The organism is Polynucleobacter sp. 71A-WALBACH (genome assembly GCF_018882365.1).
Taxonomy (GTDB): Bacteria; Pseudomonadota; Gammaproteobacteria; order Burkholderiales; family Burkholderiaceae; genus Polynucleobacter.
In genome coordinates, this window is sequence record NZ_JACVOP010000001.1 from 884,173 (window position 1) to 940,111 (window position 55,939).

59 protein-coding genes and 1 pseudogene (2 of these 60 running past the window's edge) are annotated in these 55,939 nt (G+C 44.2%); 47 read left to right on the plus strand and 13 right to left on the minus strand.

The genetic code is table 11. The annotated features are described in order from the left end of the window. Together ICN42_RS04600 and ICN42_RS04605 are read left to right on the plus strand one after the other, a co-directional pair. On the plus strand, positions 1-230 hold the 3' portion of the coding sequence (locus ICN42_RS04600; protein ID WP_216251575.1) for a pseudouridine synthase. It extends 511 nt beyond the left edge of the window; 230 of the gene's 741 nt are visible here — the last part of the coding sequence; the start codon falls outside the window, past its left edge; its stop codon occupies positions 228-230. A 31-nt stretch (positions 231-261) separates the two neighbouring features. Then, positions 262-519 (plus strand): 4a-hydroxytetrahydrobiopterin dehydratase, encoded by a 258-nt coding sequence (locus ICN42_RS04605; RefSeq protein ID WP_255539237.1) that lies wholly within the window; start codon positions 262-264, stop codon positions 517-519. A 6-nt stretch (positions 520-525) separates the two neighbouring features. On the opposite strand, the gene ICN42_RS04610 is transcribed toward ICN42_RS04605, so the two are convergent. Genes ICN42_RS04610 through ICN42_RS04620 form a run of 3 tightly spaced genes read right to left on the minus strand, consistent with a single transcriptional unit; the run spans position 526 to position 1,887 of the window. Then, positions 526-744 carry a hypothetical protein gene (locus ICN42_RS04610; RefSeq protein WP_215302665.1) on the minus strand — a complete coding sequence of 73 codons (219 nt, stop codon included), beginning with the start codon at positions 742-744 and terminating at the stop codon, positions 526-528. A gap of 58 nt (positions 745-802) precedes the next feature. Continuing rightward, on the minus strand, positions 803-1,345 hold the full coding sequence (locus ICN42_RS04615) for an isochorismatase family protein (protein WP_216251580.1): 543 nt from the start codon (positions 1,343-1,345) through the stop codon (positions 803-805). 11 nt (positions 1,346-1,356) lie between these two features. Continuing rightward, positions 1,357-1,887, minus strand: coding sequence for a GNAT family N-acetyltransferase (locus ICN42_RS04620; RefSeq protein WP_216251583.1), 531 nt, complete (start codon positions 1,885-1,887; stop codon positions 1,357-1,359). A 110-nt stretch (positions 1,888-1,997) separates the two neighbouring features. Here ICN42_RS04620 and ICN42_RS04625 point away from each other — a divergent pair, with 110 nt between their 5' ends. The 4 genes from ICN42_RS04625 to ICN42_RS04640 all read left to right on the plus strand — a co-directional run bounded on the left by ICN42_RS04625 (position 1,998) and on the right by ICN42_RS04640 (position 4,694). Beyond that, on the plus strand, positions 1,998-2,771 hold the full coding sequence (locus ICN42_RS04625; protein ID WP_216251585.1) for a sulfite exporter TauE/SafE family protein: 774 nt from the start codon (positions 1,998-2,000) through the stop codon (positions 2,769-2,771). Between the two features lie 19 nt (positions 2,772-2,790). Next, positions 2,791-3,108, plus strand: a complete 318-nt coding sequence (locus ICN42_RS04630; protein ID WP_216251588.1) for a hypothetical protein — start codon at positions 2,791-2,793, stop codon at positions 3,106-3,108. Positions 3,109-3,157: 49 nt separating this feature from the next. Continuing rightward, the gene (locus ICN42_RS04635) at positions 3,158-3,976 is read left to right on the plus strand and encodes a peptidyl-prolyl cis-trans isomerase (RefSeq protein WP_216251591.1); all 819 of its coding nucleotides are present in this window, start codon (positions 3,158-3,160) and stop codon (positions 3,974-3,976) included. 148 nt (positions 3,977-4,124) lie between these two features. Then, the gene (locus ICN42_RS04640) at positions 4,125-4,694 is read left to right on the plus strand and encodes a phasin family protein (RefSeq protein WP_216251593.1); all 570 of its coding nucleotides are present in this window, start codon (positions 4,125-4,127) and stop codon (positions 4,692-4,694) included. Positions 4,695-4,712: 18 nt separating this feature from the next. On the opposite strand, the gene ICN42_RS04645 is transcribed toward ICN42_RS04640, so the two are convergent. From ICN42_RS04645 to ICN42_RS04655, 3 genes are read right to left on the minus strand one after another with little or no spacing between them, the layout of a single operon-like run. Then, a complete protein-coding gene (locus ICN42_RS04645) occupies positions 4,713-5,555 on the minus strand; it encodes a DUF6671 family protein (protein WP_216251599.1) in 843 nt (280 codons plus the stop codon). 32 nt (positions 5,556-5,587) lie between these two features. Next, positions 5,588-6,556, minus strand: coding sequence for a sodium-dependent bicarbonate transport family permease (locus tag ICN42_RS04650; RefSeq protein ID WP_216251605.1), 969 nt, complete (start codon positions 6,554-6,556; stop codon positions 5,588-5,590). A 40-nt stretch (positions 6,557-6,596) separates the two neighbouring features. Then, positions 6,597-7,469, minus strand: a complete 873-nt coding sequence (locus ICN42_RS04655; RefSeq protein WP_216862430.1) for a LysR family transcriptional regulator — start codon at positions 7,467-7,469, stop codon at positions 6,597-6,599. A 124-nt stretch (positions 7,470-7,593) separates the two neighbouring features. On the opposite strand from ICN42_RS04655, the pseudogene ICN42_RS11895 reads away from it, so the two are divergent. The 9 genes and pseudogenes from ICN42_RS11895 to ICN42_RS04695 form a co-directional block, all read left to right on the plus strand. Continuing rightward, positions 7,594-8,256: pseudogene (locus ICN42_RS11895) on the plus strand (TerC family protein); the annotation flags it as partial. Positions 8,257-8,349: 93 nt separating this feature from the next. Continuing rightward, positions 8,350-8,859 (plus strand): universal stress protein, encoded by a 510-nt coding sequence (locus ICN42_RS11900; RefSeq protein WP_255539299.1) that lies wholly within the window; start codon positions 8,350-8,352, stop codon positions 8,857-8,859. A 155-nt stretch (positions 8,860-9,014) separates the two neighbouring features. Beyond that, positions 9,015-9,347, plus strand: a complete 333-nt coding sequence (locus ICN42_RS04665; protein ID WP_216251611.1) for a hypothetical protein — start codon at positions 9,015-9,017, stop codon at positions 9,345-9,347. 315 nt (positions 9,348-9,662) lie between these two features. Then, complete coding sequence (locus ICN42_RS04670; RefSeq protein ID WP_216251613.1) at positions 9,663-10,928, plus strand: TolC family protein; 1,266 nt, start codon at positions 9,663-9,665, stop codon at positions 10,926-10,928. Next, a complete protein-coding gene (locus ICN42_RS04675) occupies positions 10,925-12,271 on the plus strand; it encodes an efflux RND transporter periplasmic adaptor subunit (protein ID WP_216251617.1) in 1,347 nt (448 codons plus the stop codon). The genes ICN42_RS04670 and ICN42_RS04675 overlap by 4 nt, the downstream gene beginning before the upstream one ends. Positions 12,272-12,276: 5 nt before the next feature. Then, a complete protein-coding gene (locus ICN42_RS04680) occupies positions 12,277-15,372 on the plus strand; it encodes an efflux RND transporter permease subunit (RefSeq protein WP_216251619.1) in 3,096 nt (1,031 codons plus the stop codon). Further along, positions 15,369-15,692, plus strand: a complete 324-nt coding sequence (locus ICN42_RS04685; protein ID WP_216251623.1) for a P-II family nitrogen regulator — start codon at positions 15,369-15,371, stop codon at positions 15,690-15,692. Before ICN42_RS04680 ends, ICN42_RS04685 begins: the two co-directional genes overlap by 4 nt. Before the next feature lie 112 nt (positions 15,693-15,804). Beyond that, positions 15,805-18,702, plus strand: coding sequence for an FAD-binding and (Fe-S)-binding domain-containing protein (locus tag ICN42_RS04690; protein WP_216251626.1), 2,898 nt, complete (start codon positions 15,805-15,807; stop codon positions 18,700-18,702). A 150-nt stretch (positions 18,703-18,852) separates the two neighbouring features. Beyond that, a complete protein-coding gene (locus ICN42_RS04695; protein ID WP_216251630.1) occupies positions 18,853-20,151 on the plus strand; it encodes a Glu/Leu/Phe/Val dehydrogenase in 1,299 nt (432 codons plus the stop codon). Positions 20,152-20,237: 86 nt separating this feature from the next. Here the strand turns inward: ICN42_RS04695 and ahpF are convergent, their stop codons facing one another. Then, complete coding sequence (gene ahpF, locus ICN42_RS04700) at positions 20,238-21,782, minus strand: alkyl hydroperoxide reductase subunit F (protein ID WP_216251634.1); 1,545 nt, start codon at positions 21,780-21,782, stop codon at positions 20,238-20,240. Positions 21,783-21,902: 120 nt separating this feature from the next. Continuing rightward, positions 21,903-22,466: an alkyl hydroperoxide reductase subunit C gene (gene ahpC, locus ICN42_RS04705; protein WP_215334470.1), complete on the minus strand. Its 564-nt coding sequence runs from the start codon at positions 22,464-22,466 to the stop codon at positions 21,903-21,905. Between the two features lie 229 nt (positions 22,467-22,695). Between ahpC and ICN42_RS04710 the strand changes: the two genes are divergently transcribed. Together ICN42_RS04710 and ICN42_RS04715 are read left to right on the plus strand one after the other, a co-directional pair. Further along, complete coding sequence (locus ICN42_RS04710) at positions 22,696-23,304, plus strand: glutathione S-transferase (protein WP_216251637.1); 609 nt, start codon at positions 22,696-22,698, stop codon at positions 23,302-23,304. Positions 23,305-23,590: 286 nt separating this feature from the next. Beyond that, the gene (locus tag ICN42_RS04715) at positions 23,591-23,992 is read left to right on the plus strand and encodes a surface-adhesin E family protein (protein ID WP_216251640.1); all 402 of its coding nucleotides are present in this window, start codon (positions 23,591-23,593) and stop codon (positions 23,990-23,992) included. A gap of 108 nt (positions 23,993-24,100) precedes the next feature. Here ICN42_RS04715 and ICN42_RS04720 read toward each other — a convergent pair whose 3' ends face one another. After that, the gene (locus ICN42_RS04720) at positions 24,101-25,027 is read right to left on the minus strand and encodes a LysR family transcriptional regulator (RefSeq protein ID WP_216251642.1); all 927 of its coding nucleotides are present in this window, start codon (positions 25,025-25,027) and stop codon (positions 24,101-24,103) included. Positions 25,028-25,210: 183 nt separating this feature from the next. Here ICN42_RS04720 and ICN42_RS04725 point away from each other — a divergent pair, with 183 nt between their 5' ends. From ICN42_RS04725 to ICN42_RS04815, 19 genes are all read left to right on the plus strand, one after another. Next, complete coding sequence (locus ICN42_RS04725) at positions 25,211-26,383, plus strand: ABC transporter substrate-binding protein (RefSeq protein WP_255539300.1); 1,173 nt, start codon at positions 25,211-25,213, stop codon at positions 26,381-26,383. 36 nt (positions 26,384-26,419) lie between these two features. Continuing rightward, positions 26,420-27,931, plus strand: a complete 1,512-nt coding sequence (locus ICN42_RS04730; RefSeq protein ID WP_216251645.1) for a CoA-acylating methylmalonate-semialdehyde dehydrogenase — start codon at positions 26,420-26,422, stop codon at positions 27,929-27,931. 83 nt (positions 27,932-28,014) lie between these two features. Then, positions 28,015-28,902 (plus strand): 3-hydroxyisobutyrate dehydrogenase, encoded by an 888-nt coding sequence (mmsB, locus tag ICN42_RS04735; protein ID WP_216251648.1) that lies wholly within the window; start codon positions 28,015-28,017, stop codon positions 28,900-28,902. A gap of 281 nt (positions 28,903-29,183) precedes the next feature. Continuing rightward, complete coding sequence (locus ICN42_RS04740) at positions 29,184-30,167, plus strand: tripartite tricarboxylate transporter substrate binding protein (RefSeq protein ID WP_216251652.1); 984 nt, start codon at positions 29,184-29,186, stop codon at positions 30,165-30,167. A gap of 1 nt (position 30,168) precedes the next feature. Further along, positions 30,169-31,824 (plus strand): malonate decarboxylase subunit alpha, encoded by a 1,656-nt coding sequence (gene mdcA, locus ICN42_RS04745; protein ID WP_216251654.1) that lies wholly within the window; start codon positions 30,169-30,171, stop codon positions 31,822-31,824. Positions 31,825-31,826: 2 nt separating this feature from the next. Continuing rightward, complete coding sequence (gene mdcC / locus ICN42_RS04750) at positions 31,827-32,153, plus strand: malonate decarboxylase acyl carrier protein (RefSeq protein WP_216251657.1); 327 nt, start codon at positions 31,827-31,829, stop codon at positions 32,151-32,153. Beyond that, the gene (locus ICN42_RS04755) at positions 32,143-33,039 is read left to right on the plus strand and encodes a biotin-independent malonate decarboxylase subunit beta (RefSeq protein ID WP_216251660.1); all 897 of its coding nucleotides are present in this window, start codon (positions 32,143-32,145) and stop codon (positions 33,037-33,039) included. Before mdcC ends, ICN42_RS04755 begins: the two co-directional genes overlap by 11 nt. Continuing rightward, on the plus strand, positions 33,032-33,733 hold the full coding sequence (locus tag ICN42_RS04760; protein WP_216251663.1) for a biotin-independent malonate decarboxylase subunit gamma: 702 nt from the start codon (positions 33,032-33,034) through the stop codon (positions 33,731-33,733). The genes ICN42_RS04755 and ICN42_RS04760 overlap by 8 nt, the downstream gene beginning before the upstream one ends. Before the next feature lie 12 nt (positions 33,734-33,745). Continuing rightward, positions 33,746-34,429 (plus strand): malonate decarboxylase holo-[acyl-carrier-protein] synthase, encoded by a 684-nt coding sequence (gene mdcG, locus ICN42_RS04765; RefSeq protein ID WP_216251666.1) that lies wholly within the window; start codon positions 33,746-33,748, stop codon positions 34,427-34,429. Continuing rightward, the gene (locus tag ICN42_RS04770) at positions 34,413-35,297 is read left to right on the plus strand and encodes a triphosphoribosyl-dephospho-CoA synthase (RefSeq protein WP_216251669.1); all 885 of its coding nucleotides are present in this window, start codon (positions 34,413-34,415) and stop codon (positions 35,295-35,297) included. Before mdcG ends, ICN42_RS04770 begins: the two co-directional genes overlap by 17 nt. Next, on the plus strand, positions 35,290-36,216 hold the full coding sequence (locus ICN42_RS04775; RefSeq protein WP_216251672.1) for an ACP S-malonyltransferase: 927 nt from the start codon (positions 35,290-35,292) through the stop codon (positions 36,214-36,216). The genes ICN42_RS04770 and ICN42_RS04775 overlap by 8 nt, the downstream gene beginning before the upstream one ends. 146 nt (positions 36,217-36,362) lie before the next feature. Further along, entirely contained in the window at positions 36,363-37,178 is an 816-nt protein-coding gene (locus tag ICN42_RS04780; RefSeq protein WP_216252919.1) for a fatty acid hydroxylase family protein, read from the plus strand. 20 nt (positions 37,179-37,198) lie between these two features. Continuing rightward, complete coding sequence (locus tag ICN42_RS04785; protein WP_216251674.1) at positions 37,199-37,777, plus strand: antibiotic biosynthesis monooxygenase; 579 nt, start codon at positions 37,199-37,201, stop codon at positions 37,775-37,777. Between the two features lie 5 nt (positions 37,778-37,782). Then, entirely contained in the window at positions 37,783-38,472 is a 690-nt protein-coding gene (locus ICN42_RS04790; RefSeq protein WP_255539242.1) for a GntR family transcriptional regulator, read from the plus strand. A 53-nt stretch (positions 38,473-38,525) separates the two neighbouring features. Further along, entirely contained in the window at positions 38,526-39,821 is a 1,296-nt protein-coding gene (locus ICN42_RS04795; RefSeq protein WP_216251678.1) for an ABC transporter substrate-binding protein, read from the plus strand. A gap of 54 nt (positions 39,822-39,875) precedes the next feature. Further along, complete coding sequence (locus ICN42_RS04800) at positions 39,876-40,760, plus strand: branched-chain amino acid ABC transporter permease (RefSeq protein WP_216251681.1); 885 nt, start codon at positions 39,876-39,878, stop codon at positions 40,758-40,760. Beyond that, entirely contained in the window at positions 40,757-41,725 is a 969-nt protein-coding gene (locus ICN42_RS04805; RefSeq protein WP_216251684.1) for a branched-chain amino acid ABC transporter permease, read from the plus strand. Before ICN42_RS04800 ends, ICN42_RS04805 begins: the two co-directional genes overlap by 4 nt. Continuing rightward, entirely contained in the window at positions 41,722-42,486 is a 765-nt protein-coding gene (locus ICN42_RS04810; protein ID WP_216251687.1) for an ABC transporter ATP-binding protein, read from the plus strand. Before ICN42_RS04805 ends, ICN42_RS04810 begins: the two co-directional genes overlap by 4 nt. Continuing rightward, complete coding sequence (locus ICN42_RS04815; protein WP_216251691.1) at positions 42,479-43,186, plus strand: ABC transporter ATP-binding protein; 708 nt, start codon at positions 42,479-42,481, stop codon at positions 43,184-43,186. The genes ICN42_RS04810 and ICN42_RS04815 overlap by 8 nt, the downstream gene beginning before the upstream one ends. Here ICN42_RS04815 and ICN42_RS04820 read toward each other — a convergent pair. Beyond that, positions 43,183-44,232 (minus strand): alpha/beta fold hydrolase, encoded by a 1,050-nt coding sequence (locus ICN42_RS04820; RefSeq protein ID WP_370625998.1) that lies wholly within the window; start codon positions 44,230-44,232, stop codon positions 43,183-43,185. The two genes, ICN42_RS04815 and ICN42_RS04820, sit on opposite strands and share 4 nt — an antisense overlap. 79 nt (positions 44,233-44,311) lie before the next feature. Here ICN42_RS04820 and ICN42_RS04825 point away from each other — a divergent pair, with 79 nt between their 5' ends. Next, entirely contained in the window at positions 44,312-45,175 is an 864-nt protein-coding gene (locus ICN42_RS04825; RefSeq protein ID WP_216251701.1) for a phytanoyl-CoA dioxygenase family protein, read from the plus strand. Continuing rightward, entirely contained in the window at positions 45,172-46,272 is a 1,101-nt protein-coding gene (locus ICN42_RS04830) for a Zn-dependent alcohol dehydrogenase (protein WP_216251704.1), read from the plus strand. The genes ICN42_RS04825 and ICN42_RS04830 overlap by 4 nt, the downstream gene beginning before the upstream one ends. Here the strand turns inward: ICN42_RS04830 and ICN42_RS04835 are convergent. Beyond that, positions 46,269-46,886 (minus strand): cysteine dioxygenase, encoded by a 618-nt coding sequence (locus tag ICN42_RS04835; protein ID WP_216251708.1) that lies wholly within the window; start codon positions 46,884-46,886, stop codon positions 46,269-46,271. The genes ICN42_RS04830 and ICN42_RS04835 overlap by 4 nt on opposite strands. A 114-nt stretch (positions 46,887-47,000) precedes the next feature. Here ICN42_RS04835 and ICN42_RS04840 point away from each other — a divergent pair, with 114 nt between their 5' ends. The 5 genes from ICN42_RS04840 to ICN42_RS04860 all read left to right on the plus strand — a co-directional run bounded on the left by ICN42_RS04840 (position 47,001) and on the right by ICN42_RS04860 (position 51,091). Beyond that, a complete protein-coding gene (locus ICN42_RS04840; protein WP_216251711.1) occupies positions 47,001-47,438 on the plus strand; it encodes a thioesterase family protein in 438 nt (145 codons plus the stop codon). A 309-nt stretch (positions 47,439-47,747) separates the two neighbouring features. Then, the gene (locus ICN42_RS04845) at positions 47,748-48,593 is read left to right on the plus strand and encodes a TauD/TfdA family dioxygenase (RefSeq protein WP_216251713.1); all 846 of its coding nucleotides are present in this window, start codon (positions 47,748-47,750) and stop codon (positions 48,591-48,593) included. Continuing rightward, positions 48,590-49,315: an SDR family oxidoreductase gene (locus tag ICN42_RS04850; RefSeq protein WP_216251715.1), complete on the plus strand. Its 726-nt coding sequence runs from the start codon at positions 48,590-48,592 to the stop codon at positions 49,313-49,315. The genes ICN42_RS04845 and ICN42_RS04850 overlap by 4 nt, the downstream gene beginning before the upstream one ends. A gap of 18 nt (positions 49,316-49,333) precedes the next feature. Beyond that, complete coding sequence (locus tag ICN42_RS04855) at positions 49,334-50,320, plus strand: tripartite tricarboxylate transporter substrate binding protein (protein WP_216251719.1); 987 nt, start codon at positions 49,334-49,336, stop codon at positions 50,318-50,320. Positions 50,321-50,323: 3 nt separating this feature from the next. Continuing rightward, the gene (locus tag ICN42_RS04860; RefSeq protein ID WP_216251722.1) at positions 50,324-51,091 is read left to right on the plus strand and encodes a 3-oxoacyl-ACP reductase FabG; all 768 of its coding nucleotides are present in this window, start codon (positions 50,324-50,326) and stop codon (positions 51,089-51,091) included. 141 nt (positions 51,092-51,232) lie between these two features. Here the strand turns inward: ICN42_RS04860 and ICN42_RS04865 are convergent, their stop codons facing one another. Further along, positions 51,233-51,868: a 2-hydroxychromene-2-carboxylate isomerase gene (locus ICN42_RS04865; protein ID WP_216251724.1), complete on the minus strand. Its 636-nt coding sequence runs from the start codon at positions 51,866-51,868 to the stop codon at positions 51,233-51,235. A 13-nt stretch (positions 51,869-51,881) separates the two neighbouring features. Further along, positions 51,882-52,862, minus strand: coding sequence for a tripartite tricarboxylate transporter substrate binding protein (locus ICN42_RS04870; RefSeq protein ID WP_216251727.1), 981 nt, complete (start codon positions 52,860-52,862; stop codon positions 51,882-51,884). A 439-nt stretch (positions 52,863-53,301) separates the two neighbouring features. Between ICN42_RS04870 and ICN42_RS04875 the strand changes: the two genes are divergently transcribed. The 4 genes from ICN42_RS04875 to ICN42_RS04890 form a co-directional block, all read left to right on the plus strand. Next, on the plus strand, positions 53,302-53,970 hold the full coding sequence (locus ICN42_RS04875; protein ID WP_216251729.1) for a GntR family transcriptional regulator: 669 nt from the start codon (positions 53,302-53,304) through the stop codon (positions 53,968-53,970). 216 nt (positions 53,971-54,186) lie between these two features. Continuing rightward, entirely contained in the window at positions 54,187-54,564 is a 378-nt protein-coding gene (locus tag ICN42_RS04880) for a carboxymuconolactone decarboxylase family protein (RefSeq protein ID WP_216251732.1), read from the plus strand. After that, positions 54,564-55,463, plus strand: a complete 900-nt coding sequence (locus ICN42_RS04885) for an NAD(P)-dependent oxidoreductase (RefSeq protein ID WP_216251733.1) — start codon at positions 54,564-54,566, stop codon at positions 55,461-55,463. The genes ICN42_RS04880 and ICN42_RS04885 overlap by 1 nt, the downstream gene beginning before the upstream one ends. Before the next feature lie 35 nt (positions 55,464-55,498). Then, on the plus strand, positions 55,499-55,939 hold the 5' end (the start) of the coding sequence (locus ICN42_RS04890) for a tripartite tricarboxylate transporter substrate-binding protein (protein WP_216251734.1). It continues 528 nt past the right edge of the window; the window shows 441 of its 969 coding nt (coding positions 1-441); it begins with the start codon at positions 55,499-55,501; its stop codon lies beyond the right edge, outside the window.

Below are 55,939 nucleotides of genomic sequence, written 5' to 3' on the forward strand. Positions count from 1 at the left end.
GCAAGCAGCTGAGCGAGCATGTATTGGCAATGACTATTGTTGAGGGTCGCTACCATCAGGTGAAGCGGATGATGGCTGCAGTGGGTAATCATGTTGCCAAACTGCACCGTAGCGAAATTGGTCAATACGCCATGCCTACTGATTTGGCTGAGGGTGAGTGGCGCTGGCTTTACCCAGCAGATTTACAAAACTTATCTAAAAGTGTGGATGCCCCCATTGTCAAAACCTAAACTACTTTCAAACGATTTTGATTTTACAAAGATGTTGCCCGAATGGCAGGTGAATCAGAGTTCTCAAGAATTAGTGCGAGTCTTTGAATTTAAAGATTTTAAGAGCGCCTTTGAGTTCATGACGCTTTGTGCAAACTTGGCTGAGGAGTTAGATCATCACCCAGATTGGTCTAATGCTTGGAATAAGGTATCAGTGCGCTTGAGTACCCATTCAATGAAGGCTTTAACTGAGTTGGATATTGCCATGGCAAGTGCCATGGATCAATATGCCCTTCAAGTATTGGGTTAACTCCTTTTACTGGACTTCCTCATCCTCTTCATCTTCCGAGGTAATGCTCATGAGGATGGTTGCTAATAGACCATAAACAACTTCAGTAGCGATCATGCCATCTTCATCAAGCTCATCAATCAGATCATTCAAGCAATCTTCTGTCGGCTCATTTAAGAGTGTCATGGCGCATTCGCACCCATAGTCAAAATCTTCGTCGTTTTGGGTTTGAGTGTCGTTTGTCATAGGAATCCTTTAAGTGATGCTGCAGAATAGCAAATAAAGCCTCACTAGCCCAGCTCTATTATTTCAGTAGTGCAAGAACTTCTTTGAAGACTGGATTTTGCGCACTCTTTAGCCACTCAAATCCCAGCATTTCTGCAGTAATCAGTCTAGCCCCGGCAACTTGCAGTCGTTCAAGAGCAATTTGCTTATCGAGCGCTCGGCGTGAGCCAACCCCATCTACTATCACTGAAACATCGTAACCTTCTTCTATAAGTTTGAGCGCTGTTTGCATTAAGCAGACGTGCGTCTCGCATCCCATCAGAATGCATTGCTGGCGATTACTGGGGATTGCTGCAGTGAGGCCGTCGGCACAGGCATTGAAATACTCTTTGCGAATTGTTTTACTGCAAAAGGATTTAATAGGCTCAATATTGCTCCCTAGGCTAATTGGGCTTTGCTCAGTGCCGATAATCGGAATCTCGAGCAGTTGGGCAATCTTGGCAGTGCGGATGCAGAGATTCAGGATTGCCTCACCTTGATCAATTGCCGGCATAAGGCGTCCTTGCAAGTCGATCAAGATCAAGATTGATGACTCAGAATGAATTTGATTGGATGTGTTCATCGCTATTGAGTTCACAATAAGAGGCTGACAGTTTTAAAGTCGGGATCATCGTTGAGGTTGGTGATCTCAAAGCCCAGATCTGAAACCAGGTGCAACATTTTAAGGTTCTTGCTTAAAACATATCCGAGCATTTCTTGTAACCCATTTTCTTTTGCATGCGCAATCAGGTCAAGCATCAAATGCGTGCCAATTCCATGCGCTGTATGACTATCGCTCACGCTGAGAGAGAACTCGCAAATGCTTTGATTGGGTGGGGTCACATAACGTGCAATACCAACAATCTCTTCGGCAGCATTTTGACTTTGAATCACTGCAACTAGCGCCATTTCTGTTGTGTAGTCTAGGTGCAGGATGTCATCTAGGAAATCATCTGGCAACTTCGAGATTGCGTGGGCAAAGCGGAGGTAGCGGCTCTCAGGGGAGAGGTGGTTGAACAGCTCAACAATGCGATCTCGATCATCTGCTTGAATAGGCCGAATAAGGTAGTGCCCTCCATCGTCAAGCGCATAAGTCTTATTGGAAAATGAAATCGGTTTCTTCATGAACTGGAGATGGGCAAGGTTCGATACCTTAGGATACCTTTTTATATGGGCTCTCGGAGTCTTTTGGACCTAAAATAAGCTTCCACCCTATCGCACTTGGTAATTCCCTCATGATTTCTTTGGTTCAGGCCTTTAACGACCACTCTTTAACCTTCTTCGTGTTGGCGACTATTAGCGTCCTTATTGTGGGGATCTCTAAAAGTGGATTTGGTGCTGGCCTGGGCGTATTGTCGCTACCGCTGATGGCAAGTCAATCAAGTATTAATGAAGCCTTGGCTATCTTATTGCCACTCTTGATTGCAATTGACTTGGTAGGGTTGCGACGTTTTTTAAGAAATGCTGATTGGCGAATCTTGAAGTTGATCTTATTGCCTGCTGCATTCGGGATGCTTTTGGGTTGCCTCTTCTTTTCTGCCATCACACCCAAAATTCTATCGCTCTCTATCGGTATTTTTACTTTACTTTTCTTAATCCAAAGTTTAGTAATGTCACGCTTAAATTTGAATGAAGCTAAGCCATTCCCGTGGCTTGGAAGATTGATGGGGGGCGTTTCAGGTTTTACTTCTTTTGTTGCTCATATCGGGGGGCCACCGATTACGATCTATATGTTGAGAGAAAAGGTCTCACCGATAGTCTATACATCAACATTAGGCATATTTTTTACTTTGATCAATTTTGGGAAATTGCTTCCCTACGCCTATCTTGATTTGCTCAATTTTAATCAGCTAGCCACTTCTATTCTGTTCTTGCCTTTGGTGCCAGTGGGGGTGTATTTGGGCTTTTATTTAGCCAAAAAGATTTCAGCTAAGTGGTACTACATCGTTGTCCAATTTTTCTTATTGGTCGCCAGTATTAAATTAATTGCTGATGGCTTGCTTGCCTAAGTACAACCCAGAAAGAGTTATGAATAAGCCCATTCAGTTCAAAGTGATTCTGATGCTCGGAATTAGTTGCAGTGTTGCGCTCTCAATGACTGCTATTGCGCAGACTTTTTCACCCTACACTCCTGCGCAAATACAGGAATTTAATAATCAAGCTATTGCGCCAATGGAGACCCCTGCGGGCCCGGTTTACATGGAAGCGCCGCCCGTCAGTCAGAAGCCTAAGGTCCCGCTGGATGCTCGCTATGTCAAGAATCCAGAGGGTGAAGAGCAGGCCGAAGCCCAAGGCGCTGAATCAGCTGCGCCATTTGAACCAATCCCTGCAACCTTCACTTTTTAGTGATGGCTTGCTGTTAATATTGCCTCTACATTTTAGAAAAGAGTTATAGATGAACTTACATTCCATTCGTTTTCTTGCAAGCGCTGTAATAGCCCTAGGCTTTGTAACAGCTGCACATTCCCAGAATTCATTGCCGGTCAATGCGGCTGCCTCCGTTAATGGAGTCGTGATTTCTAATGATGCTGTTGAGCAAGGCATTCAAGCGGCATTGTCTCAGGGCCAAAAAGATTCTCCTGAACTTCGTAAAGCAGTCCTAGGAAAAATGATTGAAATTTCCCTCTTATCGCAACAGGCTGATAAAGATGGACTTGCCAATTCTGATAGAGCTAATAGTCAGTTGGCTTTGATTCGTCAAAACTATTTAGCAGACTTAGAGCTCTCAACTTATATGTCTAAAAATCCTGTGAGTGACGCTGATGTCGAGGCGGAGTACAACCGCGAGATTGCCTCTCTAGGATCTCAAGGCATGATTGTGGAATATAAAGTTAGTGATATCGCAGTTGCTACTGAGGCAGATGCACAAGCCGCCTTAGCCAGAATTAAAAAAGGCGAGTCTTTTGATAAAGTGGCTAAGAGTGTTTCATTAGCCCCAAATAAAGTTCAAGGCGGGGCTGTAGGTTGGGTGCAGGCAGGGCAGACCTTGCCACAAATTACTAGCGTACTGACAACCCTCTCTAAAGGTCAGGTGTCTCCAGCGCCGATTCAGATGCCTCAGGGCTGGTATTTAATTAAGCTTGAGGATAAGAAGTCGACTAAGCCACCTACTTTTGAGCAGTCTAAGGCGGTAATCCGCAATGGCTTGATACAGAAGAAGCAATTTGAGTTCTTGTCCCAATTACGTCAGGGCGCGAATATCGTCGTACGCTAAGCCAAGATATATCAAGCTTGCTTGATTAAAAAGGGCGCCTGAGGGCGCTCTTTTGCATTTATGTCGGTCTCTAGTGGTATTTCTCTATCTTCATGCCAATCATTCGGGAGTAGATTAAAAAAATCACTGATGACATAAGGGAGCGTAAATGAGCAAGAATCCATTTGATTTGGGTGCAATGGCAAATCAGGCTAAAGGCATGCAGGCTGCCAAAGCAGTAGGCCAAGCGGCGCTGACAAGCGCTCAGGAGATTGCCCAATTAAATCAGCGGGCCGCACAAGAGCTTTCCTCGCGATTGCAAAGTAAAGTGGCGGAGCTGATGAAAACGCAGGATCCCAAGGCGGCATTTGACTATGTGCATGCTGAGGTCTTGCAAGAGGCGGCAAAAGAAGTAGCTGATTATCAAGCTCAACTTTTCCAAGCCTTAGCTAGTGGAAATAAGGAACTGGCAAAAATTGCAGAATCGATGATCAAAGAGTCTCAGAGTGACTTAATTCATTTTGTAAATGAAGCTACTCAAAATGCCCCAGCAGGAACTGAGCCATATACTTCCGTGTTCAAAGCCTCATTTAACAACGCACTTCAGAATTTTGAATTAATCCGTGCGGCAATGGCAGACTCATTTGCGAGCTTTGAGAAGAGTGTAGAAAATATGAGTCAGTTTTCAGCTGTACAAAAAAATAACGCTGCACAAAAGCCGAAAAAGAAATCCACTTAAAAAATTTCAATCATTGAACTATGGGTTGCAGTGCCCACATAGAGAGGGATTGGCAAATTGAAGCACCTTGATCCCCTCTATGTCGCGATGTTCGCACTTGAGGCATCCCCAGATTTTTGCCACCTCCTGATTGGTGGGCATGCCACAGGCATTACAGGGTAGCCCGCGCTGAATATCTTTAATCCAGTAGCCTGGGGTCTTGCATGCTGGGCATAAGGAATTCACTTTATTGGCAAGGTCTATAGTTGCCTGCCGAATATTTTCCATTCGAGTTGGGTTTGCAAAGGCTCTGAGATCATTTTCAACATAAACAATCCCTTTTGACGAGTGCGCTGAAGCCCATTCAAAAGCATCCTTGAGTTGCTTGAGATCACTAATATTTTTGATCGATTGTGGGTGATATTCATCCGTAGGTTTAATCACGAGATGATGGGATGGAAAAAGTGCAGTATGTGCAAATTTTTCTAACTCCTCCCAGCGGCTTACATAGGCATGGGCATTTTGAGCGGGCGCGCTATAGAACCCAGTCATTTCTATTTGGTGCACTTGGTCAATGAGAATAACTAATTCATGATTCCATGACAGCATCCCAGTGTATGGGTCGGCGACAAAGGCCCCTTCATTTGCTAGACCTAGATCTGTGCCGACAAGTTCCATGCCTATCTTGGCTTTCTTTCGAGCGGCATCTAGCTGGCTGCCATATCTTGGTATTTCTAAAGTAAACGTCCCCAGTAAATCAGTGTCGTAATCATCGGTATGTTTTACCTTAAGCCCAGTTCTGGAGTTAAGGACCTCGTTAAGCACAAGCTCTTTGCCATGCTTGGTTAAAACGCTTGCTGTTCTATCGAAATAAATATTCATTTGAATATTACTAAATAGGGCTCATGGAATGACTACATTACGAGTTTTGCAATCATGGCATAAAGAGGAATGCCCAAAATAATATTAAATGGGAAGGTGATGCCTAGGGACATTCCCATGTAGAGGGCTGGGTTTACCTCGGGTAATGCATGTCGTAAAACGGCTGGCACGGCAATATAAGAAGCGCTTGAAGCAAGCACCATCAGCAAAATAGTATTACCAAGTGGCAGGCCGATTAGCTTGCAGAGAGCTAATGCGATGAGCGCGTGCGAGAGGGGGGAAGCAATCGCATAGAGGAGGGTGATAGGGGGCTTACCATGCAGACCTTTAATATTTCGAGCTGCCATTAAACCCATGTCTAGCAGAAAGAATGCGAGCATTCCCTTGAAAAGATCAATAGAAAACGGCGCCATTAATTTTTGACCAGCATCGCCGCTGACTAGCCCAACCACCATTGACCCCAGCAGTAACAGCTGCGCGCCATCGGTGAAGGACTCATGTAGTATTTTTGAGATCCCCGTTTGCGCAAGCCCAGCTGGATTTTGGCTTGCATGCGCAGCCCTTGCCTTGTTTGCCAAGACGATGGCTAAGATGATCGCTGGAGACTCCATGAGCGCCATCGCTGCTGCCATGTGACCACCATAGCTGATATTGAATTGATCTAAGTATTGGGTGGCAGTAATAAATGTCACAGCACTGACGGAGCCATAGGTAGCAGCAATAGCTGCCGCATCAAAGGCATTCAGTTTAGTCCTGAGAATTTGATAGCCAATGATAGGGATCAGGACAGCTAAAAATATTGCAAGACCAAGTGAGAGCGCGATTTCTGTCGTAAAGCCTGACTTGTGAAGGGCAAAGCCTCCCTTGAGACCTAATGCCATTAATAGGTAGAGAGATAGAAATCGAGCAATCGGCTGCGGAATTTCTAGGTTTGATTTAACGGCGCCAGCAAATGCGCCAAATATAAAAAACAGGATTGCTGGATCTAAAAAATTTGCCATGATGATATTTTTTTATTAACTTATTAAAGGTCTTCTGAATCTAGCGCCTAATGATGACCTCCACCAATGGGTGCTGAATTTTCTTCTCTGAGCGGATGGCGTAAAAATATTCATAGATATCTTCACACTTACCAATCATTTCAATGTGATAGGTTTCTTTTAAATCTTTTTTGATGCTCTCCCCAGCTGGAAACACCCCAAGGCCACTGGCTGCAAACGTTTTTAGTAGGGCGCTATCCTCGAACTCCCCTGCAATATTAGGGTTTATGCCATTTTCAGCAAACCACTGGTCTATCAAGTGACGAACCTTTGAGTGCGAGGTTGGCAGCAGGACGGGTAGCTCATTAAGACATGCGGGAAACGCTTTTTTGGATAGCTTGAGTAATTTCTTGGGGCTAAACCAAGCAATCGATGACTTCATTAATTCTTCGCTATAAACATGAAGATTTTTATTGATCGGGGCGGGCCTGTCAGCAAGCACAATGTCTAATCTATGTAAGGCTAGGTCTGCCAAGAGATCTTCAAATTCACCTTCGTGCGCAATCAATTGCACATCATTTTTCTCTAGAATGGGTTCTAGTAGCTGTTTAGTAACCAGCTTGGGGAGGCCATCGGATACACCCACCGTAATTTTGGTCTTAGGAGAAGTTGCAGCTTCTCTGACTGCTTCAGGCAGTCGCTCGCCTAAAAGAAAAATTTGATCAGCAATTCCTAGCGCCGCAAAACCAGATTCGGTGAGGGTGATTCCGCGTCCAGCTGGCTTGAATAGTAAATAACCGAGTGATTTCTCCAATTCATGCACTTGGGCGCTGATCGTCTGAATCGCGATATTGAGGCGTTCAGCAGCCTTGGACATGCTGCCTTCTTTGGCCACTACCCAGAAGTAGTAAAGGTGGCGGTAGCTATAGAGCATTCTGATTATCAGTTTTTTACGAAATTATCATCAATATATCTCTGCTTTTAGTTAAATGCAAATCGGCCTACAGTAACCCCATAGAAATCCATGGAATTCATGGGTAGTTAATGAGGAGACGAAATTGGAACTGTTTAGCCCGGAATTTTTTTCGGCATTGCTAGCGATTATTGTGATTGACTTAGTGCTAGCAGGCGATAACGCCATTGTGATTGCAATGGCCGCTAGAAACCTCCCTGCACATCTACAGAAAAAAGCGATTGTCTGGGGTGCTGTAGGTGCAATTGTAGTTAGAAGCGCTATGACTCTATTGGTTGTCTATTTGCTGAAGATCCCTGGTTTGATGCTGATAGGTGGCTTGCTACTAGTTTGGATCGCCTACCGGCTGTTAAATCCGACGCAAGAGGGTGATGAGCATGGCAATGCTTCCACTACCTTTTGGGGTGCGATGAAAACCATTGTGATTGCAGATGCTGTTATGGGGCTGGATAACGTTCTAGCAGTCGCAGGGGCATCGCACGGCAGTTATGTGCTGGTCATATTGGGATTATTGATCAGTATTCCTGTGGTTATTTGGGGATCTACGCAAATACTAAAGTTGGTTGAGCGCTATCCTTCGGTTACTTTTTTGGGCGCTGGCGTGCTCGCATGGACGGCTTCAAAGATGATGGTCTCCGAGCCCATTTCTCAAGAATGGCTAGCTTCTCAGAGCCCAGCTTTGGAATATGTAATTCAAGTGGCTGTTGTATTGGGCGTATTAACTAGTGGCTTTATTAGAAGTAGGCGTGCGCTTGAAGGCGTGATAGCTCCCTCGGTTGTTGTTCCGGAGTCTGAAAATGTCGTTTCACCACAGCAGTCCCCTAATTTTGGAGAAATCAAAATGAATAAAATTCTTATTCCAGTAGATGGTTCTAAAAATTCAGATATGGCAGTCAAGCATGCTGCAAAGACTTATGGTCAGGATCCTGATACACATTTTTACTTATGCAATGTTCAGCCTACCCTCTATCGCCATATTGGAAAATTTTTAAGTAAGCAAATGATTAATGAGTGGCGTGCTGAGCGGGCGGCTCAGGCTGCGGTGTCCGCATCAGCCTATCTCGAAAAGGAGGGTTTGAACTTTTCCTTTGCCTGCGTCAGTGGCGACAAAGGCACCGCCATTCGTGATGAGGCAACGCGGCTGGAATGCAATCGTATTGTGATTGGCACTTCAAAGAAAAACTCTCTAAGCCGTTTATTTGAAAACTCAACCACCGCGAAGCTACTAGAAATCAGTGATATTCCAGTAGAGGTGGTAACCGGTAGCTCCCTACCCGCGCTTGAGCGTTGGGGTATTCCAGCCTTAGGTGCTGGCGCAGCAACAGCGCTGATGGCAGTAGTGATAGATTAGTTTTAATCCAGCTGTTCTCTTTTTTGCCCTCTTTTTTGAGGGCATTTTTTTGACTGTATATTCAGTTAAATACTGAATTAAAGTCAATTAAAGTCTGCTTTATTAGGAATAAATAATAATCTATTCTGTGCATGTGTTTAACAAAGGAGATGTCAATGAATGTAATTTTAGATACGAGGGATGAGCTTGAGCCAGAGTTAAAAGTCTTCACAGAGAATCGGGTGAAGTTCTCCTTGAAGCGACTTTTTTGGATGGTGCGAAAAATCAAGATTCAATATTCTGCCGTTTCGTCTTCAAAGACAATTGGCAAGCAAAACTGCATGATTAGCTTAGAGACATTTGATCACCATCAAATTGAGGTGACTATGACTGCTAGAGATAGGCGGATGGCTCTGGAGATGTGCCTCAAGAAAATCTACAAGCTTGTGCAGAAGGCTTTTCATAAGAGTCAACAATATGGGCGATTTTCAAAGCATGTCTACGTATGAGAAATTCATCCCTCATTAGATTTATTCATCATAAGTATGATCTAATTAACAATGTACCTATGGGGAGTAGCCCGCTCAGTCTCCTGAGTCCTTTATGCCGACAATACGACTCTTGGGTCCGGTGTAAGGGTGAGTCAATCTCAGGGCAAGACCATTTTAATTTTTATAAATGGTTATCTTTTGAATTTGCAGCCCCAATACTTGATTTGCCTTCTCAAAATCGTACCCAGATCACTGATTTGGGGAATTTCACCTCTTTTTACTTCCTCCGGGGCAGATAATAAGGGATCGATCTATTTTTTTAAAGCTGCTGTAATGCATCGCCTAACCTCTACATTGCTACTAGCTATTTGCATCCTGTTTGCGGGTGGTGTTAGTGCGCAAGGTCAAAAGCCACTAACGCTAAATGAGCTCATTGGAATTGCATTGGAGTCTAGCCCTCAGGTGTTAGCTGCGCGAGACCAATCGAAGGCGATCAAAGGTCAGCTCTCTTCAGCGCGTGCAATTCCCAATCCTGAGTTTGAATTGAATGCCGGGCAACAAAGGTCGGTATCTGGCCCATTGACTACCGGCAATGTGTCATCGTGGTCAGTAACGCAACCACTAGACATGCCGTATACGCGCTATCCCAGAGTGAATGCTGCGGAGGCCAATGTACGCGCTGCGGATGCAGCGCGCATTGCATTTGAAATTGAAATGATTTCAAGAGTACAGCAGCGTTTTTATGAATTAATGCGTCGGGATGCAGAGCTCAAAGCTGCTGAAGAAGATCTGGGATTGACTAAGCAAATCCGCGATCGTATGCAAATTCGCTATGACGTTGGCGAGACTGCTCGATTTGAATTGATTCGTGCACAGACAGAATTTCTGAATGCGCAAATTAATGCGGAATCCAGCAAGCTGAGGGTTGAGCAGGCTAAAGGTCAGCTCAGACAGGCAGTCGGCCACAACTTACCAACTGACTATGAGGTAGTTTCACAAACACTCAAGATAGAGCCTTTACCTCCTTTGCCAACCTTGCTTAGTGAGCTACATGCCCAAAGTCCTGAGTTACAGCGGGCGAAAGCAGAGGTTGAGGCAACCGAATCCAAGCTTAGCTTTGAGCAGAACTCTCGCTTGCCTCGGCTCTCTATTAAGGCGCAACAATACAACGACCCTAACTTCACTGACCGTCAGTATGGCCTGGTGGTCAGCATTCCTATCTGGGACTTTAAGGGTGGCCAGATTGCTGAGGCTGAGGCCAATGCATCTAAAGCTAAAAATCAATTTAATGCTCAAAGTCAAAGTCTTGAGCAGCAGTTGGAGACGGCTTATAAGCTTTATCAAATGACAAGCTATCAGGTAAAAATCTTAGATCAAGATGTTGTTCAATTGGCCTCGAGTGCAAGGCGCATTGCAGAAGTTTCGTATCGCTATGGTGAGCGAGGCATGCTTGAATATTTGGATGCGCAAAGAACATTTAGGGTGGCTCGTAATGACTTGATTAAGGCGCGATTTGATTTAGCTTCAGTCGTTACAGAGATTCAGCGTTTAAGGGCAACTCCAGAGTGGATTGCAAAAATTGAGAGTGGAAAGCAATGAAGCAAGAATTCACGGTAGTGGTTGGAAAATTAAAGGAGCTCTACGTTCGCTATCGAGAAATCGCGAAGGTCTATGCACGGGAATGGATTGCTGTTGTTATTAAGACCCAGAACGATTGGTATGCGCTGACCCATCAGTGGTTTAGCACGCACCTACCTCGCGTAGCTCAGCAGTACGACAAGAGTCCTCAGTGGACGCAGAAGGGTCTTTTTTACCTTCCTTGGCTTTGTTTATTTCTGATCATCCTCAATTACTTTAATGTATTTGATCGCAGTCCAACCATTAAATCGGTTCAGGATCCCAACGTAGTAATAGTCAATGATGATTTACGCAAGATGATTGCGGATGGACGTGTAGCCAATGGCTCTTTTATTGAGGAGCTCCGCGCATCTGGTCGCGTTGATTTCAATGAGCTCTTTTTGTCGCGTATTGGCGCCAATGTGACTGGACGCGTTTCCGAGATCTTGGCGATTCCTGGCCAGCCTGTGAAGCAGGGCGATATTTTGGCGAAGATTACTTCTACCGAGTTAACGCAATCGCAACTATCCTTTTTGAAAGCCAAGAGCGCTAGTCAGTTAGCTGATCAAGCTGCTAATCGCGCCAGAATTTTATATAAAGAAGACGTGATTGCCTTGGCAGAACTGCAAAGGCGTGAGGCTGAAGCTAGTAGCGCAAAAGCGGAGTATCGGGCGGCTAATGATCAATTACGCGTCCAGGGAATGGATCAGCCCAGCATTGATCGCTTAGCAAAATCAGGTGTGATTGAGTCAACTAACAATGTGATTGCAACTATTCCAGGTGAAATTGTTGAGCGCAAAATTAATAAGGGTCAGGTGGTCCAGCCTGCAGATGCCTTATTTACGGTTGCTGACCTGAGTTCTTTGTGGGCCGTTTCAGAGATACCGGAAAGCAATGCCTATTTAATTAACAAGGGTCAAAAAGTCACCCTGATTATTCCCGCCCTAAGAAATGAACAGATGGAGGGTGTAGTGGCTCATGTGGACTCTATTGTCAATCCGCTAACTCGTACGGTAGTTGTCAGGATGGAAGTGCCCAATAAAGAGGGTCGGATTAAGCCTGGGATGTTGTCAACCATGCTGATTGAAAGCCAGCCAATAGACAAGTTACTCGTACCCGTCAGCGCTGTCATTCGTGAAGATAATCATGATCACGTTTTCATCCGCGAAGATGATGAAACGTATCGAATGATTGCAGTCAAGCTGGGCCCTGAAGGTAAGGGTTATCGCCCTGTAATTTCTGGTGTTAAGGAAGGTCAAGAGATTGCAATCAATGGTGCATTTCATCTAAACACTGAGCGTAAGCGACAGCTGAGTGGTGGATAGTTAATATGATTGAAAAAATTGTTCGCCTTTCACTACAACAGCGACTTTTAGTCGTCATTATTGCGATCGTTCTCATGGTCGCGGGCTTATTAGCCACAAAACGTTTATCGGTGGATGCGTTTCCAGATGTCACCAATGTGCAGGTACAGATTGCTTCTGAGGCGCCAGGCCGCTCTCCAGAAGAGGTTGAGCGGTTTGTAACGGTACCAGTTGAGCTGGGTATGACGGGCTTGCCCGGCCTAACTGAAATGCGCTCTCTCAATCGCAATGGTCTTTCTGTCATTACTTTGGTATTTACAGAAAAAACAGATCTCTATTTTGCAAGACAGCTAGTCACTGAGCGTTTAATTGAGGTTGCTGCAAAAATGCCGGTAGGCATTACACCTGTATTGGCGCCACCCTCTACAGGTTTAGGTGAGATATATCAGTACACCTTGGATCATCCTTCAGATGGTAAACGTGAGCTTACCGTAGAAGAGTTGGAGGATCGGCGTGCGGTTCAGGACTGGATTGTTCGGCCTATACTGCGTTCAGTTTCAGGGGTGGCAGAGATCAATACCCAAGGAGGTTATGCGCGTGAGTACCAGGTATTAGTAAACCCAGAAAGATTGCGCCATTATCAAATTAGTCTACGTGAGGTATATGAGGCTCTCGCTAGAAACAACGCCAACTCTGGTGGTGGACAACTTCCTTCTTATGCAGAGCGGTATCTGATTCGAGGCGTGGGTCTCATTACGAAGCCTGAAGATATTGGAAAAATTATTCTCAAGGAAGTAAAGGGTATCCCGGTTTACGTTAGGAATGTGGCGGAAGTTACTATTGGCAGTGAAATTCGTCAAGGCGCTGCAATTAAGAATGGCTATACCGAAAGTGTTGCCGGCATCATTCAGATGATTCGCGGCGGTAATGCCCGAGAGGTGGTGAATCGCATCAAGCTAAAAGTTGCTGAGATTAACGAGGGCAAGTTATTGCCCGATGGCCTCCAGATTGTGCCTTTTTACGATCGTACAGATCTGGTGAATGCCGCCATGTTTAATGTGGCTAAGGTTTTGATTGAAGGCGTCATTCTGGTTGTCATCCTACTGTTTTTATTCTTGGGTGATGTTCGGTCTTCGCTGATCGTGGTAGCAACCTTAATTCTGACGCCGCTACTCACCTTTTTAGTCATGAATCGCTATGGCATTTCTGCCAATCTCATGTCGCTTGGAGGTCTGGCGATTGCGATTGGCATCATGGTTGATGGTTCAGTTGTGGTGGTCGAAAATACCTTTGCCAAGCTAGGCGAAAGACTTAAAACAGGTGAGTCAAAGATTCGTATTATTTTAGAAGCGGCTACCGAGGTTGGTACGCCGGTGCTTTTCGGTGTTGGCATCATTATTTTGGTTTTCATGCCACTGCTGTCTTTGGAGGGCATGGAAGGAAAAATGTTTGCGCCAATGGCCATTACGATTGCCATCGCATTAACCATTTCACTCATTCTTTCATTTACCTTATCCCCAGTGCTTTGCTCTTATATTCTGAAAGGCGGGAGCGAAGATGACACAAAAGTTGTGGCTCGTTTACGTGCCCCATATGAGCGTTGGTTGCATTGGAGTTTGGCTAATCCTAAGTTAGTAGTGAAGCGCTCTTTAATTGCCTTAGCAGTAAGCTTGGTAGGTTTTGTCCTTTTGGGTAAAGCTTTTATTCCGGTAATGCAGGAAGGTTCCATTACGCCGGTGATCGTGCGTGCCCCAAACATTTCTTTGGATGAGTCTATTAAGTTGGAGTTCGAAGCAATCAAGCGCATCATGACTATCCCAGATGTAGAGATGGCCGTATCGCGTTTGGGTAAAGGGGAATCTCCAGCAGATCCTGGTCAACCTAATGAGTCTGATCCCATTGTTACTCTCAAACCTCTAGGTGATCGCAAGCTTAGTCAGGAAGAAATCGCGCAAGAGATCCGTGACAAGCTAAAAACTTTGCCTGGCATTGAGCTATCCATTTCCCAGCCAATTGCTGCACGCGTAGATGAAATGGTATCTGGCGTACGCTCACAAGTGGCTATTAAGATTTTTGGAGATGACTTAACTGTTTTGCAAAAGTTAGGCGCCCAAATAAGTCAGGTGCTAGTCAAAATGAAGGGCAGTACCGACTTACGTATTGAGCAAGCTTCAGGACAAAACTATCTCAATATTGTGATTAATAGAGATGCCATCGCGCGCTACGGCATTAATGTTTCAGATGTTAATGAAGTGATTGAAACTGCGATTGGTGGAAAGCAGGCCAGCACTATCTATGAGGGTGAGAGACGCTTTCCTTTGGTCCTTCGCTACCCTGGCCCCTATAGAAATAACATAGATGCAATTAGTAATATTATTTTGCATTCATCTGATGGTGCTCAGGTTTTAATGCGTGACTTGGCAGAAATTACCTTGGTGGATGGTCCAGCGCAGATTTCTCGTGAGTCTGGTAAGCGCCGTTTAGTGGTGGGTGTGAATGTAGATGGTCGCGATCTGGGTGGTTTTGTGGAAGAGGCTCAATCGCGTATCGCTAAGGATGTTGAATTACCCCAAGGTTATGTTTTAGAGTGGGGTGGCCAGTTTGAGAATATGCAACGTGCTATGGCACGCTTGATGATCATCATTCCATTAACGATTTTAGCGATTTATTTCCTGCTATTTATGCTCTTTAAGTCGCTACGCCTAGCCGGTTTGATTATTCTGGTCTTGCCGTTTGCTTCGATTGGTGGCGTATTTGGTTTATTTATATCCGGCGAGTATTTGTCTGTACCAGCTGCAGTAGGTTTTATTAATCTCTGGGGTATCGCAGTACTTAATGGTGTCGTGTTGATTTCATTTATTAAGCAGCTACGTGAAGATGGATATTCAATGGAGGATGCTCTGCTACATGGTTGCGGTCATCGCTTTAGGCCCGTCATGATGACTGCTTCAGTGGCTATGTTGGCTCTAGTGCCGATGCTCTTTTCCGGTGGGCCTGGTTCTGAAGTGACTCGTCCATTGGCGGCTGTGGTTATCTCGGGATTAATTACTTCAACCGCATTAACATTACTGGTACTCCCCGTCTTATATAGATGGTTTGAAGATAAAGAGGTGGAAGCATGATGGAAGTGAAGGCGGTCATTCGTCCAAATAAGTTAGCTGCCCTCAGAACAGCGTTGCTAGAGACCCCAGGCTTCCCGGGGATGACAGTAAGCAAAGTGGAGGGGTGTAGCGCTCCCAGTCGAACAGGTAAGTTCAATATCAAAGATGAGCTAACTGACTACTCGGCAAAAGTGAAGATTGAAATTGTGTGCAACGATGAGGTTGCCCAGGCCCTCATGGACCGGATTGTGAGTATTTGTCAGACTGGTCAAGTGGGGGATGGTGTCGTTTGGTGCACCGAGGTTCCCAAGGCCTTCTTCATCGCAAAATCCACACCATAAGCCAATACAAATTCAGCATATTTGAATAATCTACCAGGAATCACAAATCATCAGAAATTGTTAGAATGTAGAGTGCCCAATAGAGGGTAAGTGCATCTAACAAGGATTGAATATGGGTGGTATTTCTCAGTGGGAGCAGCTCAATGTTGAGCTTACGGCTGCTCTTGGAAGCTCTGTTCATTTCGATACAGCCCATCAGGCTGTTTATGCTTCCGAAGCTTCAAATTACCGCCAAATTCCAATCGGGGTTGTTACCCCTAAAAATACTGAGGAATTTGTAAGGGGTATCGAGATCTGCCATCGTAATAAGGCTCCGGTACTAATGCGTGGTGCCGGCACCTCCATGAATGGCCAGACAGTGAATAACGCCGTGGTCTTCGATATCTCCAAGTACTGCAACCATATTCTTGCTCTAGATCCAGCTGCGGGTACCGCTGTTGTCGAGCCTGGGGTCATTTGTGATTCATTGCGTGATGCCGCTGAGTTACATGGTTTAACTTTTGCACCAGATCCTTCCACCCATAGCCGCTGTACCTTGGGCGGCATGGTTGCCAATAATTCTTGTGGCGCCCATTCGGTGATGGCAGGCAAGACGCTGGAGAATACTGAGGCCTTGGAGATTCTGACTTATGATGGCGAGCGTTTTTGGGTTGGCCCTACATCTGATCAAGAGTTGCAAGAGATTATTGCCGCTGGTGGACGCAAAGGCCAGATATACCAAGACCTGTTGACCTTGCGCGATCGCTATGCTGATTTGATTCGTGCGCGTTTTCCAAATATTAAGCGCCGTGTTTCTGGGTATAACTTAGATCAACTATTGCCCGAGAATGGGTTTAACGTTGCGCGAGCTTTAGTCGGTACCGAAGGTACCTGTGCGCTCACTTTGGCTGCCAAGGTTAGATTGGTCAAGAGTCCTGCCAAAAGGGTAGTTTTGGTGTTGGGCTTTGAAGATATCTATTTAGCGGGCGATGCTGTTCCTGAATACCAATCGTTTAATCCAATTGCGATTGAAGGTCTGGACTATAAAATTATCCGTGGCTTACAAGAGCGTAATTTAGCTAAAGCCGAAATTGATTTGCTTCCGCCTGGAAATGCTTGGGTAGTTGTTGAATTTGGTGATGACACGCTTGAGGGTGCTATAGCTCAGGCTGAAAAAGCAGAGCAGTATTTCAAGGCAAGAACTAAAGGCCCTCGACCATCGACCTGGCTGGAGCCCGATCCATTAGTACAAAAGCGCATTTGGTCCATTCGCGAGAATGGTGCCTCTGCCACCCACCTGTCTATTGATCCCAATTCTCCTGACCCAGTCGTGGGCTGGGAAGATGCTGCAGTAGATCCTGCGCGTTTAGGTGAATATCTGCGAGCCTTCCAGGCGCTAGTCGATTCCTACGAGTATGAAACCTCCCTCTACGGTCACTTCGGCGATGGCTGCATCCATGCACGTATTACCTTTAACTTGCGCTCAGCAGAAGGTGTCTCTAAATTTAGATCATTTATTCGAGATGCAGCGACTTTGGTTGTAGAGTTTGGCGGCTCACTCACGGGTGAGCATGGTGATGGTCAAGCTAGAGCAGAATTTTTACCAATTATGTTTGGCGAAGAGTTGATGGGTGCGATGCATGAATTCAAGCGCATTTGGGATCCACAAAACAAGCTCAATCCTGGCAAAGTAGTGCACCCTTATCGTGTAGATGAAAACCTCCGTATGGGTCCGGAATATAAAGTTGTCAACATTAAGACCCGCCTGAATTTCTTGAGTCAAGAAGGTAACGGCTTTCAGAGGGCGGTTGAACGTTGCGTGGGTATGGGCAAGTGCCGTAGTGAAAAAGTTGGCACGATGTGTCCGAGCTACCGCGCTACAAAGGAAGAGCGGTTCTCCACTCGTGGACGCTCACGACTCTTTTGGGAAATGCTCCAAGGCGAAGTAATTAAAGATGGCTGGGAAAGTAAGGAGCTCAAGGAAGCGCTTGATACTTGCCTCTCCTGTAAGGGCTGCAAGAGCGACTGTCCGGCCCACGTTGATATGGCCTCCTACAAGGCAGAGTTCTTGTCCCACTATCACGAGACCAATAGCAGGCCACGTCAGGCTCTAACAATGGGCCGCATTGGGGATTGGGCGCCACTGGCGAGCAAGTTCTCTTGGCTTATAAATGGGGTGATGCAAACACCTATTCTCTCTAGTGTTGCTAAATGGATTGGTGGGGTGGCGCAAGAGCGCAGTCTACCTAAGTTTGCAAATGAATCTTTCAGAAAGCAATTTCAGCAATCGAAGGGTGTAAGCACTGGGCATAAGAAAGTCATTCTCTGGGTCGATACTTTCTGCGAGCATTTTCATCCTGAGGTCGCCAATGCGGCAGTAGAGGTTCTGGCTCATGCAGGCTTTGAAGCAACATTGCCGAAGACCCCTTTATGCTGTGGTCGTCCTTTGTACGACTTTGGTTATCTGGATCTTGCTAAGCAAAAGCTGGAGAAAATTCTGGATGCTATCGGCAGTGAAATTCAGGTAGATCCGAATTCGCCTATCGCAGTTGTAGGTCTTGAGCCCGGCTGTATGTCGGTATTTAAAGATGAACTGTTGAAATTTTTCCCTCATGATCCAAGAGCCCAGCTTTTAGCATCTAGCACCTATTTGCTTGGGGATTTCTTGCACGAGCAGGGTTATACGCCACCACCCTTAGACTGCAATATCTTGGTTCACTCTCATTGTCATCAGAAGTCTTTATTTGGCACTAAAGGTGATGTGGCCTTATTAGCTGCCTTGGGTGCTAAGGCGAATTACATTGATAGTGGTTGTTGCGGTATGGCAGGCTCATTTGGTTTTAATCCCGAGCATGTGGAGATATCTAAGGCGGTTGGTGAGTTGGTGCTATTGCCGGCTGTCCGGGCTGCCGATCAAGAAACGATCATTCTTACCAATGGCTTTAGCTGTAGGGAGCAGATTGAGCAAGAAACCGGCCGTAAGGTAAAGCATTTGGCTGAGCTTTTGCAGATGGCTCATCAGGCACAGTAAAAAACAGTTTCAGCGCTTGATATTCAAAATCCTCCGATTTTTCCCTCGGAGGATTTTTTATTGGTAAGTCTCGGATTAGACATATCAGCAATATGGGAATCTAGATATCGAGCCAATTGCTCTATCTAGGGCGTAATATGTACTTACGTGATGAAGCCACCCTCTGGAGTATCTATGACTCATGAAATTGCATCGTATTTCGACCCTAAAAATCTTGGGGCCTGGGGCACCTATCTTGAGCAGATCGATCGAGTAACCCCTTACCTTGGACCGCTGACGCGATGGGTTGAAACCTTAAAGCGGCCAAAGCGTGCTTTGATCGTAGATGTGCCGATTGAATTGGATAACGGCACTATTGCTCATTTTGAAGGTTATCGAGTTCACCATAACTTATCCCGAGGTCCTGGTAAGGGAGGCATTCGCTTTCATCCGGAAGTGACGCTTTCTGAGGTCACTGCCTTAGCAGCATGGATGTCAATTAAGACTGCAGTAGTCAATGTGCCGTTTGGTGGTGCAAAGGGCGGCATTCGAGTGGATCCCAAAAAGTTATCACAAGCTGAATTAGAGAGGATGACTAGGCGATTTACTAGTGAGATCAATATGATGATTGGTCCGCAAAAAGATATTCCGGCGCCTGACGTGAATACCAATGAGCAAATTATGGCGTGGATGATGGACACCTATTGCGTCAATCAGGGTTACACCACCTCTGGAGTTGTTACTGGTAAGCCAATTTCTCTCGGCGGGAGCTTGGGAAGAAGGGATGCAACCGGTAGGGGTGTTTTTGTAGTGGCACGAGAGGCTTACGGGCAAATGCATCGTGAGTTGTCGGGAGCGCGAATAGCCATTCAGGGATTGGGTAATGTTGGTGGTGAGGCTGCCCGACTATTTGCTAAGGCGGGAGCTAAGATAGTGGCGATTCAGGATCACTCTGGTGCCTTGTACAACCCGAATGGTTTTGATGTGGATAGATTGCTCGAGCATGTGGCAGTTGCTCATGAGATCAATGGTTTTGCTGGTGAAACTATTACCAGTCAACAGTTTTGGTCATCACCCTGCGATATCCTAATTCCCGCAGCTCTAGAGTCTCAGATTACTTCTGCTAACGCTGGGAGTATTCAAGCAAAACTGATTGTGGAAGGGGCTAACGGACCCACCACTCCAGAGGCGGACGATATCCTAAGAGATATGAATGTCACGATTGTTCCTGATGTGATTGCTAATGCTGGCGGAGTAACTGTGAGTTACTTTGAATGGGTGCAAGATTTTTCTAGTTTTTTCTGGACAGAAGAAGAGATTAATAACCGTCTAGATATTCTGATGGTAGATGCTTTCAAGGGAATTTGTGATGTAGCTCAGAAGCATGGCGTGAGCTTGAGAACTGCTACCTTTATTGTTGGATGCGAGCGTATTCTCAAGGCTCGGCAGATGAGGGGTCTCTACCCTTAATCTTGCATAAACTACTTACCAGCGTGAAATGAAAAAGCCCCGGACTATTCGGGGCTTTTCTACATCTAGGTATTGTTATGAAGATTTTATGATCGAATCAAATAGTCAAATGCGGAGAGTGAAGCTTTAGCGCCTTCACCCATTGCAATAATGATTTGCTTATAGGGTACGGTGGTGCAATCTCCTGCGGCAAATACACCTGGCATCGATGTTTCACCTTTTTGATCGATGATGACTTCTCCTCGAGGAGATAAATCAATCACCCCTTTTAACCAATCTGTATTCGGTAGCAAGCCAATTTGCACAAAGATACCTTCAAGTGCAATGTCATGTATCTGCTGATTGGCGCGATCTTCATATCTCAAGGTTGTGACCTTGCCATCAGCGCCCAACACTTCTTTACTCAAGGCATTCATGATGACAGTCACGTTAGGCAAGCTGTAGAGTTTCTTCTGTAGCACCGCATCAGCACGTAACTTGGTATCGAATTCAATCAAGGTGACATGGCTCACAACGCCGGCTAAATCAATTGCAGCCTCAACTCCGGAGTTTCCTCCACCAATGACCGCCACGCGCTTACCTTTGTAGAGTGGGCCATCACAGTGAGGGCAGTAAGCTACGCCTTTACCGCGATACTCTTGCTCGCCTGGTACATTCATTTCACGCCAGCGAGCGCCGGTACTTAAAATGACGGTCTTGCTTTTCAGGATGGCGCCATTCTCTAAGGTGATCGCAATTTCATCGCCAGTCTTACTTAAGCTCTTAGCGGTTTGCAAGTTCATGACATCCACATCGTATTCTTTGACATGTTGTTCAAGCGCCATCACCAACTTGGGTCCTTCAGTCTCTTTAACAGAAATGAAGTTCTCAATACCGACAGTATCTGCAACCTGACCGCCAAAGCGTTGCGCTACAACACCAGTTCTAATGCCTTTTCTGGCGGAGTAGATTGCTGCTGAGGCGCCAGCAGGGCCACCACCAATAATCAGGGAATCATAGGCCGCTTTAGCACTTAATTTTTCTGCATCGCGTGCGGAAGAATTGGTATCTAACTTGGCAGCAATTTCTTCCACGCTCATACGGCCTTGACCAAAGACTTCGCCATTCAGAATAACGGTAGGTACCGCCATGATCTGGTATTGATCAACCAAGCCCTGGAAGAGGGCGCCGTCAATCATTTCATGTTCAATGTTTGGATTGAGGGCAGCCATTAAGTTTAGGGCCTGCACAACATCTGGGCAGTTGTGGCATGACAAAGAGATAAATGTTTGAAAGCGCTTCTTACCTTCAAGGCCTTTAATGCTATCGATCACATCTTGCTCAACTTTGGGTGGATAGCCGCTAGTTTGCAAAATAGCCAGAATGAAAGAAGTCATCTCATGACCCATTGGTAGGCCTGAGAAGGCAATGCGAGCAACCTCGTCCACCTTGCTAACGGTAAAGCTAGGAATATTTTTGCTGCTACCGGAGGTCTTCACAGCAATCTTGGCGGATTGTTCGGCAACCTCATTCAATAGCTCCAGCATCTGAGCTGACTGCTCGCTGTCATCTAAAGTGGCCTCTAAAACAATGGGGCTCTCAATTTTTTCAAAATAGACCTCGAGCTGGGCCTTGATGTTCGCGTCTAACATGATGTATTCCTTGGTATTGATTCTTGATGAGCCTATTGGGCAGGGTTTCCGCATCTCATCCTGCCCAATAGACTCTCCGAAGAGAGTCTATTGATTGCTAATTAATGCTGACTTGAATGATTAGATCTTGCCTACGAGATCTAAAGATGGCGTCAATGTCGCTGCGCCTTCTTTCCACTTAGCTGGGCATACTTCACCTGGGTGAGCTGCCGTGTACTGAGCGGCCTTGAGCTTACGCAATGTCTCAGAAATATCACGAGCGATTTCATTTGAGTGAATTTCAGCTGTTTTGATCACGCCTTCTGGATTGATAATGAATGTGCCGCGCAATGCGAGACCTTCTTCTTCAATGTGTACGCCAAAACCACGTGTCAATGTATGTGTTGGATCGCCAACCAATGGAAACTTCGCTTTGCCTACTGCAGGTGAAGTTTCATGCCATACTTTGTGTGAGAAATGAGTGTCAGTAGTGATGATGTATACCTCAGCACCCATCTTTTGGAATTCAGCATAGTTATCAGCCGCATCTTCAATTTCGGTAGGGCAATTGAATGTGAACGCTGCTGGCATAAAAATCAAAACTGACCATTTGCCTTTGAGGGTCTCGTCGGAAATAGTAACAAACTTACCGTTATGGAAAGCTTGGGTCTTAAATGGTGGAACTGGTGTGTTAATTAGTGACATGGTTTCTCCTGAAAAAAATGAAATAGTTGATTCACAACAGCAACCATTCTAGAGACTATTTATTTATTTGCATAATGAATAATTTAGATATTAGTAATCTATTTTTTAGATCAATAAAAATGAGCAAGCAGATTGATTGGATTGCTAGCCTGACGGTTCAACTCCCCTCATTGGTGACGATATATGCTAACTTTCTGCGCTTAGACACTAGAGCGCTATCGGCTTATTAATGACACCAATTTTGTATTCTTATCGGAGATGCCCTTATGCAATGAGGGCTCGTATGGCATTGAAATACGCCGATATTGAAGTTGAGCATAGAGAAATTGAGCTCAGAAATAAGCCTCAATCCATGCTCCTTGTGTCCCCAAAAGGAACGGTTCCAGTTTTATGCCTTGATGGGCTGATTCTGGATCAAAGTCTGGATATTATGAGGTGGGCATTAGAGCGGTCTGATCCAGATGGTTGGTTTGCAGTGGATGAGGCTCTCGCAAAATCCTGGATTGAGAAAAATGATGGGCCTTTTAAGGTCCTATTAGATCAATATAAATACCCAAATCGATACCCCGAACTTGATCAAGAAGAGATTTTAAGAATCGCGTTAGATCTGATGCTTAAACCTATGGAGACCTCTTTGCGGTCTACCCAGTATTTATTGGGCAATCAAGTATCTTGGGTGGATGTCGCTATTTTTCCATTCATCAGACAGTTTTCTAAGGTCAACCCGAAACAGTTTGAGGACTTGCCCTTCGCCTTAACTAAAAAATGGTTGCATCATTTTCTTGAATCCGAGCTATTCAATGCGGTGATGCGCAAATACCCAACTTGGATGGGTTGATTAAGACTATTTGAATGGCAATGCCGCATCTACTGGTGAAGTACCCATAAGTGATTAATAGGAAAGTCGCAGCACATTCCTTTTTTACTTTCGCTGGGTATTTTGACAATTCTTAATTATTAAAATTTCAACACTTATATAAACAAGACACAGAAGTTAACTCGTGGATTGATTTATGAGGATATTTTTTAGAGGATTTTGAAATTCTCTACCTCTGCCATCGTGATAACAGTCATTAATTCAGGCGTAGGAATTTTTAGGTGGATCAAATTGAATTTTTAAGAATATGAAACTATTAAAGTCGATCGTTTTATGTTTTATTTTATTTGTCACCGACCACGTAGCTTCAGCTGAATGGGTTGGAATTGCAAGTTCCAATGAGCGTGGTGGTTATGTTGTCTATTTAGATCCTTCTTCAAAGGTGGCACTTAAAGAAATAGTAACTTTTTGGCTTCTTTATGATTTTAAGTTGCCTCAGAGAACCGGTGGATCATCGTTTTCGTCTTATCAAATTCATTTAGAGGTCGATTGCCGGAAACGTTTGGGTCGAATTTTGGGGTTCCTGGATTTTTTAGATCGCATGGGTGATGGTGATCCCGTGCGAGTCTCTTCTGCTACACAGGATTGGGTGCCATTAAGCCCTGATGGGAAAGATAAGACCCTTTGGGCTTTGGCGTGCGCAGGATAACTTCCTGGATCATCGTTGACGAGATAAGTCATGTGATGTTTGAACTTGAGACCAGGCTTGATTGAACTGATCTTATCGTCATGGCAGTATCGGAGCTCTGCTGGTGCCTTAGGTCAAAATAATATCTAGGCTTTCTCCAAGTAGGTAGTCTTGATTAATCGATGAAATATGCCTTAAGTAGTCCCATAACTCCGTAACCCTGGCGACATTTTTTCGCTCGCTGGGAGCGATTAACCAGAAGGTTCTATTAAAGCCAGTCTTCTTTGGTAAAACAGGAATAAGGGCGCGGTGTGGCTTGGCTAAAAAACAGGGTAATACCGCTAGCATTTTTCCTTGAAGAGCAGCATACATTTGGGCATTTAGGCTGCTGCTTCGAAAAGGTACATGAGCGTTTGGGACGAGATTTTTTAGATACTGAAGCTTGGGGCTGAAAGAGTATTCATCGACGTAACCAGTAAATTTATGTTTGTTGAGGTCTTCTAGGTTTTTAATTTGAGGATGATTGTCTAAATAATCTTGAGTTGCATAGGCCTGAAGCTTGTAGTCCGTTAATTTGCATATGATGTATGGGCCTGTTTCTGGCCTTTCTATGCTGATTACTAGATCAGCCTCTCGTTTAGATAGGTTGATGAATCGCGGTAATGCCAGCAAGTCAACCGTTAACCCTGAATGTAATTCGCAGAAGTTTCCTAAATGAGGGGCTAGGAAAGCGCTGCCGAACCCTTCGGTGGATCCCAATCGAATGGAGCCAGTTAATACCTGGCTATCGCCACCCAACTTGCTTTCCATGGATGAGATGGTACTTTCAATCGTTTCGGCATATTCCAGCAGGCGATGACCATTTGCATTTAGCAGGTGTCCTTGCGAATTGCGAGTAAAGAGCTCCGACCCAATCTCTTCCTCTAGTTTTTTCAGTCTTCTACTAATAGTGGATTGGTCAATTTTTAGATGGTTGGACGCTTCAAACGCTGACTGAAGCCTTGCAACGGCCAGAAAGACTCTGATGTTGTCCCAGTTGATTGAGTTGTTATTCATGGCTATGCAAATTTGCAAAGTAAATATGCATTTTACTTGATTCTAATTGTAAAAATACATGGGTAACATCCTTTAAGAATCTAAAAGTAGGTGTGGGCTGGATCAAAAATAAGACTGAAAACTCAGGGGATAAATATGTTGAAAATGAAAAAAATATCAGTGCTCTTAGGGGCAATCCTTGCAATGAACGCTGCGCAGGCTGATTTAAGTAATGGCGGAGTAAAGATTGGAGTATTAACTGATATGTCTGGCCCTTATTCAGGTATGGGTGGCGAGGGGTCTGCTATTGCTGCAAGAATGGCAATAGATGATTGTCTAAAGGCTGAGTGCAAGGGCATGAAGATCGAAATGGTCTCTGCCGATAATCAAAATAAGCCGGACATTATGGTCGCTAAGGCGCGTGAGTGGATGGATAAAGATGGGGTCGATGCCATCGTAGACTTAACTAACTCTGCCGGCGCATTAGCGGTTCAAAAGTTGATTAAGGAAAAGGGTGGGATTGCGATGTATAGCGGCCCCGCCACAACTCGCCTTACTAATGAAGATTGTGCGCCCAATGGGTTCCATTGGATGTTTGATACCTATTCATCGGCCTCAGGCCCAGCGTCCGCGATTACTCGTAAGGGCGGTAAATCTTGGTACTTTGTTACGGTTGATTATGCTTTCGGACAATCCCTAGAAAAAGAGGCCGGCGATATCGTGAAGGCCAATGGCGGCACAGTCGTGGGTAGTGTGAAGCATCCTTTGAATAATAGCGATTTTTCATCTGCACTGTTACAGGCTCAGGCCTCAAAGGCTAACGTCATTGCCTTAGCTAACGGTGCCCAGGATACAGTCAATGCAATTAAAGCTTCCAAGGAATTTGGTATCGGCACTACTAGTCAACAGCAGGTCGCTGCCTTATTGGTTTTTCTAACGGATGTGCATTCGATGGGCCTGAATACCGCACAGGGCCTTTTATTTTCAGAAGGGTTCTATTGGGATCTGGATGATCAGACCCGTGCTTTTTCTAAGAGGTTTGAAAAGCTGCACAAAGGCTTTAAACCAACCATGGTTCAGGCTGGAGTCTATTCAAGCACTTACCATTACCTGAAATCAGTTGCGGCAGCCAAATCCGATGACTGGAAGGTGGTTGCACAAACTATGCGTGACACGCCAATCAAAGATGCGGTCATGCGTAATGCCTCTATTCGCCCAGATGGTCGAGTGATTCATGATGTGTATTTATTTCAAGTGAAGAAACCAAGTGAGTCTAAGGGACCATGGGATTACTACAACCTAGTAAGCACAATTCCATCTCAAATTGCTTTCAAGCCACTTTCTGAGTCTACCTGCCCATTGGTTAAAAAGAGTTAATTCATTAAACATCATTAATAAAAGTAAAGAGTAAAAATGACAACAACCAAATCAGTTCCAAAAATTCATCACCTCATTGATGGCAAGTCGTATGAATCCAAATCTACGGAATGGCGCGATGTAGTTAACCCGGCCACGCAAGAAGTCGTTGCTTCAGTCCCGTTTGCAACGCAGGAAGAGCTCGATATTGCTGTTGCGTCAGCTAAGAAAGCTTTTAAAACTTGGCGCAACGTCTCACTATCGAATCGCATGCGCATCATGTTGAAATTTCAGCAGCTGATCCGTGACAACGTGGGCCCATTGGCGGAGTTGATTACAAGAGAGCATGGTAAAACTTTGCCAGATGCTGAAGGTGAGATTAGCCGAGGGCTCGAGGTGGTAGAGCATGCCTGTTCGATTACTTCATTGCAGCTAGGTGAAATTGCCGAAAATGCAGCGACAGGAGTTGAGGTATTCACATTGATGCAGCCGATTGGCGTTGGCGCTGGAATTACTGCATTTAACTTTCCAGTGATGTTGCCGTGTTTCATGTTTCCGATGGCGATTGTCTCTGGAAATACATTCATATTGAAGCCATCTGAGCAAGATCCAAGCTCTAGCATGCTACTGGCAGAATTAGCGCATCAAGCTGGCCTCCCTCCAGGCGTCTTGAATGTAGTCCATGGTGGTCCTGATGTAGCAAACATGATTTGCGATCACCCAGATATTAAGGCAATTTCTTTTATCGGATCCACTAAGGTGGGTACTCACATTTATCGCCGTGGCTCAGAAGCTGGCAAGCGTGTTCAGTCGATGATGGGTGCAAAAAATCACTGCGTGATCATGCCTGACGCAAATAGAAGTCAAGCAATTAATAATTTACTGGGATCAGCCTTTGGCGCCGCCGGTCAACGTTGCATGGCCAACTCTGTAACGGTCTTGGTTGGCGATGCCAAAAATTGGATTGATGAAATAGTTCAAAAATCTGCTGCTATGAAAGTGGGGCCAGGAACAGATAGATCCGCGGATCTCGGTCCTTTGGTGAATAAGCATGCTAAGGCGCGTGCCCTTGCTTTAATCGATTCTGGTGTTGCGCAGGGAGCAAAATTACTGCTTGATGGTAGAAAATGTGTTGTTCCTGGGTATGAAGAGGGGAACTTTATTGGACCTACGATTTTTAGCGAGGTTAAGCCTGGCATGGATATTTATGACCAGGAAATATTTGCTCCTGTATTAGATATCGTATGCGTAGATACATTAGATGATGCCATCGCATTTATTAATGCTAATCCAAATGGCAACGGCACCTCTATCTTTACCTCGAGTGGTTGGTCTGCTAGAAAATACCAAAATGAAATTGATGTTGGCCAAGTGGGAATTAACGTGCCAATCCCAGTTCCAGTTGCTTACTTTAGTTTCACTGGTTCACGCGCCTCTAAGTTAGGAGATTTGGGACCAAATGGTAAGCAAGCAATTTCTTTTTGGACTCAAACTAAAACGGTTACCTCTCGTTGGTTTGAGGAAGACAGTCAAAGTGGTGGAGTAAACACCACTATTTCATTGAAATAGTATTACGGTATCGCCACCAGCCTCTGTAGGCTCGTGGCGATTGATTGATTTGAGTCGTCTAATCGCGTTTGATGAGGATGAGTATGAAAATAGGATTTATTGGCTTAGGTAATATGGGTGCGCCAATGGCTCAAAATTTACTTAAGGCTGGCCATGACTTAACAGTCTATGACTTGTCTGAGACGGCTCTTGCGCAATTGAATGGGGCGGGTGCAAAAATTGCACAATCTGCTGTAGAGCTTTCAAGCATTCCTGGTATGGAAGTCATCATCACGATGCTACCAGCAAGCCAGCATGTGCGATCGGTTTACCTAAACCAAGGCGGTATTTTAGAAGTGGTGGCCAAAGATGTCCTACTAATTGATTGCTCAACCATAGATCCGCAAACTGCAAGAGAGGTCGCAAAGGCTGCTCTGAGTAAGGGTAATCCCATGCTGGATGCACCAGTATCTGGTGGTACTGGGGGCGCTGAAGCAGGTACCTTGACCTTTATGGTTGGAGGCGCAAAGAAGGATTTTGAGCGCGCACAAACGATACTGACCACGATGGGAAAAAATATTGTTTATTGTGGCGACTCAGGAAATGGACAAGTTGCCAAGGTGGCAAATAATATGTTGCTGGGTATATCGATGGTTGCCACTGCAGAAGCGATGTCCTTAGGTGTGTCTTTAGGTATGGATCCCAAGGTGTTAGCAGGAATTATTAATACATCTAGTGGCAGATGCTGGAGTTCGGAAATTTACAACCCTTATCCTGGTGTTGTAGAAAACGCTCCAGCTTCAAGGGCGTATTCTGGCGGCTTTGGGGTTGATTTGATGTTGAAAGATTTGAGTTTAGCCACAGAAGCAGCAAAATTTGCAAAGCAGCCAGTAATTCTAGGTGCTGTTACTCAGCAACTGTATCAATTATTTAGCTCGCAGGGTAATGGAAAGCTGGATTTTTCTTCAATCATTAATTTACAAAATAAATAGTTGCTTTTTTTATTTGAGCCTGTTGATTCATGGCGCCCCCATAAACCCTCATCAGAGATGTTGAGGGTTTTTTATTGACGATGAGTTGCTTGGGTAAGGTAAAGCTTGAATAGACGCTCTTATGTAAAGGGGTGCTCTAAATGAAGTGCTTGAGAAGTTGCGCTACTTAAAATATGACCCTCATTTACTCTCTAAACTCACTTAGAAAATAGACTTGCAGTCTGCTATTTTTCTTGTATATTAGAAACATATTAGATGTTAAAAAAAGTGCGGAGACAGCAATGACAATTAAAAGAAGGGGTGCGCTCAAGCTTCTATTGGGCTTCGTAGCAGGGTTTAATTCTTTGCCATCTTGGAGTCAGGTTTGGCCAGATCGCTCAATAAAATTTGTTCTCGGATATACGACTGGAGGCTCTAGCGATGCGACTGCCAGGATTATTGGTAGACCACTTGAGCAGCTAGTTAAGCAATCCGTCATTATTGATTACAAGCCTGGCGCAGGCGCATCTATTGGAGCAGAGTATGTTGCCAAAGCTACGCCAGATGGCTATACGATTGGCTTAGAGGATACCGGCCCACTTTGTATCGCGCCGAATTTACGTAAGGTGGCTTATGATCCGTTAACTGATTTCACACCCCTATCCTATGTGTGTACGACGGGTTTAGTGTTAATTGTTAATCCAGACTTGGATGTAAAAAATGTTCAAGAGCTTATTGCGCTAGCTAAAGCAAAGCCTGGGCAACTCAGCTACGCTAGTTCAGGAGTCGCCTCAGTACACCACCTTGCTGGAGAATTATTCAAGTTTAAGGCGGGGATATCTATTTTGCATGTTCCCTATAAAGGTGCTGGCCCAGCTATCACGGACTTAATCGGGGGACAAGTACCAATTATGTTTGCCACCATTGGCCCAGCGTTGCAGATGATTGCAGCAGGGAAGGCGCGTCCATTGGGAGTTACTTCCATCGCGCGTTCCGCTTCGCTGCCAAATGTGCCAACGATTGCTGAACAAGGATTAAAAGGTTATGAGGCAGTACTCCGCTTTATGGTGATGGGTCCCGCCAAGATACCACCCCCAATTGCTGTGAAGTTACAGGCAGATTACAAGACTGTCATTAGTGACCCCGCCGTAGTTACGGAGCTTAAAAAACTTGGAAACGACGAAATTGTGTATAAGACACCTACAGAAATTTTGACACTCATTCAAGATGATTACCGTAAGTGGGGATCGTTAATCCGTGAAGCCAAGATAACGTTGGACACCTAAGATGTTGCTAGAAGAGAAGATTTGGGACACGCTTTTACGGAATAAGCGAAGTCGACTAGAACGCGCAAGTCATATTACGTCCTCAAAGATCGTTCATCATGATGATGTAGTGCGTTTATTTGAGGCTGTAATTGAATCTGGCGATAAGATTTGCGTAGAGGGAAACAATCAAAAGCATGCCGATTTTCTTTCCGAGCAATTAACTCTAGTAGACCCAAAGAAGATCAATGGCTTGCATATAGTTCAATCCAATATTGCACTATCCACTCACTTAGACATTTTTGAAAAAGGCATAGCTAAAAAATTAGATTTTTGCTATTCAGGTGAACAGGGCGTTCGACTTGGAAGGCTGATTAAAGAAAATATCGTTGAGGTAGGCGCAATCCATACTTACCTTGAGTTATATAGTCGGTATTTTGTGGATCTTACTCCCAGAGTTTCAATCATCGCAGCACAAAGTGCTGATAAGTATGGCAACGTATATACGGGATTTAATACCGAAGATACTCCACCTATTGTTGAGGCAACTGCTTTTAAAAATGGACTAGTGATTGTTCAAGTCAATGAGTTAGTTGATGAGGTTCCTAGGATTGATATTCCAAGTGATTGGATTTCTTTTGTTGTTAAGGCGCCCAGAACTCACTATATAGAGCCGATATTTACTCGGGATCCTGCTTTAATTACCGAGGTGCAAATTTTGATGGCCATGATGGTCATTAAGGGGATTTATGAGCCTTATGGAATCAATCGATTAAATCATGGTATTGGTTTTGATACGGCGGCAATTGAATTGATATTGCCCACTTATGCTGAATCACTAGGTTTGAGGGGAAAGATCTGTGAGTATATGAGTGTCAATCCTTGCCCAACATTGATTCCGGCTATTGAATCAGGGTTTATAAAAAATATTCATTGCGCTGGATCTGAGTTGGGAATGGAAGACTATATTACTGCCAGACCTGATATTTTCTTCAATGGCCCAGACGGCTCAATGAGATCCAATCGTGCCTTTTGCCAGTTAGCAGGGCACTACGCTGACTTATTCATTGGATCTACATTGCAGATTGATGTCGAAGGGAACTCTTCTACTGCTACCTTAAATCGAATCGCTGGTTTTGGGGGTGCCCCCAATTTTGGTTCTGATTCTAGGGCCAGACGGCACTCTAGTAAGGCCTGGTTGATGGCTGGCAGAGAAAGTATGAGACCAGAAAATGCAACTATGCCGCGAGGTAGGAAGTTAGTAGTGCAAATCGTTGAGACATTTAAAGAAAAAATGCAGCCCACTTTTGTGGAGCGCTTGGATGCTTGGCAACTCATGGATGACTTTAAGTTAGATTTGCCGCCAGTGATGGTTTATGGAGATGACATTACGCATCTAGTTACTGAGGAGGGCATTGCCCATCTTCATAAATGTAAAAATCTCCTAGAAAGGGAGCAGGCGATTCGTGGTGTTGCTGGCTATACCCCCGTGGGGCTTGCTCGCAATAAAAACCAGGTGGAATCTTTGATTGCGAGGGGCATTATTCAGCGCCCACAAGAGTTAGGGGTCGATCCAAGAATGGCGACTAGAAATTTATTGGCTGCTCGATCAATTAAGGATTTGGTAAATTGGTCGGATGGTTTGTATAAACCACCTAAACGATTTAGGAATTGGTAAACATGGAATTATTAAATTATGAATTTGGTCCCTGGGACGTAGTTGCAGCTCGTAAAAATACAAGTGCGATTATTGTTGGGGTAGTAGGATCCGGAAATTTAGAAATTCTATTGGAGAGCGCTGAGCTCGGAGGAAGAACCAAGGTTTGCATTGAAACCTCAGTTAAGGGATTTTCGAATACTTGGGAGGCAGTTTTAAGAGATTTTTCTGATCAGCAAAAATTTGCCAACACCGTCATCACCATTAATGATGGTGGCGCTACACCGGCAGTTGTGCAACTGAGGTTGATGCAGGCTGCGCAGCAGTGGAAAGAGCGCCATGAAAATTGAAAGCGTCATTGGTATTCGAGAATCCACCGCTCGAGAAAGGGTGCTTGCGATCTTAGATTCTGAAACATTTACAGAGTATCTACCTCCTGCCGCCAGAGTCTTTAGCCCACACTTAAAAAGTTTAGGGTTGCCTGTTTCATTTGATGATGGAATTGTCATTGGTGAGGGCTCAATTGCTGGGCAAAAAATATTTATTGCCGCTCAAGAGCCCGGCTTTATGGGCGGTGCTGTTGGGGAAGTTCATGGGGCTAAGTTGACAGGACTTTTAGAGCGTGCCGCCCTGAAGAAGCCAGCGGCAGTTGTCTTGCTATTTGATACTGGAGGAGTGCGTTTACACGAGGCGAATGCCGGTCTGATTGCTATTTCTGAAATTCAAAGGGCAATGTTTAATGCGCGTAAAGCTGGCGTACCCCTGATTGTTGTTTCAGCTGGAGCGAATGGTGTCTATGGAGGGATTGGCATTATCTCTCGTTGTTGTGACTATATTGTGATCACAGAGGAGGGTCGTCTCTCAGTTTCTGGTCCTGAGGTCATTGAGTCACAAAAGGGTGTTGAAGAGTTCGATGCTAGGGACCGCGCCTTAGTTTGGCGCACTATGGGTGGGAAGCACCGATATTTAATTGGTGAGGCTCAAATGTTTGTAAACGATAGCGTGGAAGATGTGCGGAATGCCTTAGTACAGTATTTTAATAAGCCGATCCCCATCAATATTGACTCTGTAATGGAGGAACATCAGCGGCTAGGTGAGCGCTTAAGTCAGTATGGCAAAGCTGAGGATGCATTGGATATTTGGAGGGATATGGGGATTACAAATCCGGAAGATATTCCTTCTTTAGATTTTGAAGCGTTTATGAAAATTGCAAATCAAGTGCGAAAAAATGGATAAGATCAACCAAGTCTGCGCCAAAGCGTTTCCTTTGGGTTACGACATCTCCATTCATGGCGATATGGTGTCAGGTACAGCAAAGACTTCTTTGGGAGAGGTGGCTCTTATTGGTACGGTAAATCAAGCAGCGGTAGGCGTTGATTTAGCCTATGAGTTAGCTGGGAAGGTCCTAGATATCGTAAGGCATTCTCCTGGCATGCCAATTGTTATTCTGGTAGACACTCAAGGTCAAAAATTATCACGACGCGATGAATTGCTCGGTAACGCAGGATATCTTTCCCATCTTTCAAAATGTTTTGAGTTAGCAAGAGATCAAGGTCATCGAATTATTAGCATTATTTATAATGAGGCCGTCAGCGGTGGATATCTTGCATTGGGCATGATTGCTGATCAATCTTTTGCATTAGCAGATGCACAGATTCGAGTCATGGCTTTGCCGGCTATGTCGCGAATTACCCAAATACCATTAGAGCGATTACAAGAGTTATGCAAAAGCTCTTCTATTTTTGGGCCAGGAGTTGCAAATTATGTGGCGCTTGGGGCTCTAGAAGATATCGATGATGCCCATTTAGCTTCCTTACTTGAAGTCGCTATAAACAATAAAAACACACTTGATGAGCGAGCAAAATTAGGATACGAAAGGGGTGGGCGAAATATGGCTCATACCATCATCCAATCAATCATAAGTATTTGATATTGACTTTGAATGGATAAGATCAAAAGCTGGAGGCATCGCCGAATTTGGATTAAGCCGGAATACTTAGACTTACTGAAGGGTTTGGATGGAATCTCTTTACGTGAGCGTGAATATGTGGATGAATGGATCAATTCTGGAAAGCCTTTGGTGGGGAGGGCCATTAATCCATGTGATCAAAGTGATGAAGATCTCGTGCCATTGGGATTAATGTTGCACCTTTCAAATATGCAAAAAAAGCGTCTCAATATTCAAGTGGAGTTAGCCGCCGTCCTTAAGGTAGAAGAGCCTTTGGATCTTCTGAAAGTTTTGGAAGTTCTGCCCACCACCATGGCAGTAAAGGCAAGAAACATGCTCACTTTATTGGGCGAATATCCTATTCAGGTGAAGGTATTCGGTTCAGCATTTTGGAGTTATGAGGGTCAGAAAAACTATATGACTGAGTATTCAGATATAGATCTTTTAATTCTGCCATCTCACAACTGTGACTTATTTAAATTAGCTGAAACCTTGTGTGAATTATCTGATTCAATTGGCATACGTTTGGATGGTGAATTTGAATTTCAGAAGGGCTATTCAGTAAGTTGGAGGGAGTTTGCGGGGAATGCAGGTGAATTGCTCATGAAAACGGATATCGGGCCAAAAATGATGGCTAGAAATCAACTGATAGAAGAGTTTAATGACCCTCATCGCTAACATTGCTTCTCCAACGACAGCTGTTGAGCTCCATGCAGGCCAAGCTACTTTGCAATACCTGAGAAAAATTCGTAACTGTGCAATTCAATCTTTATGGCATGAGTTAATTACCTATCCAAAGCCTGGCTTAGTAAGCTTGATTGACTCAGGTAGCCACCAGGATATGGATCGGAATACTTTTTATTCCAGCATCATGTCCCTACGCCATTACTTTTTCAATATTTCCAGCCTGGGTTTTGAGGGCGCAAGTTTTGGGCTGTTGCGTTTGGCGGGTGTGGATGCTGAAACTAGGATGATGAAGGCTACTTGCGGTGTCAACACCCATCGTGGAGCCATCTTTAATTTAGGAATACTGGCTGCAGCGGCTGCCCATCAATACAAGAGTGATGATGCACATTTAAACTTGGGCGACATCGCAGTAAAGGTGTGGGGTAGTGAGCTTGTTATGCATTGTCGTAAGAAAAATAGCCATGGGGATAAGGTTCTCTCAACCTATCGGGTTGGCGGTGCTATTGAAGAGGTTTTGGCGGGGTACCCCTCTATCTATCGATTGGGTTTGCCGGTGTATCGCAATGTTCTTGAGTCAACTTCAAATCATCGGTTGGCATGCATACAAACCTTTTTTACTCTCCTAGCCCACGTGCAGGATACAAATCTACTCTACCGTGGCGGGAGTAGTGGTCTCAATAAAACCCAAGCGCTTGCGAAGCAGTTCTTGGCTGAGGGTGGCATCCATGCCGATCGCTGGGACGTATTAGCAGAGAGCATTCACAGGAGGTTAGTTGAATGGGGTTTGAGTCCCGGTGGTAGCGCTGACTTATTGAGTGCCTGTCTATTTGTGCATCAAATTGAGATGGCAAATGAATAAATTTGCCATTGTTTGCTCTGGCCAGGGCTCGCTAGATTCGGAGATATTTTCATTTTCTAGGCATTCTCCCCTTGCCGGCCCTGTAATTGATGCTTTTTCGTCAGAATTTAATTGGCCCATGCTTTCTGTAGAGGCCGGGCAACTCAATTTAGGTTTAAATCCATTTTCACAGCCGCTTACCGTTGCTACCGCATTGGCAAACTGGGCGGTCTTGAGGAGTGAGGTCCCAATGCCAAGTTATGTTGCTGGCTATAGCGCGGGAGAAGTAAGTGCGCTAGGCTGTTCGGGAGGGGTTGATCTTCAAACAATAGCGAGGATATGTAAATTACGCTGCGACGCAATGGAAGATATCGCGCCGCCTAATAATGGCATGTTGGCGGTTAAGGGGGTAACTCAATCAGAGTTGCAGGCTCATTTAGCGGGCTCAAATACCTTCATTGCCATTTATAACGAAGATGATCACTTTGTGATCGCTGGGTCTGTTAAAGAAATAGAGTATTTTGAAAAAACGCTTGGTGGGCTTGGTGCTTGGGTTAAACGACTCGTTGTCTCGATACCTTCCCATACGCCATTGCTGCAGGAAGCAACAACACAAATACTGTCCAAACTAGCTGATTTACATCTGGCTGACCCACGGCTGGATATTCCCATCATTCAAGGAATCAATGGATTGCCTACTAAAAGTTTGAGTTTAGGGGTGAATTCTATGGCTAGGGCGGTCTCAGAGCCCATCCAATGGCAGCAATGCATGCAAACCCTTTCAGATCTGGGGGTGACCGTTGTGCTTGAGCTGGGGCCAGGCGGTACGCTATCAAAGATGATTTCTGGCATTTTTCCCGAGATCTCTGCGCGCTCAGTGATCGATTTTAGAACGCCTGTAGGGGTAAAAAATTGGGTTCTTCGTGAGCTCGAGGCTTAAATATTGCCCCATTCAAGTTAAAAGCTCGACTTAGGGAAATACCTGAGTTTTGATCTAGATCAAAACTAACATTTCTCTAGTATATTAGTGACATATATGTTTCATTAAAGCGGGAGATGGCTATGAGCATTGCATTCCAAGAGATGGTGATGACCGAAAGGCAGAAAAAGTTTCGCGATAAATATATTAATGATGTGAGCCCTTTCTACAACGGGCTGGTGCATATTGGTGTGATGTATGCGGTTGGGATTAGCCTCATCTATTACTGCATTTCTAACCTACATGATGTGACTTGGGAGTGGATGGTAATTATTCCAGTGGCGATAGCTGGAAATTTTGTAGAGTGGGCAATGCACAAATATGTCATGCATCGCTTAATCGATGTATTTGCTTTGCGCGCAATTTATGATCGCCATACGCGTCAGCATCATCAATACTTCACCGATACTGATTACACCATTGATACCACTAAGGAATTTAGAATAGTCTTCTTCCCTTGGCGTGTATTAATTGTGTTGGGAGTATTTGGAACACTCCTAGGATTTATAGCAAGCAAAATATTTAATCCTAATGTCGGTTATTTTGTATTTATGACCATGGTAGGCCATTATTTGATATATGAAACATTTCACTTTTGCTGCCATGTCAAAGAAAATTGGTTTGTTCGCAATATGCCATTCGTGAATACAATCAGACGCCACCACGCCGCACACCACAATCTGGGAATAATGATGCATAAAAATATGAATCTGAGCTTTCCAGTTGCCGATTGGGCGATGGGTACCTCAGATTTAAAGCGTGGCCTATTGGGTACCTTATTTAATGGGTTCGATGAGACCTATGTAGACCCTGAGTTGAAGCCTATTATTGAAAAATTTAAGAGTGGCAAGGTTCAGGAAGAGAAGGTCACGCTAGAGGGCCCAATTCTGACTGTTGAAGAATCAAAAGCGCTAGAGAAGTAATCCTTTCCACCATCCATCTCATGACATACGCCGTCTTCTTTGATGTGCTACCAAAACAGGGGTTTTCTGATGCCTACTTTGGTATGGCTGGTGGCTTAAAGCCAATTGTAGAAAAAATCCCAGGATTTATTTCAGTGGAGCGTTTCGAAAATTTAGACCATGCGGGATGGTATCTCTCATATTCAAAATGGGCCGATGAGCAAGCCTTAGGGGCTTGGCGGTGTCAGCAAGATCATCATGAAGCGCAAGTTTGTGGCAGAAATTTAGTTTTGGAGGATTATCGTTTAAGAGTTGGATCCATCTTGACCGATATGGAAAATGGATCCAATAAGTCTTTGCTAGCTGCATTTGTTGGTGAGTTCGACAATATTCAGAAGGTAGCCGAGCTGATAAAAAAAACATTGGGTGTACCAGCGGGATTATTCAAAGGTGTTATCAATCCAGATAGAGGTATAGCCTTATTGGATGTAGAGTTATTGAATGCGTTGGAGATAAAAAAAATAATGACCGACCAGATATTAATAGATGTCGGATTGTATGAGGTCCAGCGTGATTATGGAATGTTCAATCGAGCGCAAGCTCCTAGCGTTTTCGCTTAAGAAAAATGGCAACGAAAAAAACTACTAAAACCCCTGTTGCTATCCCGCATGAAGTAATCTCATTGTCAGATCAAGCTTATGAGCAATTAGAAGAATTGATCGTGACTATGAGGTTGGCGCCAGGTACTCCAGTCTCAGAGAGTCAGCTATCCACAATGCTTGGCATTGGGAGGACTCCAATTAGAGAGGCTATTCAGCGTTTAAGCCATGAACATCTTGTGTCGATCATGCCTAAGCGGGGAATTTTTATCTCCGATTTAAATCCGCAAAAACAACTGAGAGTTTTAGAAACTCGCCGCGAGCTCGAGCGATTAATCTGTACAAAATCTGCAAAAAGATGTAATTCTGAAGAGCGTAAACAATTTGAAAGAATCGCTAAAGATTTTAAAAAAGCAGCTAAGGAGAAAAACGAAAAACTTTTTCTCAAGGTAGATAAAGAGCTTAACGATTTAACAATTATTGCCGCTAAGAACGAATATGCATCAAAGGCCTTATCAATGCTTCATGGTATGTCTAGGAGATTTTGGTTTGGTAATTTCCACCAGGTTGGCGATATTGCCGTTGCAGCAACATTGCATGCCAATATTGCAGAGGCTATTTGTGAGGGCAATGAAAAAAAAGCTGGTGTTGCAGTAGATAAGTTGCTTGACTACATAGAAGAATTTACGCGTAAGACAGTAATGTCACATGAGTAATAGTGTTGGTTGCAGTTGATGTCTTATTAAATTGAGATTTATAGGAGACGGAAATGAAAAAGCAGAAAATTAACGATCAAGGTCGTCGTGAAGTTATCAAGGGTATAGGGGCCCTTTCGGCATTAGCGGTTAGTGGGTGGGGCTTCCCTGCAATCGCTCAAAATACCCCAATAAAAATCGGTATCCTAGCTCCTCGCGCAGGCATTGCTGGCACGATTGGTGAGTGTGGCTTACGCGGCGCAATGTTTGCAGCAGATAAGATTAATAAATCAGGTGGCATTGGCGGTCGGAAGGTGGAGTTGGTAATTGAGGAAGAGACAAATGCCAAAGATACAACTGAGCGTTTTCGTAAGCTGGTACTTCAAGATAAAGTGGACTGCGTTCAAGGTCTAGTATCTTCAGGAGTCTCGCTAGCGCTAGGGCCAACTGTTGAAGAAATGCAGACTATCACTATTTATTGGGATGGCACTACGCAAGATGGCGTAAGAGAAACAATTCCAAAGCCTAAGTATCTATTCCGTTCCACGGATAATGAATGCGAAGCAGTCATGGCTTCACTGATCGCCATCAAGCAGTACAAAGGTAAATTTGCAACAATCGCCGGCATTAATCCTGACTATTCATATGGAAGAAATAATTGGGCAGCTTTTCAAGCATTGCTCAAACGTTTCAATATTGAGCACAAGGTTGTTGCGGAGCAGTGGCCTAAGGTTGGAACAATGGAGCTATCAGGGCAAATTGCCGCTCTAAAGGCCGCAAAACCAGATCTTATTTTCTCATCTCTCTTATTTGCTGATTTACCAGTCTTTATGCAAAACGCAAGTGCCGCGGGATTGGGTAATGGTGACGTGAAATATGTCTTACCTGCCGCAGGTTTCCAGCACACTCTGATGAAGAAAGAATTCACACCTGAAGGAATGGTATTTGGGCATAACACGATGTATTTTGATTTGCCAAACGCAAGTCCTCTCCAAAAAGAATTCGTTGCGATGTACTACGATAAATACAAAGATTATCCAAATTGGGAGGCCGACAGAGCCTATTTTGCAATGCAGGTTTACAAGGCTGGAGTTGAAAAAGCACTTAAAGCTAATGGTGGCAAGTGGCCTGACAAGGAGCAAATTGCCGCGGCAATGGAAGGCGTGCAAGTCCAGTCATTGGGTGGCCCAGGTCTGATGCGAAAAGATCATATTGCCGAACAAACTTTCTATCAGGGTCTAACAACGCATAAGAATAAATATGACTTTGTAACGATCAACCCAGTTGACAAGAAGTTCAGCGATCAACTGCAGAAGCCGCCAGGTATGGATTTCTGGCAGTGGATCGATACCGCAAACATCACCCTTTAATAGTTGGGTCCGCTGAGCAACAATGCAGTTGCTCAGCATTTTTGAATGTGAAATATGACAGCATTTATTGACATTATTCTTAGCGGTCTTTTTCATGCCGCAGTTCTATTTCTACTGGCTGGGGGTTTGCAGCTTGTTTTTGGCGTTCAAAAAATAGTGAATTTGGCTTGCGGTGCTTTTTATGCACTAGGTGCTTATTTCGGAATTACTTTAGTTTCATTGGCTATTAAGTTTGGCATGCCAGCCTATAGCCTAATTTTGGTATTGATAATTGCAGGTCTTTTAATGGGCTTAGTTGGTCCCATTATTGAGAGATTATTACGGTTAGTTTATGACCGGGAGGAAGGATTTCAACTGCTTCTTACCTTTGCAATCATGCTGCTTTTAGAGGATTTAATTAGAATGATTTGGGGCGCCACTCCAATGACCTTAGGTAATCTATCCATGACTTATGGTCACCTTAATTTTGCATCGACCTCTATCCCTATGTACAAGATACTGGTGATTGGTGCGAGTGTTCTGCTGGCATTAGGTCTTGGTTGGATGTTGCAAAAGACAAATTTCGGTCGGATCGTACGAGCTACTGCAGAAAACCGCCGGATGAGTGAGGCCATGGGTGTCAATGTGGTGTGGATCAATGTTGCGATTTTCACCTTAGGAACTACTCTGGGTACTATTGGGGGCGCGCTTGTTGTCCCAACTGCAGCAGCATCTTTAGAGATGATTTCAGAGGTTGTGGTTGAGGCGTTTGCTGTCGTTGTAATAGGTGGCTTGGGAAGTATGCGTGGAGCGTTAGTGGGCGCCCTAATAGTGGGCATCATGCGCGCCCTTGCAGTTTCGATTTATGCGGAAATTGATTTATTGCTCATTTATTTGATTGTGATTGGTATTTTGATCTTCAAGCCGGCTGGATTATTCGGAAAGGCGGTGGAGTCATGAATGCCCGCGTTAAATTAACTTTGCTAATTTGCTTGGGCATTTTATGTGCTGCGCCTTATTTTCTAAGCCCTTATCACACGACACTTTTGTTGCCGGCAATTGCCTACGGCATTATTTTGCTTGGATTTAATCTGCTGTTTGGTTATACCGGGCTTCTGTCGTTTGGTCATGCATTATTTGTTGCTGTTGGTGCCTATACGGTTGCTATTCTGACAAGTCGTTTGGGCATTAAAAATATGGAGATCATATTTTTATGCGCTATCGGTGCAAGCATTGTGGTCGCGGTACCAGTTGGACTGATCTGCGTTCGCTATGTTCGCATTTTCTTTGGAATGTTGACCTTGGCTTTTGGCATGTTGTTTCACTCGATCTTATTTAAGTTCTACGACTTATCAGGCGGTGATTCAGGAATTCAGGTGGTGAGACCTTTTTTATTTGGCCAGGACTTGAGTAGCATGGATAAAACTAGCTTCCTGATTGGCCCATTCTTTTATTACTCAATCATTATTTTGATTATCCTTGGTGCACTCATGTGGCGCATAGTGCATTCGCCAATGGGCATGCACTTTCGAGCAATTAGAGATAATTCTAGAAAAGCGGAGTATCTCGGTATTCAGGTTCATCGTTTTCGCTTGATTGCATTTGTGATCTCGGCAATCTATGGCGCAATTGGTGGAGCTTTGTTAGTTATTCCCGTAGGCCTCGCAGATCCTGAGCTCGCGTATTGGACCCATTCAGGAAATATTGTATTCATGACTATTTTGGGTGGCTTTAATAATTTCTTTGGACCAATCGTAGGTGCCTTTGCTTTTATTGGCCTGAAAGATCAGTTGGTTGGATTGACTCAATATTGGCGATTTGCCTTGGGTATTGTTTTAGTCATGCTCGTATTGTTGCTCCCGAATGGAATTATGGGCTTGTTACAGGCTAAAAAAAGAATGGCATCTCAGGAGAAAGCGCAATGACACCAATACTTGAGGCTAAAAATGTTTCAAAAAGTTATGGCGTTTACCAAGCCCTAAAAAACGTTAGTCTGAAATTTTTTGAGGGAGAAACAATCTCTATCGTTGGGCCAAATGGAGCTGGAAAAACTACTTTTGTTAATGTTCTCACTGGGCTATTAAAACCTACAGAGGGGGATGTCGATTTTTGTGGTAAATCCATTGCGGGTGTTGGTCCAGTCAAACTCTCTCAGTATGGAATGGCTAGAGCTTTCCAGCTTGTACAAATTTTTCCACTAATGACCGTACAAGAAACAATTATTTCTGCTGTGATTTCGCAGACGGGATCTCAATATAATTTTTGGTCTAACGCAGTAGCGCAAAAGCGTTTAGTAGATAAGGCCTTTGAGGTTGCCAGAATATTTAATCTGGATAAAAAGATGTCATGGCAAGCCTCTTATTTGTCTCAAGGTGAAAAGAAGCTTTTGGATATTGCCAGTGCCTTTGCTCTTGATCCGACGGTAATTTTGCTCGATGAGCCAACTAGCGGAATTTCGACAGCTGATAAGCGCGGAATCATGGACACCCTAATGGAGGCGGCAAAGTTATCCGGCATCAAAACTATCTTGCTGGTTGAGCATGATATGGAACTGGTTGCCGAATACTCTACTCGCATTGTTGCTTTGGCCGAAGGTAAGTTATTGGCTGACTTACCTCCGAAAGAATTCTTTGCAAATGCCGAGTTAGAGGCGCAGATTATTGGAAAGAGGGTTTCCCATGCTTGAGATCAAATCTTTAGCGGTTGATATCCAAAATAGTCCGATATTGCGCAATATTAATATTGAAGTGAAGCCTGGCGAACTAGTTTGTCTCGTTGGCAGAAATGGCGCAGGTAAAACCACTACTTTGAAAAGCTTAATGGGTTATCTAAAGCCCAAGGCTGGGGATATTCTATGGAAAGGAAAGTCCTTGGTGGGATTGAAGACATTCGATATTGCTAGGGCAGGCATTGGCTTTTCGCCAGAAGAGAGTGAGGTATTTGGGGATCTCACGGTTGCGGAAAATATTGAAATGCCTACATGGACAATTCAGACTAAGCTATCTAATGATGAGCGTATTGCGCTAGCTTATAAAATATTTCCTAAGCTAGAGCGCTATAGAGATAGGGGCGGGCACCATTTATCGGGCGGCGAACGTAAGATGCTGTCAATTGCCAGAGCGCTTGCATTGGATCCTGAAATACTGATTCTGGACGAACCTTTTGAGGGGCTCTCTCCAGCAATTATTCCGGTAATTAGCGATGGCTTATCGTCCATTAGAGGGCTCGGTAGGGCGATATTGATGGCTGAGTCAAATGCTTTTCATATCCCCGATTATGCCGACAGGGTTTATATCATTGAGCGTGGAGAAATTATTTTCTCAGGATCAGTTGATGAGGCTAAGCGCGTAGCCCAATCTCAACTATCGATAGCTGCAAAGGTCTAGCGTTTGGTTAGTTGATCAATTGCTTGTGAAAGCGCTTGTGTGCTGTGGGCATCCAAGGCGCTTGCTGCCATGTGCCCCCAGTTTGTATCAAGCTGGACCAATGCACAATCAGTGATCAAGCTGGCAGTATGTATAGCCTGCTCAATGGGATTCAATAGGTCTAGGCTGGGTACCCCAATCAGGCATTTAGCTTTGATTGATGCCAGTGACTTCGTTAGATTGCCGCTAAATTGGCCTGTCTGAGCGACATCATGTGCATCATAGGCAATAGACTGGTAAATCCAATCCAAGGGGTGAAAATTCATTTTCTTCCACCATTGCAACCTCTGTTCATACCAATCTTGAATCTGGTGCACGCTTGTAAATTGTTCATCACATTGTTTAGGCGTTCGCATAGCCAGCATTTGCATGATGGGTAGCCAGGCCAACCAGACGGTATCTGGATTATAGGAGCCGCTGCTGTTGATATGGGGTGTTAGAGACTCACGTGCCGCCCTAGTCATGGATGATGCCCAAGCAGTCGTTTTAGACATCGGCGTAAGGGCTACGATGTAGTTCATATAGTCTGGATAGGACACTCCCCACTGCAGAGCTTGCATGCCCCCCATAGAGGCGCCAACAATCATATCGACATGATTAATTTCAAGTTTCTCGAGCAATTTTTTCTGACTGTGAACCATATCCCGAATCGTAAATTTCGGAAATTGAAAGAAGGGTTGTTCTGTTGAGTTGGAGGGTGAGCTACTCAATCCGTTTCCAAGAGCGTCTATAGCAATAATTCGAGTATTCTCAAGATTGAGGGTGCGTGATTGGTTAATTAAAAAATCAAGGCGATGGTGAATGCTTCCAATGGCACATAAAAATAGGATCAACGGTTTCGATTGATCTTTTAAATCCCCGTGAACTGCATAACTTACCTTACAGTTTTTTATGCAGCCACCAAGCTCAAGAGGCAGGTCTCCAATTTGCGATAAATGATGCGGCGCATCATACCAATCCTCTTGTAGGGGTGGATGGGTATTTAGAGCGCTTATATCTATTGACACGGTGAGCATCCTTCAATAAAGTTTTCTGTAATGTACAGCTTATATATTAGTTGATCAATAGAATGAAAGCGAGACAAAAATGCCTAAGTTTTTAACAGAGCCTCAGGTCCAGCAATTTAAGGATTTGGGATATGTATCCAAGCTCAGGGTGATGGATGGCAAACAGACTCAGGCGATTCGAGAATTATTAGAGGATTTTGAGAAACGACAGGGTTCACCTTTGCACGGCTCTCAAAGGCATAAAACACACTTGCTGTTTCCTTGGCTTAATGATTTGGTGCGTGACACCAAAATTGTTGATGCGATTGAGGATTTATATGGTCGCAATATCTTGTGTTGGACTTCTAATTTTTTTATTAAAGAGGCGCATGACCCTGGATTTGTTTCATGGCACCAAGACTCAACTTATTGGGGTTTATCTTCCCCAGACGTTGTTACTGCATGGGTTGCGTTGTCACCGAGTAATAAAGGTAATGGTGCCATGTCGGTAATTCCAGGCACACATACAATGGAGCAGATCCCTCACCGAGACACTTACTCCAAAAATAACTTACTCACCCGTGGCCAAGAAATTTCAGTAGAGGTCGATGAGAACAAGGGGGTTGTATTAGAACTTGAGCCAGGTGAGATGTCTTTACATCATGTGCGCACCATTCATGGTTCTCCACCTAATCCTTCAGATACAAGGCGCATTGGTTTTGCAATTCGCTATATTCCAACCTATGTGAAACAAGTGCAGGGGGATGATTCAGCAACGCTAGTTCGAGGCGAGGATACCTATAACACTTTTGCCCATGAGCCAAGACCGAGCCGGGAACTAGAGCCTGAATTTGTGAAATTACATCAAGAGATAACTGATAAAAGTGCCAGAATTCTTTACAAGGGTGCAAAAGTTGATAGCTATGATGCATCTTTAGCGGATCCGAAAGTACGCTCAGCATGAATTTTTCCGGAGCAGTACTCAGAGAGATTGGTCAACCTCTGGAAATTGAGACCCTATCTCTCAAAGAAATCTTGAATAGAGATGTGGTTGTCAGAATTAAGGCAACTAGTCTGTGCCATACCGACTTAGAGGCAGTAGAGGGTGCGCTTGGAACACCTTTGCCATTTATACCTGGTCATGAGGCCGCCGGCATTGTCGAGTCGGTGGGCAGGGATGTTTCTCATCTCAAGCCAGGGGATCATGTCGTAATTTCTTGGAATCCTTATTGCGGTACTTGCTACTTTTGCCAACGAAAACAGCGAATTATTTGTAGCCAGTATCGTGAAAATGCCTCAAGGTCATTTCACTTTGATGGCGCTCCCAGAATTTACTCAAAAGAGAGTCCCATACACCAACTGATGTATGCCGGAAGTTTTTCTGAGGTTGTGGTGGTGACTGAAGAGTGTGCTGTGAAGGTCCCAAAAGAGCTGCCTTTTGAAGTAGCTTGTTTGATTGGTTGTGGTGTCATGACGGGTGTTGGAGCCGTTCTTAATATCGCAGAGTTGGAGCCAGGTGGAACGGTGGCAGTCATTGGCTGTGGCGCAGTTGGCCTATCCGCAATCCAGGGGGCTAAGTTAGCAAATGCGGGAAAAATATTGGCAATAGATCGTGATCTGAATAAGCTAGAACTGGCGGAAAAATTTGGCGCGACTGATATTTTGCTTGCCGATGAAAATATAATTCAAGCTTGCATGCAGATGACACAACAGATTGGTTTTGATTGTGTAGTCGAGTCCGCAGGTAACGAGGCTGCCTTTCAGTTGAGCGTCGAGATTGTCAGACCTGGCGGGAAAACAGTTTGGCTGGGCAAGGTGCCAGTTAATCAAAAGGTCTCCTTTCGCTGGGGTTCGCTAATGGGTGAGAAGCGGATTCATCGCTCCAGTTATGGGGGAACTAAACCAGAGGTGGATTTTCCATTTTTGGCTAGCGCTTATTTCTCAGGAAAATTACTGTTAGATGAATACATCACCAGCAGAATTGGACTATCGGATGTAAATGAGGGCCTCTTGCGTTTGAAGCAAGGCAAAGAAATCCGTTCGGTGATTCTTATTGATTAAAGGCTTGCCCTGATTTCAGCTGACTGATCCCAGAGATTCGGGGTTTGCTGGGATGAGTAGCCAGAGACAAAGGGTTTGGGGGTGCCAGTCACCGGATCGTAAGTATGGCGTTTGACTGCGCCAATATTTGCCCCATACACATGAATACTGATAGATGTTTTGTCGGGAATGGCGTTGCTCACAACATGGATATCGCCAATGGTAGGGCTAACCGCTTCAATATCGCCCTGGTGTAGAACTGTTTCAGGGCCTTCCTTGATTAACTCCCCAGAAGGCAGTTGCTTGTAGCGTTGCCCCTTTTCCATTCCCCTGAGCATGCCAATCAGACCCCAGATGCAGTGATCATGAATAGGCGTTTTTTGACCTGGACCCCATACAAAGCTGACCACAGAAAATCTACCCAAAGGATCAGCATGAAGTAAGAATTGTTGGTAATACTCAAGATGAGGAACAGTGCAAAATTCTGGAAGCCAACGATCTGATTGAATCAGTGATTTCAGTAATTCAGAGCCTTTGGTAATGAGATTATTTTCTGTAGCTTCTTGGGAGACCAATTTCGTCATCCCAATCACGAATTCACGCAGGGGAGCGATTGTATCTAATTGATTATTCATATCCTTAGCCTCACCAGTTCTTTAGGAGCATCAAAATACACTTGTTGCGAATTATGATGGTAATCATAATGTAATTTTTTCTTATCAGTGGCTCGCTAACTAATTGGGATATTTATGAAGGAAACCTTAATTCCAGGCATCAAATACGAGCATCAGTTTATGGTGTCTAAATCAAAGATAGTCCCTGCACTTTATCCCGAATCGGAGGATTTCTTATTAATGCCCGAAGTTTTCGCTACTGGTTTCATGGTGGGTTTTCTAGAGTGGGCATGCGTAATGGCTATTAAGCCCCATTTAAATTGGCCGGAAGAACAAAGTGTTGGAACATATATTGATGTAAGTCATGAGGCAGCTACGCCACCAGGGTTCAGTGTGAACGCAAGGGTTGAATTAATCGCTATTGAAGGAAGAAGGCTGATCTTTGCCGTAGAGGCGGATGATGGCATTGACCTAATTGCTAAGGGGCAGCACGAAAGGATGGTCATCAATAAACAAAAGTTTGATGAGCGTGTTAAGAAAAAGAGTGATGCTAACCTTGGTGCCAAAAAGTAAATAGAAGGCTCTTTAAGCTGTCTTTAAGAGCCTGGATGCCCTTGTTTTGAGTTAGGCGCCTTCACATGTTCTAAGGTGTGAAATCAATCAATACTTAAATAGTCGAAATACTGGTGAGTGATGAAATGTCACATGCTATTAACTAACCAGTAAATGTACTAAAACAGCAATCCCACTTCAAAAATTGCAGAGCTTATGATTTCTTTGGATTTGTTGGATATGCCCTTAGGGTTTACCCCTTTTGCGGTTTAAATGTCGTAATGTATAAATTCATGACCAAGACATAAATAAAAAATATTGGAGACAAGTATGAGTTCATCAGCTTTAGAGGTACGGCCATTAACAGGGGCATTGGGCGCAGAAATTTTTGGTGTAGACCTATCAAAAAACTTATCTTCCGAATTAATTCAGGAGATTCGTAATAATTTTCTTCAATACAGCGTCATTTTTTTTCGAGATCAAGATTTAACTCCAGAGCAGCATTTAAATTTCTCCAAGATGTTTGGGCCCTTGGTCATTAATCCTGTTTACGGCAATGTGGATGGCTATCCAGAGATCATGCCGGTCATTAAAAACGAAAAAGATAAATACAACATTGGCGACACTTGGCATAGCGATATGTCTTATATGTCAGAACCGCCTTTGGGATCAATTTTATATGCAAGAGAGGTTCCACAGGTTGGTGGTGACACTCTTTGGACCAATATGTATATGGCTTATGAATTTCTACCTACACCCTTAAGAAATGCTTTGGATGAGTTAAATGCCGTTCATTCGGATAGCTTTTTGACTTCACGAATTGAAGAGCGAAATGCGGGTCGATCTACTAAATTGGTGGCAGACCCAAATCGCGCAGAACTACGTGCGACCCACCCTGTAATTAGGACTCACGACGAAACGAAGAAAAGAGCTTTGTATGTGAATTATCCATTTACTTATTCTTTTGAGGGTATGAGTCGTGAAGAAAGCCTCCCACTGTTAAATCAGCTGTATGCCCATGCGACTAAACCTGAATTTTCTTGTAGGTTTAGATGGCAAAAAGGTTCTATTGCTTTTTGGGATAACCGCTGCACCATGCATTACGCTTGTAATGATTACCAGGGTCACCGACGTGTCATGAATCGTACAACCATAGCTGGTCCCAAGCCTGAATGATGGAGAAAAATGCATTTGCCTTGATTACGGGGGCAACCAAAGGAATTGGCAGGGCAATATGTGATTTACTGATTGAGCAAGGGCACTCTGTCATTGGCATTGCTCGAAATCCAGACGCTTCTTTCAAGGGGCAATTGTATTTGGCAGATCTTTTGGATGCGGTTTCTCGAAAAGAAGTTTTTAAGGAGATCGCCCATGCTTTCCCAATTAATCGCCTAGTAAACAATATTGGATTTAACCATCTGCAAGGGTTACCTGATATCACTTCGCAAAACTATGAAAAGATCATTGATCTTAATTTGACTGTCACTTTGGAATTGACTCAAGCAGTCTTGCCTTCCATGCTGGCTCTGGGTCAAGGAAGAATTGTGAATATTGCCAGCAGATCAATGCTTGGTAGAAAAAATAGTAGCGTCTACGCAGCTGCCAAAGCAGGTTTGGTGGGGTTTACAAAATCATGGGCTATTGAGCTTGCTTCTGCGGGAATTACAGTAAATTGCGTAGCTCCTGGTCCAATTGAAACTGAAATGTTTAATCGAAATAATCCAATTGGCTCTCCTGGGCGACAGTCAATGATGGACGCAATCCCAATGAATCGACTTGGAGGCCCACGGGAGGTTGCTTCTGCAGTAACTTACTTTTTATCAAAAGATGCTTCATTTACAACTGGCCAAACAATTTTTGTTTGTGGCGGGGCTAGCATTGCCCAACAACATTTTTAACGATGATCTGAGAATGAGATGAGACTAAAGCAGAGTATTTATTTGAGCGTTGTGATTGGGTGTATTGTGGCATGTTTTAGCAACACGGCCATTTCCCAGGTAAATTATCCAACTCGTCCAATTAAGATTATTGTCGGCTATGCCCCTGGAGGCGCAACCGATATTATCGCCAGAATAATTGCTGAGAGATTTACGGCTTCAATGGGGCAGCCGGTATTTGTAGAAAATATTCCAGGAGCTGGTGGTAACTTAGGTGCCGCTGCCGTTGCTCGCGCAGCTCCAGATGGTTACACGCTGCAGTTAGGCACGATGGGCAATATGACGATTAATCCTTCGGTATACAAAAACATGCCGATTAATACAGTAAAAGATTTCCAGCCCATTTCAAATATTGCGATTGTTCCAAATATCATGGTGGTGAATCCATCTGTTCCCGTAAAAAATGTAAAAGAATTTGTGGCATGGGCAAAAGCAAGGCCAGGACAGGTATTTTTCGCGTCATCAGGGACTGGTAATTCGCCTCATATGACTGGCGAGTTATTTAATATTGCTACTGGTTTAAATATGACCCATGTTCCATATAAGGGGAGTGGCCCAGCACTTACGGATTTAATTTCCGGTCAAGGTGTTCAAGTAACTTTTGACAATATGCCTGCAGCCATTAATTTTGTACGCAATGGAAATCTAAGGGCGCTTGCAGTAACCAGTGCTAACCGTGCCGCTACAGAGCCAGGCCTGCCAACAATTAAGGAATCGGGTTATCCGGATTTTGTGGTTGAGGCATGGTTTGGTTTGTTTGCTCCCGCTGGAACTCCTAGGCCTATTGTGGATAAATTAAATGCCGAAGTTGCAATCGCCTTGAAAAACCCAGATATTCAAAAACGTTTGCTGGAGTTGGGTGCTCAACCAGCCTGGACAAGCCCTGAGGATTATCAAAAACTCCTAGAATCTGACATAAAAAAATGGGCAGATGTAGCGAAGAAGGCCAAGATTGAGGGTCAATAAAAAGTGACGACGCTTTCTCATGGGGTTAAGTTAGCGCTGGTAACTGGTGCCGCGCAAGGTATTGGACTCGCCATTAGTACGCGCTTAATGGAGATGGGCTTCTCGGTTGCGATGCTTGATAAGAATCCTGACGTAATCGATGCTGCGCAATTATTGTCGGGAAATAAGGGCAGGGCAAACGGTTATGTTTTAGATTTAAGTGATTTGCAATCAGTTCATTCTCTGAGTGGACTCATTGGCGAATCTTTTCAGAATTTGAGTGTTCTTGTCAATAATGCGGGAATCTCTCCAAAGCATCAGGGAAGAAAAAGGCTGTTCATTGATATTCCTCTTGATGAATGGCAGCGCGTGATGGATGTAAATCTGACTGCAAACTTTTTAATTACGCAAATCTGTCTTGGTCCTATGATGAAAAATAGAGAAGGCAGAATTATTAATATTACTAGCCAGGCGGCAAGGACGCGCACTCCGATACCCGGAGCCCATTATGCTGCCTCTAAAGCGGCAATAGCTGGCTACACTCGAATATTGGCTGGTGAGGTTGCGGAATGGGGAATTAACGTTAATTGCATAGCCCCTGGTCGTATTGAGTCAAAAATGACCGAAGAGGTAGGGTCTGATATTAATACTGAGCTAGCTAAAAGCATTCCCTTGGGTAGACTTGGAAAGCCGCAGGATGTAGCGGGTGTGGTTGAGTTTTTGGTTTCAGAAAATTCTTCTTATCTAACGGGAATGACGATCGACGTAAATGGCGGCAATTTTATGGCATAGCGTTAGCGATTGATTGTTAATTTCATCCACTCAGTTGCTACTGTTTCCACGCAATGAAAAGACAAGAATTAATTAGTCTCGGAAAGACATAGCCTCACTATTGCTAGCGAGGGCTCTTAAAAAAATGAAGACCCCAATAAATTAAGAAATAAGCCCAAATGGAATTGGGTCTCGATTTGATTTGATGGCATCTTCAAGCATATCTAGCCTATCCTGACCCCAGAAAGGCTCTTCTCGGTAAAAAAAGAAAGGAGTTCCAAAAACCTGTCTTTCAACAGCTTCCTTTGTTAAACGGTCTACCTCGAGTGAAATTGCAGGGTCATCGCTTGCCTTAAGAAGGGCTTCTCCATCAAGACCGGATCTATTGGCTACATCAACCATCACTTTCGGATCTTTGATATCCAAATCATCGACCCATAAAATTTTTAATGAGTTATGGATAAATTGACGAACATCTAGATTTTGAGCCAATGCGGCAAGCAGCATTCTGTGACCCACAACAGGATCGGATGGATGATGTTTTGGCTTTAAGACTAGCGGTATATTGCGGGCTCTCGCCCAGCGCTGCATTTCAACAAAACGATAGGCTTGTCTTTGAGGTGGCCTCTTGGTTACGGGTAGACCGCCACCGGCTGCAAATATGGCATGCAAGTCGATGGGTTTGTAGCTGACTTCTAAGTCGTATTTCTCAACTAACGCTTCAAACGCTTCATAGCCGATATAGGTATAAAGAGATACAAAGCTGAAGTAGAAATCAAGCTTACGTTTTACAGTCATATTTTTCCTAAATTCAGTCTACTTTGGCGCCAGATTCTTTAATTAGCTTCGCCCATTTTGGAGCTTGAATTGCAAGTTGTCTAGCCAAGTATTCTGGAGAGCTGGCAACAATTTCAAACCCTTGAGACACTAATTGATCTTTTATTGCTGGCTGTCGCAAAATTTGAACAATTTCTTTATTGAGCTTATTAATAATGACGGTCGGCGTGCCTGCTGGAGCTAAAATTCCTTGCCAAGAGTTTAGGTCATACCCTGGTACTCCCGCCTCAGCAATAGTCGGAATATTAGGTGCACCGCTCGATCGCTTGGAGGGGCTGATTCCGAGGGCGGTAAGTTTTCCAGCGCGAACATATTGAAGTGCTGCGGGTAATGTTACGAACATAGCGTCTACATGGCCAGCTAGCAAATCCGCTACTCCAGGCGCGCCGCCCTTATAGGGCACATTGATAAATTTAATATCCGCCATGCTCTCTAATAGCGCCCCTGCAAGATGACCTGGGCTACCACTACCCGCATTCGCAAGGGTTACTTTTCCGGGATTCAGTCTTGCAAACTCAATCAGGGATCTTAAGTTTTTGACGGGTAGCTTTGGCCCCACCAGCAATACTTGAGGAGCTGTAATTGCCATCGTGATTGGAGCGAATTGATCAACCTTATACGGAATACTGTTGTATAGAGCGGGATTGATAACCAAGCTATCCCAGCCCAAAAGTAGCGTATATCCATCTGGTGCGGATTTTGCAACATAGCCAAAGGCAATATTACTTCCACCTCCAGCCATATTTTCGACAATAACTGCCTGACCAAACTTTTCAGATAAACCTTTTCCAATGGTGCGGGCTAGCGTATCTAGGCTCGCACCTGCGGGAACTGGAACTACAATCTTAATTGGTTTGGTTGGCCATGTATCTTGGCTAAAGATAGGGGTTGATATGGCAAGGATGCTTGCGGCAAAAATAAACTGCTTAAGAATTTTGGTGAGTATAGATTTCATATGGCGATTCATGTGCAAAGGCCTTACCATAAATCGCTTTAGGTATTAATGGAACAATATAAAAGTCATGCCGATAGAGTGATTTGAATATAAGAAAAGCTTTTCAACACCTTGAAATACAGAATTGTGTCTGGATATTTTTAGGCATATCGAGTTAAAGGCATGACATGGCATGGCATGTCATTTATGTCACGAAGTCCCTATTAGATGGGCTACCTTAACCCTCAAGACTCTATGCCTGTTCTGCCAAAAGGAATCACATTACTGGTAGATTGGGTGAAATCGCTTACTCAGAAACTTCGCTTCGAATTCACAATCAGCAGATTAAAAGCAGTCTAATTGTGTTTTAGCACCACCAAATCCTAGGCAGTGAATACGGCCGCTGAATTAAGATGCCGAATGGTATAGTATTTTGTAATACAAAAAACAAGGCTAATACATGATGCTTGCCCCTCCACCCAAACCCCAAAGCTTACGAGAATACGTAGAAAGCTATTTAAAGCAGGCAATTGTAGGGGGCAAGTACAAACCTGGTGATCGGTTGATTGAACGGGAGATCTGTGAATTGCTTGGTGTAAGTCGCCCTCCTGTGAGGGAGGCATTACGTCAGCTAGAGGCTGATAAGCTGATTACACATGAACTCCATCGCGGGCCGGTTGTCGCATCTGTATCTTGCGAAGAGGCTAGCGAACTCTATGCGTTTCGGGCGCTACTTGAGAGTTTTGCAGTTGCAGAATTTTCACGATTGGCCTCTGATGCTCAAATAAAAGAGCTAGGCAATGCAATTAAAAAACTCAACGAGGCAGCGACAATCGGGGAGAGGCAGCCCTTGGTGGATGCTAAGTCCCACGTGTACAACATTATTCTAGATGGATGCGGGAATAAATTAGTAAGTGAAAGTTTAAATAAGCTTCTGGATAGAGTGAATATTCTTCGTGGTACGTCACTGCTTCAGCCGGATCGTTTAGGTCAGAGTCTAAAAGAGATCGACCAAATGTTTAAAGCAATAAAAAATAGGGATTATGAGCAGTCCAAGGCACTTGCTTATGACCATATTCAGAAAGCATGTAAGATCGCCTTGAGGGTCTTGTCAGAACCCCCAGTTTAAATTTAGATCGCCATCCAATAAATAAGGTGCTACGGCACCTTTTTTCATTCCCTGGGCAGCCACTCCCATCTCCAAAATAAGCTCTAAGTAAAAACCCTAATCGTAGTATTGTAGTTTTGTATTACAAAATAGTATAAGATTTACACCATCTGATTGAAGATGATGTGCTCTTCAATCCATGGATACATAACAACTTATTAATGGATAGGAATCAAGATGAACCGCGAATTATTTGAAAAAGGTCTCAAAACACGTAAAGAAGTTTTGGGTGCTGAATATGTAGATTCATCGCTAAAAGCGGCTGACGACTTCAACATGCCGATGCAGGAGTTAGTTACTGAATATTGTTGGAACGAAATTTGGAATCGCCCAGGCTTAGAGCGAAAAACTCGCAGCTTCTTAAACTTAGCGATGATTGCGGCTTTAAATCGTCCACATGAGTTGAAATTACATGTGCGTGGCGCTATCAATAATGGGTTAACAAAAAATGAAATCCAAGAAGTGTTTTTACAAGTAGCGATTTACTGTGGTGTGCCAGCAGCGATAGATAGCTTCCGTGTTGCAAAGGAAGTATTCAAGGAAATGGGTATCTAATGAAGCCAGCAGAAACTAAGATCGCATTTGTAGGGCTGGGATTGATGGGGATCCCAATGGCAAAAAATTTACTTAAGTCAGGTTATGCCGTTACTGGATTTGATCTGAATAATGAGGTTGCTACTAAATTTTCTGATGACAAAGGATTTACTTTTAGCTCAACTCCAAGTGAGGCAATAAGGGGTGCCAATGTCACTATCTTGATGTTGCCAGATAGCAAAATCATTGATGCTTTGCTATGGGGCTCTGATGGTCGTACAGGTGTTGTTGATGAGTTGGCAAAAGGTAGCTTTTTAATAGACATGAGCTCATCAAGCCCTACCTCATCAAAAGTAAATAACAAAAAGCTCGAAGAGCGTAGTGTTAGTTTCATGGATGCGCCCGTATCTGGTGGCGTTAAAAAGGCAATTGATGGCTCGCTAGCAATCATTGTCGGCGGGAAAAAAGAGCATTTTGATGAGGTACTACCTTTACTTACTTGTATGGGTAAAAGTATTACGCATGTTGGTGATGCTGGTGCGGCGCACGCAGTCAAAGCGCTGAATAACTACGTATCAGCAGCAGGTCTGATTGCGGCATGTGAAGCATTAAATGCTGCAAAAGAGTTCGGCCTGGATCCCCATATTGTTAACCAGGTATTTAACGCCTCAACTGGTCGAAACAATACGACAGAAAATAAAGTTGAGAATTTTATGCTGAATGATGCCTTTAATTCTGGCTTCTCATTAGCGCTGATGCGCAAGGATATTCAGATTGCCTTAAGTTTTATTGAGGATATGAAATGCTACGCTGGCTTAGCTCAACAATGCTTTGCTACAGCTAAAGAAGCTGACGAAAAATTAGGTAAGGGCGCAGATCATACAGCCGTCTACGACTACGTCAGAACTCAGAAGAAATAACTCACATCACCTCGCAACGATTCCATGGGGAACTCATGAAACTTATTAATAAAACTTTGCTTTTGCTTGCCTGCCTCTTTGCATCGACATTACATGCCGCCTATCCCGATAGGCAAGTCACAATGATTATTCCCTATGCACCCGCTGGATCAACAGATGTATTAGGCAGAATATTGGCCCAGGTGTTGTCTAAGGATTTAGGTCAGCCTGTCGTCGTTGAAAACACTGGTGGCGCTGGAGGAACAATTGGGGCTGCAAAGGTAGCTAACGCAAAGCCTGATGGTTACACAGTTCTTTTTCATAATATGGCCCAGGCTTCTGCTCCAGCGCTATATTTGAAATTACCTTACGACCCATTAAAGGACTTTTCTCCAATAGGTATGGTTGCCGACGTGCCGATGGTTTTAGTGGCTAGAAAAGATTTTCCAGCGGAGTCATTACAAGGCTTTATTGATTATGTAAAAGCAAATCCTGGA

What these genes read in the sequence shown, in the direction of transcription:
- ICN42_RS04605 (WP_255539237.1), top strand. Translation starts at nt 262, where the DNA reads ATGTTGCCCGAATGGCAGGTGAATCAGAGTTCTCAAGAATTAGTGCGA.
- ICN42_RS04610 (WP_215302665.1), bottom strand. Translation starts at nt 744, where the DNA reads ATGACAAACGACACTCAAACCCAAAACGACGAAGATTTTGACTATGGG.
- ICN42_RS04615 (WP_216251580.1), bottom strand. Translation starts at nt 1,345, where the DNA reads ATGAACACATCCAATCAAATTCATTCTGAGTCATCAATCTTGATCTTG.
- ICN42_RS04620 (WP_216251583.1), bottom strand. Translation starts at nt 1,887, where the DNA reads ATGAAGAAACCGATTTCATTTTCCAATAAGACTTATGCGCTTGACGAT.
- ICN42_RS04625 (WP_216251585.1), top strand. Translation starts at nt 1,998, where the DNA reads ATGATTTCTTTGGTTCAGGCCTTTAACGACCACTCTTTAACCTTCTTC.
- ICN42_RS04630 (WP_216251588.1), top strand. Translation starts at nt 2,791, where the DNA reads ATGAATAAGCCCATTCAGTTCAAAGTGATTCTGATGCTCGGAATTAGT.
- ICN42_RS04635 (WP_216251591.1), top strand. Translation starts at nt 3,158, where the DNA reads ATGAACTTACATTCCATTCGTTTTCTTGCAAGCGCTGTAATAGCCCTA.
- ICN42_RS04640 (WP_216251593.1), top strand. Translation starts at nt 4,125, where the DNA reads ATGAGCAAGAATCCATTTGATTTGGGTGCAATGGCAAATCAGGCTAAA.
- ICN42_RS04645 (WP_216251599.1), bottom strand. Translation starts at nt 5,555, where the DNA reads ATGAATATTTATTTCGATAGAACAGCAAGCGTTTTAACCAAGCATGGC.
- ICN42_RS04650 (WP_216251605.1), bottom strand. Translation starts at nt 6,556, where the DNA reads ATGGCAAATTTTTTAGATCCAGCAATCCTGTTTTTTATATTTGGCGCA.
- ICN42_RS04655 (WP_216862430.1), bottom strand. Translation starts at nt 7,469, where the DNA reads ATGCTCTATAGCTACCGCCACCTTTACTACTTCTGGGTAGTGGCCAAA.
- ICN42_RS11900 (WP_255539299.1), top strand. Translation starts at nt 8,350, where the DNA reads ATGAATAAAATTCTTATTCCAGTAGATGGTTCTAAAAATTCAGATATG.
- ICN42_RS04665 (WP_216251611.1), top strand. Translation starts at nt 9,015, where the DNA reads ATGAATGTAATTTTAGATACGAGGGATGAGCTTGAGCCAGAGTTAAAA.
- ICN42_RS04670 (WP_216251613.1), top strand. Translation starts at nt 9,663, where the DNA reads ATGCATCGCCTAACCTCTACATTGCTACTAGCTATTTGCATCCTGTTT.
- ICN42_RS04675 (WP_216251617.1), top strand. Translation starts at nt 10,925, where the DNA reads ATGAAGCAAGAATTCACGGTAGTGGTTGGAAAATTAAAGGAGCTCTAC.
- ICN42_RS04680 (WP_216251619.1), top strand. Translation starts at nt 12,277, where the DNA reads ATGATTGAAAAAATTGTTCGCCTTTCACTACAACAGCGACTTTTAGTC.
- ICN42_RS04685 (WP_216251623.1), top strand. Translation starts at nt 15,369, where the DNA reads ATGATGGAAGTGAAGGCGGTCATTCGTCCAAATAAGTTAGCTGCCCTC.
- ICN42_RS04690 (WP_216251626.1), top strand. Translation starts at nt 15,805, where the DNA reads ATGGGTGGTATTTCTCAGTGGGAGCAGCTCAATGTTGAGCTTACGGCT.
- ICN42_RS04695 (WP_216251630.1), top strand. Translation starts at nt 18,853, where the DNA reads ATGAAGCCACCCTCTGGAGTATCTATGACTCATGAAATTGCATCGTAT.
- ahpF (WP_216251634.1), bottom strand. Translation starts at nt 21,782, where the DNA reads ATGTTAGACGCGAACATCAAGGCCCAGCTCGAGGTCTATTTTGAAAAA.
- ahpC (WP_215334470.1), bottom strand. Translation starts at nt 22,466, where the DNA reads ATGTCACTAATTAACACACCAGTTCCACCATTTAAGACCCAAGCTTTC.
- ICN42_RS04710 (WP_216251637.1), top strand. Translation starts at nt 22,696, where the DNA reads ATGACACCAATTTTGTATTCTTATCGGAGATGCCCTTATGCAATGAGG.
- ICN42_RS04715 (WP_216251640.1), top strand. Translation starts at nt 23,591, where the DNA reads ATGAAACTATTAAAGTCGATCGTTTTATGTTTTATTTTATTTGTCACC.
- ICN42_RS04720 (WP_216251642.1), bottom strand. Translation starts at nt 25,027, where the DNA reads ATGAATAACAACTCAATCAACTGGGACAACATCAGAGTCTTTCTGGCC.
- ICN42_RS04725 (WP_255539300.1), top strand. Translation starts at nt 25,211, where the DNA reads ATGAACGCTGCGCAGGCTGATTTAAGTAATGGCGGAGTAAAGATTGGA.
- ICN42_RS04730 (WP_216251645.1), top strand. Translation starts at nt 26,420, where the DNA reads ATGACAACAACCAAATCAGTTCCAAAAATTCATCACCTCATTGATGGC.
- mmsB (WP_216251648.1), top strand. Translation starts at nt 28,015, where the DNA reads ATGAAAATAGGATTTATTGGCTTAGGTAATATGGGTGCGCCAATGGCT.
- ICN42_RS04740 (WP_216251652.1), top strand. Translation starts at nt 29,184, where the DNA reads ATGACAATTAAAAGAAGGGGTGCGCTCAAGCTTCTATTGGGCTTCGTA.
- mdcA (WP_216251654.1), top strand. Translation starts at nt 30,169, where the DNA reads ATGTTGCTAGAAGAGAAGATTTGGGACACGCTTTTACGGAATAAGCGA.
- mdcC (WP_216251657.1), top strand. Translation starts at nt 31,827, where the DNA reads ATGGAATTATTAAATTATGAATTTGGTCCCTGGGACGTAGTTGCAGCT.
- ICN42_RS04755 (WP_216251660.1), top strand. Translation starts at nt 32,143, where the DNA reads ATGAAAATTGAAAGCGTCATTGGTATTCGAGAATCCACCGCTCGAGAA.
- ICN42_RS04760 (WP_216251663.1), top strand. Translation starts at nt 33,032, where the DNA reads ATGGATAAGATCAACCAAGTCTGCGCCAAAGCGTTTCCTTTGGGTTAC.
- mdcG (WP_216251666.1), top strand. Translation starts at nt 33,746, where the DNA reads ATGGATAAGATCAAAAGCTGGAGGCATCGCCGAATTTGGATTAAGCCG.
- ICN42_RS04770 (WP_216251669.1), top strand. Translation starts at nt 34,413, where the DNA reads ATGACCCTCATCGCTAACATTGCTTCTCCAACGACAGCTGTTGAGCTC.
- ICN42_RS04775 (WP_216251672.1), top strand. Translation starts at nt 35,290, where the DNA reads ATGAATAAATTTGCCATTGTTTGCTCTGGCCAGGGCTCGCTAGATTCG.
- ICN42_RS04785 (WP_216251674.1), top strand. Translation starts at nt 37,199, where the DNA reads ATGACATACGCCGTCTTCTTTGATGTGCTACCAAAACAGGGGTTTTCT.
- ICN42_RS04790 (WP_255539242.1), top strand. Translation starts at nt 37,783, where the DNA reads ATGGCAACGAAAAAAACTACTAAAACCCCTGTTGCTATCCCGCATGAA.
- ICN42_RS04795 (WP_216251678.1), top strand. Translation starts at nt 38,526, where the DNA reads ATGAAAAAGCAGAAAATTAACGATCAAGGTCGTCGTGAAGTTATCAAG.
- ICN42_RS04800 (WP_216251681.1), top strand. Translation starts at nt 39,876, where the DNA reads ATGACAGCATTTATTGACATTATTCTTAGCGGTCTTTTTCATGCCGCA.
- ICN42_RS04805 (WP_216251684.1), top strand. Translation starts at nt 40,757, where the DNA reads ATGAATGCCCGCGTTAAATTAACTTTGCTAATTTGCTTGGGCATTTTA.
- ICN42_RS04810 (WP_216251687.1), top strand. Translation starts at nt 41,722, where the DNA reads ATGACACCAATACTTGAGGCTAAAAATGTTTCAAAAAGTTATGGCGTT.
- ICN42_RS04815 (WP_216251691.1), top strand. Translation starts at nt 42,479, where the DNA reads ATGCTTGAGATCAAATCTTTAGCGGTTGATATCCAAAATAGTCCGATA.
- ICN42_RS04825 (WP_216251701.1), top strand. Translation starts at nt 44,312, where the DNA reads ATGCCTAAGTTTTTAACAGAGCCTCAGGTCCAGCAATTTAAGGATTTG.
- ICN42_RS04830 (WP_216251704.1), top strand. Translation starts at nt 45,172, where the DNA reads ATGAATTTTTCCGGAGCAGTACTCAGAGAGATTGGTCAACCTCTGGAA.
- ICN42_RS04835 (WP_216251708.1), bottom strand. Translation starts at nt 46,886, where the DNA reads ATGAATAATCAATTAGATACAATCGCTCCCCTGCGTGAATTCGTGATT.
- ICN42_RS04840 (WP_216251711.1), top strand. Translation starts at nt 47,001, where the DNA reads ATGAAGGAAACCTTAATTCCAGGCATCAAATACGAGCATCAGTTTATG.
- ICN42_RS04845 (WP_216251713.1), top strand. Translation starts at nt 47,748, where the DNA reads ATGAGTTCATCAGCTTTAGAGGTACGGCCATTAACAGGGGCATTGGGC.
- ICN42_RS04850 (WP_216251715.1), top strand. Translation starts at nt 48,590, where the DNA reads ATGATGGAGAAAAATGCATTTGCCTTGATTACGGGGGCAACCAAAGGA.
- ICN42_RS04855 (WP_216251719.1), top strand. Translation starts at nt 49,334, where the DNA reads ATGAGACTAAAGCAGAGTATTTATTTGAGCGTTGTGATTGGGTGTATT.
- ICN42_RS04865 (WP_216251724.1), bottom strand. Translation starts at nt 51,868, where the DNA reads ATGACTGTAAAACGTAAGCTTGATTTCTACTTCAGCTTTGTATCTCTT.
- ICN42_RS04870 (WP_216251727.1), bottom strand. Translation starts at nt 52,862, where the DNA reads ATGAAATCTATACTCACCAAAATTCTTAAGCAGTTTATTTTTGCCGCA.
- ICN42_RS04875 (WP_216251729.1), top strand. Translation starts at nt 53,302, where the DNA reads ATGATGCTTGCCCCTCCACCCAAACCCCAAAGCTTACGAGAATACGTA.
- ICN42_RS04880 (WP_216251732.1), top strand. Translation starts at nt 54,187, where the DNA reads ATGAACCGCGAATTATTTGAAAAAGGTCTCAAAACACGTAAAGAAGTT.
- ICN42_RS04885 (WP_216251733.1), top strand. Translation starts at nt 54,564, where the DNA reads ATGAAGCCAGCAGAAACTAAGATCGCATTTGTAGGGCTGGGATTGATG.